This is a genomic window from Protofrankia sp. CiP3 (genome assembly GCF_917627345.1).
Taxonomy (GTDB): domain Bacteria; phylum Actinomycetota; class Actinomycetes; order Frankiales; family Frankiaceae; genus Protofrankia.
The window spans coordinates 74,564-125,120 of the sequence record NZ_CAKJTM010000009.1 but is presented as its reverse complement, the minus strand read 5'-3'; the positions used below and the strand labels follow the sequence as shown (position 1 = coordinate 125,120).

Here is a 50,557-nt window from a genome sequence, read left to right as displayed (position 1 = left end):
GTGCGGGCCCGCGGGGCCGGGGCCCGCCGGCCACCGCCCCGCATGCGCCCAGCCCGTCCACCGCTGCGGCTGGGCAGTCCGCGCCGCAGGCTGCGGGCCGCGGTCGTCATCCTGTGTTCGCTGCTGATCGTGCTCGCTGGCCGGCTGACACAGCTGCAGGCGTTCCAGGCGTCCACCTACGCCCGGCGCGCCGAGCAGGAGCGGCTGCACATCGCGGCGTTGCCCGCGGTCCGTGGTGTCATCACCGACCGCGGTGGGGCGGTGCTGGCGCAGGATGTCGACGCGCGCTCGGTGTACGCGGACCCGCGCAACATCACCGATGCCCGTGCCGTCGCCAACCTGCTCGCCCCCATCCTTCAGGTGCCCGCGGACACCCTGGTGGCCAAGTTCAGGAGCAGCGGACGTTTCGTCTACCTCGCCCGTGGGCTCGACCCGGCCGTGGGCGCGACGGTGACCAAGCTCCAGCTGGCCGGTATCGGTGTCCTGGAGGAGCGCCGCCGGCTGTACCCGTCCGGTTCCCTGGCCTCCAACGTCGTGGGTTTCACCACGGTCGGTGACAATGATGTCCTCGTGGGTGGTGGCGGTATCGAAGGCGCCTACGATCGGGTGCTGCGTGGCATCGACGGGGCGCGCCGTGTCGAGATGGATCCGGCGGGCCGGCCCATCCCGTCCGCGGCGAGCCGGGAATCCGATCCGGTGCCGGGCTCGAGCGTGCGGCTCACGCTCGACCGCGACATCCAGTGGGCCGCGCAGGGCGCGATCGCCGACGCGGTGCGCGCCACCCAGGCGGACGGCGGAAGCGTTGTGGTCATGGTCCCGGGCAGCGGGGACATCCTGGCGATGGCGGATGCGCCGGACTACGACCCCAACAAGATTGCCAGTGCTGATCCGTCGACGCTGAAGAACCGCGCCACCCAGGACGTCTACGAGCCCGGGAGCGTCAACAAGGTGATCACTATGGCCGCGGCGATAGACCGCGGCCTGATCTCGCCGGAGACGCCGGTGACGGTGCCGTCGAGTATGCGCATCGCGGGCCAGACCTTCATGGACGCGGAGCCGCACGGTGTGGAGCACCTCACCGCGGCCGGGGTGCTGGCGCGGTCGAGCAATCTCGGGACGATCCAGATCGCGAGCAGGATCGGTTCCGCCAACCTGGAGACCGCGCTGCGCGCCTTCGGGCTCGGGTCGAGGACCGGGCTGCGGTTCCCGGGCGAGAGCGCGGGCATCCTCAAACCATCGTCGGCCTGGGATCCCCAGCAGGCCGCCACGATCTCCTATGGACAGGGAATGTCCGCGACCGCGATCCAGATGGCGTCGGTCTACGCGACCATCGCCAACGGCGGGGTGCGGGTCTCACCCCGCTTGGTGGAGAGCACCACCTCACCGGACGGGGCCGTGCACACCACGCCTCGCGACCCTGGCACCCGGGTGGTCGCCGCGAGCACCGCCACGACCATCTCGCAGATGCTGGAAGCGGTGGCCACCGACTCGGGGACCGCGCCGCTGGCGGCCATCGACGGGTACCGCGTCGCGGGCAAGACCGGAACGGCCCAGCGGCTCGGCCCATCCGGTCACTACAACGGCTATGTCGCCTCGTTCGTGGGCTTCGCCCCCGCCGACCAGCCCCGGGTGGTGGTGGAGGTGGTACTCGACAACCCCCGTGACGGCCACTTCGGCGGGACGGTCGCCGCGCCGGTGTTCCAGAAGGTGATGACCTTCGCGCTGGCGACGCTCGCGGTGCCCCCGCCTGGCACGACAGCACCCAGGTTCGTTCTCGATCGCGATGCCAGGCGCTGACCGGTCGCGGGCTCGGGACGGCTGGATACTAGGGTCGGTGCCGTGGCCTCACCGGTGTTGCGTCCGGTTGCCCCGCCGGCGCGGGTGCTCACCGACCTGATGTCCCGATGTGTTGATCTTGTTTCTCGCGGTGCTCCGCCCGGAGGGGTTGTCGTCCGCGGTATCACCCATGATTCACGGGCGGTCCAGCCCGGCGATCTTTACGCGGCGCTGCCAGGCGCTCGCGTGCACGGCGCGGCCTTCACCGAGCAGGCGCTCGCGGCCGGTGCCGTGGCCGTGCTCACCGACCCGGCCGGTGCCGACCGGGTATCCCAGCTCCCGGCCGGGCGGGCCGGGGTACCCGTGCTTACCAGCGCCGACCCGCGCGCCGTGCTGGGAACGGCCGCGTCGTGGGTCTACGGCGACCCGTCACGCTCCCTGCGGCTGCTGGGCGTCACCGGTACCAACGGCAAGACAACCGTGGCATATCTGCTGGAGGCAGGGCTGCGTGCCGCCGGTCACACGACCGGGCTGCTCGGCACCATCTCGACGCGGGTGGCCGGTGCCGCGGTCCCCTCGGTGCGTACCACCCCAGAGGCGACCGACCTACAGGGGCTGCTTGCGGTCATGGTCGAACAAGGAGTGACGGCGGCGGCGATGGAGGTCTCCAGCCACGCTGTCGCGCTGCACCGAGTGGATGGGATCGGTTTCGCCGGTGTGGCCTTCACCAACCTCAGCCAGGATCATCTCGACTTCCACCCGTCCATGGAGGCCTACTTCGCGACCAAGGCCGCCCTGTTCACCCCCGAGCGGACCGAGGTCTCCGTCATCGACATCGACACCCCGTGGGGACGCCGGCTCGCCGCAGCCGTCCCCACGGCGGTGACCTGCGGGCGCGCTGCTGACGCGCGCTGGCGTGCGAGCGACGTCGTCGCCAGTCCCGCCGGAAGCACCTTCCGCGCGCACGGCCCACACGGGGTGGACGTTGAGGTGCGCATCGCGCTGCCTGGCGCCTTCAACATCAGCAATGCCCTGGTGGCGCTGGCGCTGCTCGTCACCACCGGGGTGGAGGCCGGCGCCGCCGCGGCCGGGCTCACGGCCCTGCCCGGCGTGCCGGGCAGGATGGAGCGGATCGACGCGGGCCAGCCCTTCGTCAGCCTCGTCGACTACGCCCATACCCCGGACGCGGTGGAGACGCTGCTGAGTACTGTGCGGGCGTTGGTCGACGGGCGTGTGATCATCGTGCTCGGCTGTGGTGGCGATCGTGATCGTGGCAAGCGTGCCCTGATGGGAGCCGCCGCGGTCCGCGGCGCCGATATAGCGATCTTCACCAGTGACAACCCCCGGTCGGAGGATCCGGAAATGATCATCGCTCAGATGCGCGCGGGCGCCGCGACGCTGCCTTCCGGGGGCGCCGATGGTGCGCTGGTGGAGGTCGACCGTGCCGCGGCGATCCGTCTCGCGGTGAGCCTCGCCGGACCCGCGGACGCGGTCGTGGTGGCCGGCAAGGGACATGAGACCGGGCAGGAGCGCGGCGGTGTCGTGACACCCTTCGACGACCGGGACGTGCTGCGGGCGGAGCTGGCCCAAGCCGGCACCGGATCGCGTCCGGGCCTCGGCCGGAGGGGTGTTCACCGGTGATACCGCTTTGCCTGCGTGAGGTCGCGGCCGTCGTCGGCGGCCGGCTCGACGCCGTGTCCGATCCGGACACGCCGGTCACCGGTGTTGTGATCGATTCGCGCCAGGCCGGTGCCGGTGCGTTGTTCGTCGCCGTGCCCGGTGCCCGGGCTGACGGCCACGACTTCGCCGCGGACGCGGTACGGGCCGGCGCGGCCGCGGTGTTGGCGGCCCGGCCGGTCGGCGTACCGGCGGTCGTGGTCCCCGACCCCACGGCCGCGCTCGCTGCGCTTGCCACCGAGGTGCGCACCCGCTCGTCGGCGACGGTTGTCGCCGTGACCGGATCGTCCGGCAAGACCACCACGAAGGATCTGCTCGCCGATCTGCTGGGTGAGCTGGGACCGACGGTCGCCGCGCCCGGTTCGTTCAACAACGAGATCGGGCTGCCGCTGACACTGCTGCGCCTGGAGCCGACCACCGGGTTCGTCGCGCTGGAGATGGGCGCCCGTGGCCTCGGCCATGTCGCCGCCCTGTGCGAGGTGGCCCGCCCCGACGTCGGGGTCGTGCTGAACGTCGGCTCGGCGCATGTCGGTGAGTACGCGGACGGGCGTGCCGGGATTGCCCGGGCCAAGGCCGAGCTCGCCGAGGCCGCGTCGGGCGCCGCCGTGCTGAACATCGACGATCCGCTGGTCGCGGCCATGGCCACCCGGGCTCGCGGTGATGTGATCATGTTTGGCGAGAGTGTCCGGGCTGACGTGCGGGCCGACGGCGTGCGTGTCGACGACCGCGGGCACGCGCGGTTCGACCTTCTCACGGCCGGCGAACGGCATCCCGTCTCGTTGAACCTCGTCGGCGCGCACTACGTCACGGCCGCGCTGGCCGCGGCGGCGGCCGCGATCCGTCTCGGGCTGTCCCCGCGGCGAGCCGCGGCCGCGTTGTCCCGCGCCCAGGCCCGCAGCCGTTGGCGGATGGAGGTCACCGTGACCGGCAACGGCGTCACCGTCATCAACGACGCCTACAACGCCAACCCGGAATCGATGCGGGCGGCGCTGAAGACACTGGTCGAGATGAGCCGCGGCCGGCGGGCCTGGGCGGTGCTCGGGGGCATGGGAGAACTCGGCGCGGCCGCGGACGACGAGCACGACGCGCTCGGCCGGCTGGTGGTCCGCCTGGGTGTGCCGCGGCTGGTGGTGGTGGGGGCCGAGGCTCGCCGGATACATCTCGGGGCGTCGCTGGAGGGCTCGTGGTCAGGGGAGTCCGTCTGGGTGGCGGACGTCGAGGCGGCCCGCGGGCTGCTGCGGGAGCGAGTGGCGCCAGGTGATGTCGTGCTGGTGAAGGCATCCCGGGCGTTCGGGCTGGAGCGGATCGCGGACGACCTCGCGGCCGGTGCACCGACGGACCCCGCCCGGCCCGTCGAGCGAGGTGCGCACGGGTGAGAGGCGTACTGGTCGCCGCGCTGGTAGCCCTGGTGGCGTCGCTGCTGGGCACACCATCGGTCATCCGCCTGTTCCGTCGGCGGGGTTACGGACAGGAAATTCGCGAGGACGGACCGTCAAGCCATCTTACCAAGCGTGGCACACCCACGATGGGCGGCACGGTCATCATCCTGGCGACGCTGGCCGGCTACTTCGTCGCGCATCTGATCACGATGAACGGATTCACCGCGTCCGGGTTATTGGTGCTGCTGGTCATGACCGGTCTGGGGATGGTCGGTTTCCTCGATGACTACATAAAGATCCGCAAGCAGCGCAGTCTCGGGCTCACCGCGCGGACCAAGTTCGCCGGTCAGGCCGCGGTGGCGCTGGCGTTCGGCCTGCTGGCCGTCCGCTTCAAGAACGCCAACGGCCTGCTGCCGGGGTCCACGTTTGTTTCGATCGTCCGGGACACCGATTTCTCGATCGGTTTGATCGGTTTTCCGCTGCTCGCCTGGATAATCATTGCGGCGACGTCGAACGCGGTGAACCTCACCGACGGGCTGGACGGCCTGGCCGCCGGTACCTCGGCGATGGTGTTCGGTGCCTATGTGGTGATTTCCTTCTGGCAGTTCGGCAATCTCTGCGGACGCGGTCCCGCGCAGGACGGCTGCTACTTCGTCCGCGACCCGCTGGACGTGGCGCTGGTCGCGGCCGCGGCCATGGGCGCCTGTTTCGGATTTCTGTGGTGGAACGCGAGCCCGGCGAAGATATTCATGGGTGACACCGGCTCGCTGGCCCTCGGCGGGGCGTTCGCGAGTATCGCGATCGTCAGCCGGACCGAGTTGTTGCTGTTCGTCCTCGGCGGGCTTTTTGTGGTCGAGACGCTTTCGGTGATCATTCAGGTGGCCTTCTTCAGGGCCACCCGGAAGCGGGTCTTCAACATGGCGCCGATCCACCACCACTTCGAACTGGCTGAGTGGCCGGAGACCACGGTCATCATCCGCTTCTGGATTGTCTCCGGACTCGCCGTGGCGTTCGGGCTCGGGTTGTTCTACGCGGAGTTCCTCTCGCACGGCGGTTCCTGATGTGTATCCTCGACGCAGTCGGTCCCGGCCGGTGGCGGCGGGGGCTGTCCGCCATGTTGTCCCGGGGTTTCCGGTTATGGATTCACATCAGTGGTCAGTCACGTTGGAACGGACGGTACCGGACGTTGAGAGCCGACAGCTGGCGAGGTCGTCGGAGATGACCGCCGGCATGGCGGCATCGCGGTTTCGCCGAACACCGTCCGGCCTGGAGGTACTGTGCTGGCCGGGCTTTGATGACCGGCTGGTGGATGTCTTTGTCACCACCCGTACCGGCGGTGTTTCCCGCGGCGCCTACACCTCACTCAATCTGAGTCTGCGGGCCGGGGACGACGACGCGGACGTACTGGCGAACCGGGCGACAGTGGCCGAGGCGCTCGGTACCACCGTGGACGACTTCGTGTTCTGCGCCCAGGCACACAGCCCGAATATCGCCATCGTGACCGATGAGCACCGTGGGCGGGGCAGCCGTTCGGCCTCGGACGCGCTGCCGCTGACCGACGGGCTTGTGACCACGGCGCCCGGGATCGCGCTGGCTGTCCTGGCGGCGGACTGTGTCCCGGCCGTTCTGCATGATCCGGTCGCCGGGGTGCTCGCGTGTGTGCACGCCGGTTGGCGCGGGACCGTGCGCGGCGCCGTCCCCGCGGCGCTGGCGGCCATGCGGCGGCTGGGCGCCGCCGCGTCGAATGTCGTCGCCGGTGTCGGGCCCGCGATCGACCCGGACCGTTACCAGGTTGGGGCGGAGGTCGTGGCCGCCGTCCGGGCCGCCTTCGACGGGCGCGCGGACGAGGTGATCCGCGCCGACGGGCTCGGGAAGTGGACTTTTGACGTGGCCGGAGCGAACGTCATGCAGCTGGTTGCCGAGGGCGTGCCGGAAGGCCAGATCCACGTCGCGGGGGTGGGCACCGGTCCGGGCACGCCCTTTTTCAGCTACCGGGCGGAAAACCCGTGCGGACGGTTCGCCGCGGTGGCCCGCCTGCGCGGGAAGGACGTTCTGTGATCGGGCCACCGCGGCGTGGCGAGAGCTTTCGCTATGTGGGCTACGACATCGACCCGTCACATGACCGGCTCGTGTGCCGCTACCGCCTGGACGGGCGGGAGTTCCGCGAGGACGTGACGTTCCCCGGCGGCGGGGCATGGCGCGAGCCCGCGGTGGCCGAAGCGGCCCGCCTGGTGTTCCTGCTGACGGCGGTCTCCTACTACAAGACGGCGGCCCCGCCGGTCGTCGACCTCGGTGATACCGCGGTCACCGACCTCGAGCGTGCCTTCCTGCGGGAGTTCTATCTCGACGGCCTGGGGGAGTTCGCGCACCGTAACAATCTTGACCTTTCCGGACTGCGGATCATCGGCCCGGCGCTGGCGCGCCAAACGCCGGTGGCTGTCAGCCCCGACGAGGGCCGGCCGCTGGTGCCGTTCGGCGGCGGTGTGGACTCCATCGTCACCGCGGAGCTGCTGCGGCCTCGGGCCAAGGACCCGGCGCTGTTCGTCGTCAACCATCCCGGTGACCGCTTCGAGGCCATCGAACGGGCCGCCGCTGCCACCGGCCTGCCGGTCCTCCGGGCGGAGCGGCTCATCGACACCCAGGTGCTGCGCTCGGCGGAACTCGGTTTTCTCAACGGGCATGTCCCGGTCACGGGGATTCTTTCGGCGATCGCCGTGATGGCCGCCGCGCTGGACGGGCGGGACGCCGTGGTGATGTCCAACGAGTGGTCGGCCTCCGCGGGCACCATCACGGTCGACGGCCGCTCCATCAACCACCAGTACTCCAAGGGCGAGGCGTTCGAGACCGCCCTGCGGTCGGTCCTCGTCGAGAGCCTCGGCGGCAGGCCGGAGTACTTCTCCCTGTTGCGCCCGTTCACGGAGTTGTGGATCGCTCGGCGGTTCGCCGCGCTGCCCCAGTACTTCGACTACTTCCGCAGCTGTAACCGCGCCTTCCACATCGATCCCGCTCAGCGGCTGGACCGCTGGTGCGGCCAGTGTGACAAGTGCTGTTTCATCGATCTGATCCTTTCCCCCTTCCTGGACGAGCCGACGCTGCGGCGGGTCTTCGGCGGGCGTGAGCCACTGGCTGACGTGGCGTTGCTGGGTCGTTTCCGTGCGCTGCTGGGCCTGTCCGCGGACAGCAAGCCCTGGGAATGCGTCGGCGACGTCACCGAGTGCCGGGTGGCTACCCTGCTCGCCGCCGGGCGCCGTGACCGGGCCGCCTCGCCCGTGCTCGCCGCGCTTGGCCCGCTACCGGGAGAGCCCACGCCCGAGGAGCTGCTCGTCCCGCATGGCCGACACTTCGTCCCGGACCGGTATGCGCCCGACGATCTCCTGGTCTGACCTGCGCGGCCGCGCGGTCGGTCTGTACGGGATCGGCCGTGAGGGCGAGGCCAACCTGCGTGCCTGCCGGGCGCGGGGGATCGAGCCGGTGCTCGTTGACGACGCCCCCGCCCGGACGGACATCGAGGGCAGGCCACTGTTGGTGACCGCGCTGGGCGGCTTCGATGCGCTCGCTCATTGTGATGTCGTTGTCAAAGCCCCTGGAATTTCGCGGTACGGCGAGACCGTGCGAAAGCTCGAGCGGCTCGGGGTGCCGGTGGTCGGTGGAGTGGGGCTGTGGCTCGCCGAGGCGGACCGGTCGAAAGTGGTCTGCGTGACGGGAACCAAGGGCAAGAGCACGACGTCCGCGGTTGCCGGGCACCTGCTGACCCGACTCGGTTACCGGTGCCTGGTCGCAGGCAACATCGGGATGCCACCGCATGATCCGTTCGCGGGCGACGAGTACGACTTCTGGATCATTGAGGTGTCCAGTTATCAGGCGACCGACCTGGCGTGCTCTCCGCCGGTGGTCGCGGTCACCTCGCTGCATCCCGACCACCTGCCATGGCACGGCGATGACCCGGAGAACTACTTCCGGGACAAACTGTCCGCCTGCTCCCAGCCCGGTGCCGACCTCACCATCGCCAACGGTGACAGCGACCTGATCCGCGCCCACCGGCAGCTGCTCGGGCCCAGGGTGCGGTGGGTGTGTGCGGACGCCGCCGCGGACGGTGACTGGCTGCGGCAGCTGGGGCTGCTCGGTCTCCACAACCGGCGTAACGCCCTGATCGCCGCCGCCTGTCTGCGGGCACTCGGCGTACCCGAGGCGGACGACGGCGACAAGCTGCGTACCGCGGCGGAGGGCTTCAGCGGGCTGGACAGCCGGCTCCAGGTGATCGGAGAAGTGGGCGGGGTCTGTTTCGTCGATGACAGCCTGTCCACCAACGTCCTGCCGACACTCGCCGCCGTCGAGGCCTTCGGCGACCGCAGGATCGCCGCGGTCGTGGGCGGCCAGAGCCGGGGTATCGACTACCGGCCGCTGGCCGTCGGTCTACGCACCCGCACCTTGGACACACTTGTCCTCACCGTGCCGGACAACGGCCCCGACATCCGCCGGCAGGTCACCGAGGCTGGTGCCGGCCCACATGTCACGATCGTGGACGCGCCTGATCTCACCACCGCCGTGCTCGAGGGCTACCGGTGGGCCAGGCCCGATGGCGTCGTTCTGCTGTCACCCGCGGCGCCGAGCTTCGGGCGTTTCCGTGACTACCGCGAGCGTGGCGCCGCCTTCGCGCTCGCCATGCGGGCCTGCGCCGCCACCGCGCGACAGTAGCTGCCGCCACCGCGAGACAGTCGGTTGAGAGCGCCCATCCGCACAGAACGTGTGTGTACTGGTCACGGAGCATCCGGCGGTACCAGGACGTTCGGGTTGAGGATGCCCGCGGGGTCGAAGGCCTTTTTGATCCGCCGAAACACGGCGATCTCGACCGGTGAACGGTTGAGCGGCAGCCAGCGGTGTTTGGCTGTGCCGATCCCGTGCTCGGTGCTGATGCTGCCACCGTTCGCGGCGACGAGCCGGAACACGCTGTCCTCCACCCACTCGCCGACGGTACCCGCGCCGGTGACGTTCACGTGCACATTGCCCTCGGCGACATGCCCGAACAGCCAGGCTCTCGCCCGCGGCGCAATACTCCTGACGGTGTCGGGCACGGCTTCGACGAACGCGGGCAGACCGGCGAGCGGCAGGGTGACATCCATTTTCACCGGTGTCCCGTGCGTACTGATCGATTCGGTGTGCCGTTCCCGGTAGGCCCACAGGGCCTCGCAGCCGCGTTGGTCGCCCGCGAGCGAGGCGTCGGTGACGCCGGTCAGACCGGCGACGGCCTCCGCCAGCGTGTTCAGCGGTGTCTCGCCGCCGGCCGCGTCCCCACTGACCTCGACGAGGAGGTAGGCCGCGTGCGTTGCGCGCAGCGGCCGGGACAGGCCGCATGCGTGCGTTACGAGATCCAGGCCCGCGGCGAGCATGAGTTCGGCCGCGGCGAGTCCGGGCAGGCCGTTTCGCAGCAGGGACGCCGCCGCGACCGCGTCCGGTACGGACGCGAGGCCGAGCAGGCCCACCGCCCGCGCACGGGCGGCCGGCACCAGCCGGACCCGTGCCGCGGTGATCACACCGAGCGTGCCCTCACTACCAGCAAGCAGCGACGGCAGATGGTAGCCGGTATTGTCCCGGGCGAGGCCGGCGAGGTGGGAGACCACACTGCCGTCGCCGAGGACCGCCTCCACGCCGAGCAGTTGCGCCCTGGTGTCCCCGTACCGGAGCACCCGCAGGCCACCGGCGTTCGTGGCGACGGTGCCGCCGATCGTGGCCGTGTCCCGGCTCGCGAGATCGACACCGTAGGCCAGCCCCGCCGCGGACGCCGCGCCGCGCAGCACGCTGATCGGTACGCCGGCACCGACGGTGGCCTGGCCGGCGGCAGTATCGATCAACGGGGGCTCCGCGAGGCCGCGCAGGCTGAGCACGACCTCCCCGCGGGTCGGCACGCCGCCGCCGACAAGCCCGGTGTTGCCGCCCTGGGGCACCAGCGGTATCTCATGCTCCGCGCACACCTTGACGATGGCCGCCACCTGCGCGGTGTCCACCGGACGCAGCACCGCCACCGTCCGCCCGACGAATCGGCCGGTCCAATCCCGGACGTACCCGGCCATGATCTCTGGATCCGTCAGTACCCGGGCGTCGCCGACCATGTTTCGCAGCGTCTGGACCAGCTGGTTTCGTGACATGGTTCAGTGTCGTCTCAGACCCCCGATCGGTGTTGTCGGTGGCGTTGACCCAAGCGAGGGGAGCGGTTGTAACGATAGGGGCCGATCAAATACGCTATGTCAGTATTCGATCCCGTCGGGTTGTATATGCCGGCCAGAGGCCGCGGGCGGGCTGATTTGTGCTCGACACACCCATGATGGTCGGTGTCGAACAGGCTGGCGGCATGGACTATTCGATGGGGGACCATAACCGCGTTCACCTGGAAGAACCGCGTGACTCCGGCGGTGTTCCCGGCGGGCGTGTTCCATGTGTGTTCCTTGACGAGCAGGGGAGCGGGACGTGGTGACCGGGGGCGACGAGCCCACGCTCGGTATGCCTGAGCGGGGCGGGCCGGCTGTCGACGGCACCCGGGTCCCCGTGCTTGCGCGGCCGCTGGCCTCCTACTACCTGCTGCTCTCCTCGGCTGGCCTGCTGTTGCTGCTCGGGCTGGTCATGGTGCTGTCGGCATCCAGCGTGCGGTCGTTCGACGAGCTGGGCTCGTCCTATGCGGTGTTCGCCCGGCAGGCGACCTGGGTGGGCATCGGCCTGCCACTGCTGGTGCTGGCCAGCCGGCTGCCCGTGCGGGTCTTCCGGGTACTGGCGTACCCCGTCATGATTGTCTCGTTGGTGCTGCTGACGGTCGTGCTGACCCCGCAGTTCGGGAAGCCGATCAACGGTGCGCAGCGATGGATCGAGCTGGGCTCGTACACACTGCAGCCCAGCGAGATCGCCAAGCTCGGCCTTGTGCTCTGGGGCGCGGATCTGCTGGTGCGTAAACGCAAGCTGTTGGGCGACTGGAAGCACCTGCTGGTCCCGCTTGTGCCCGGGGCGTTGCTGATCTGCGTCCTGATTATGCTTGAGCCCGACATGGGGACCACGATCGTGGTTTTGTTGATCATGCTCACGCTGTTGTGGGTGGTCGGGACGCCGCTGCGGGTCTTTGTCTCGATCAGCGGCGTGATCCTGCTGGCTGGCACCGTCCTGGCCATCCGCGAGCCGTACCGGTTCGAGCGGCTGCTGTCCTATCGCGACCCGTTCGCTGATGCCCATGACACCGGTTTCCAGGCGGTCCAGGGCCTGTACGCGCTGGCGTCGGGAGGGTGGTGGGGTGAGGGGCTCGGCGCGTCCCGGGAGAAGTGGCCGGGGCTGTTGCCCAACGCCCACACCGACTTCATCCTCGCGATCATCGGTGAGGAGCTGGGCCTGCTCGGCACATTGGTCGTCGTCATCCTGTTCGCCGTGCTCGGGTTCGCTGGCATCCGGGTCGCCCACCGCAGCGCGGACCCGTTCGTCCAGCTCGCCGCGGCATCCGCCACCGGCTGGCTGCTGGGCCAATCCATGATTAACATGGGCGCCGTGGTGGGCCTGCTCCCGATCACGGGAATCCCGCTTCCGCTGGTCTCGTTCGGGGGTTCCGCGCTGGTTCCCACGATGCTCACGGTCGGGATGCTGCTGTCGTTCGCCCGGCACGAGCCCGCGGCGACCGCGATGCTCAGTGCCAGGGCGGCGGCCCGGCGCGAGGCGCGCGAGGCAGGTGAGCCGGCGGCCAGCGGCGGGCGTCGTTTCCGGGCCCGCGCGCGGGTGGCCAGGGGCAGCCGCGGCGACAGCGGTGATGATGATGACGTTGCCGAGAGGATCTCCGCGGTCGCGCACCGCTGACCCGATACCGGGACCACCCGCCACAGGTGACAGATGATCGACAATCATGACACCGGCCGCGCGGCAAGAGGGCCGGGCCGTTGCCACGGCTGGCCGTCCCCAGGATAGTTTTCCACGAACGGCGTCCCGGCCGAGGGGTGGAGGATGGGATGAGCGACAGCGAGTCGGTCGAGGCGATCCTGCCGGGGCCGGTTCCGCTCGCCCGGCGGATGGGTGAGATCGGGACGTGGGTGATGCGTGACCCGCTGCGGCTCGGCGAGGTCCGTGATGTCATCTCGCTCGCTGGTGGGCTGCCGGCCGGGGAGACGCTGCCCGCGGCGGAGATCGGTGCGGCCGTGCACCAGGTGGCGACCTCGAAGGCAGCGACGGCCGCGTTGCAGTACTCGGCGGCTGAGGGCCTTCCCGCGCTGCGCGCCTGGATCGCGGACCGGGCGTCGGTGGACCGGGGGCGCCCGGTCGACCCGAGCCAGGTCGTGGTGACCGCCGGTGGGCTGCAGGGCCTGGACGTCATCGCGCGCGCCCTGCTCGACCCCGGGGATCTTGTAGCCATTGACGAGCCCGTCTTCCCAGGCTCCCTGCACTGCCTGGAGATGTACCAGCCGGAGTTCCTGGCGATCCCGGTTGACGACGACGGCCTGGATGTCGGCGCGCTCGCCGAACGGCTGGCCGGCGGCCAGCGTCCCAAACTTGTCTACACGGTCGCGACCTTTCATAATCCGACCGGGGCGACGCTCACCGATGCCCGGCGGCGGGAACTCGCGGATCTGGCCGAGCGGTACGGGTTCCTGGTGGCCGAGGACGAGCCGTACCCGGCGCTGCGCTTCCGGGGGGATCCCGTGCCACCGGTTGCCACCTATGGTGATCGAGTCATCACGATCGGATCCTTTTCCAAGACGCTCGGACCGGGGCTGCGGGTCGGTTGGGTACTGGTGCCGCCCGCGCTCGTCGACGCGGTGGGCCGCGCGAAGCTCTGGTCGGACCTGCATACCTCCACGCTGACGCAGTACGCCCTGCTGGAGCTCTTCGGCCGGGAGGGCTGGTATGACGCGCACCTGGCGACCCTGCCGGCCATCTACGGACGGCGGTGCGCGGCTCTGCGTGCCGCCATCAGCGAGCATTTGGCGGGGATTGTCGAGGTCAACGATCCCGCTGGTGGGCTGTTTGTCTGGGGGCGGGTCGTCGCGCCGGGCCTGTCCGCGGACGACCTGCTCGACGCCGCGGTCCGCCGCGGGGTGACATACGTGTCCGGTCCGCAGTTCGCCGTGCACAATCCCGACTCCACGACGATGCGGATGTCATTCGCGGGCAGCTCTCCGGAACGTCTTGAGCTCGCCGCCCGCCGGCTGGCCGACGCCGCGGCCGCGGCCCTGACGCCCTGACGCCCTGATGCGGAGAGGGACCGGCCGCGGTTGCGCTGTTCCTCGCGTCACCGGTGAGCCCGGCCGCGTGAGGGAGCGGCCGTCACCGCTGGTGGTGGGACCCCGGAGAGCGATCCGCCGCTGAGGTGTGTCATCGTCGTGGACGATGCTGAGGAGTGTGGTGCTCGCCGGCGGTGGCACGGCGGGCCATGTCGAACCTGCGCTGGCGGTCGCGGACGCCCTGCGGGCCGCTGACCCCCGGATGCGCCTGACCCTGCTGGGGACGGAGTCCGGGCTGGAGGCAAGGCTCGTGCCGGCCCGCGGGTACGAACTGGTGACCATCCCGAAGGTGCCGCTGCCCCGCAAACCCACGCCGTCCCTGCTCACCGTGCCCGGCAGGCTCGCCGGGGCGGTCAGCCAGGCGTCGGCGGCGCTGCTGCGGGTGCGCGCGAGCGTGGTTGTGGGCTTCGGTGGGTACGTGTCCGTCCCGGCCTACCTCGCCGCGCGCCGGGCGGGCATCCCGATCGTCGTGCACGAGGCCAACCCGGTGCCGGGGGTGGCGAACCGCATCGGTGCCCGGTTCACGTCCTTTGTGGCGGTGTCCTACCCGGGCACTCCGCTGCGCGGCGGCCGGCTCACCGGTATCCCGCTGCGTCCGGAGATTCTGAGTCTTGACCGGTCGCCGGCGGCCGCTCGGGCCGCCCGGATCAGCTACGGCCTGCACCCGGGTCACCCGACGCTGCTGGTCTTCGGTGGTTCGCAGGGGGCTCGGCGGCTCAACGACGTGATCAGCGCGACGGCCAGGGAGATCACTGCGAGCGGGGTCCAGGTCCTGCACGCGGCCGGGCCCAAGAACGTCGACACGGTGCTCGCGGCGCTGCCCCCGGACCTGCCTGTGCCCTATGTGGTGCGGCCGTATCTCGATCACATGGCATCCGCGTACGCGGCGGCGGACCTGGCCCTGTGCCGCTCCGGCGCGATGACCTGCGCGGAGCTGGCCGCGGTCGGCCTGCCCGCCGTCTACGTCCCGCTTCCGCACGGTAATGGTGAGCAGCGGCGCAATGCCCTGGCGACGGTGGAGGCCGGTGGCGGTCTGCTGATCGACGATGCCGGGCTCTCGCCGGAGTGGGTGCGCGCGGAGCTGCTGGGCCTGCTCACCTCGGCCGAGCGGCTGGCGAAGATGGCGGCGGCATGCGCCGGTTGCGGGCATCCCGGTGCGGTGGACGCGATCGTGTCGATGATCAGGGATGCCGCGGCCTCCCGCCGGCGGCAGCCGGCACGCCACGCTGCCCGCTGAACCTCGGTCCGAGGCGATGGATGGGGCAAGATGTCAGCTGTGACAGCTCGGGCGCTACCGGACAACTTCGACCGCGTGCACCTCGTCGGGATCGGTGGCGCCGGTATGAGCGGCCTCGCGCGCCTGCTGCTGCGGCGCGGCGCGTTTGTGTCCGGAAGCGATGCCCGCGACACCCGTCACCTGGCCGCGCTACGGGCGCTCGGGGCGGAGGTGATGATCGGTCATGATCCACGGCATGTCGGCGATATCCATACGTTGATCTTTTCCCAGGCCATTCCGGCTGGGAATCCGGAGGTCGAGGAGGCGAGAAGGCGCGGCCTGCGCGTCGTCTCACGGGCCGCCGCGCTGGCCGCGCTGATGCGGGGATTCCAGGGGCTCGCGGTCGCCGGTACCCACGGGAAGACGACGACCACGCTGATGGCCACCGTCGCCATGCAGGCATGCGGAGCTGACCCGTCATTCGTCACTGGTAGTGACATCAACGAGGCTGGCTCCAACGCGCATGCCGGTTCGGGTGAGATCTTCATCGCCGAAGCCGACGAGAGCGACGGCGGATTTCTCCTTCTCGAGCCGTTCGCGGCGGTCGTCACCAACGTTGAGGCCGATCATCTTGACTACTACCGTCAGCCTGCGGATGTCGACACGGCCTTCGCGCGGTTCGTCAGCGGCGTCGACCCGGACGGCTTTGTGGTGGCCTGCCTGGACGACCCTGGCGCGGCCAGGCTCATCACCGCGCTGCGGGACAGCGAAGGCCCGAAGGTGCCACGGGTCACCACCTATGGCGAGTCGGTGGACGCCCACGTCCGGGTGGAGCTCGCGATGGTCTCGCCGACCGGTTCCACCTGTGAGGTGGTCGTGCGGGGCCGGCGGCTGGGCGAGCTGACCCTGCGGGTACCCGGGCGGCACAACCTGCTGAACGCCGCGGGCGCACTGGCCGCCGGGCTGGAGCTCGGCCTGCCCGCGACTGGTCTGCTGACGGGGCTGGCGGGGTTCGCCGGTGTCCGCCGCCGGTTTGAGGCCAAGGGCACCGTCGAGGGCATCCGGGTGATCGACGACTACGCCAACCATCCCACCAAGCTCATGGCTGTGTTGCGGACCGCCCGTGACGTTGCCGACGGCGGCGGTGTCGTCGTCGCGTTCCAGCCGCACCTGTACAGCCGGACGGCGGCCTTCGCGGCCGAGTTCGGCGCCGCGTTGGGCCTTGCGGACGCTGTTGTGATCATGGATGTCTTCGGCGCGGGGGAGCGGGAGATCCCCGGGGCCGGTGGCGCGGCGATCGCCGCCCGCGTGCCGCTCCCCGCCGACCGGGTCGTCTACGAGCCGTCCTGGTCGGCCGCGGCGGGCCGGGTCGCGGCGTTCGCGCGTCCGGGCGATCTGGTGCTCACGGTCGGCGCGGGTGACGTGACCCTGCTTGGCGGGGAGATCCTGCGCGTCCTCGCCGAACGCGCCACCCTCCCCAGCTGATCATAAGGAACGCCCGAGCCTGCGGCGTCGCGAGCCAGCCGGCATCGACCCCGATTGTGTCAATGGTCGAAGATCTCGTTCGTGATAATCGTTTTGCCGGTGTCAGAGCCAGGCAACGTACACGTACACGCCGCCGAGCTCGTCGCTGTTCTTGGGTCCGATCTTTTTGGCCGTGAACCTGAACCCATGTTGGCGTAGCGTCTGTTCGTACTGACCCCGCCCCTTCAATACGACCAGTCCGCGGGTCTCGACACCAGACCGAAGTAGCGGAGCCACCGGCCTGCCGATGTTACCGCCGCATTGACCGCACTGTTTGGGATCCTGCCGCGGTTTGGGGCGGACTGCTACTTGCGGTGCGGACCAGGAGCTCCCAGGCAACGGTTGCGGTGGCTGGCCCGAATGAGGAAGGCTGCATCGGCGCGAGGCAGCCGCGCCACGCTGCGGCGGGAAGACCGCCCAAGCCGCCTCCGTGCCGGAACCGGCCGCCCTCGGCGGAGCCGTGCCGAGGAACTGATCCGTGGCGTCAGGGCAGGTGCGGCGGTGCGGCGGCGAGGAGTTCGTCGAGCAGGGTGGCCCGGTGGCTGATGTAGGCCGGTTCGCCGCGCTCGTCGGTGCCCAGCGCGTACATGTGCGCTGTCGCCGGGCCGCGGTCACGTTCGATCCGCCAAAACCGGGCGATGCCGGCGCGGGCGTACTCACCCGGTTTGATCATGCGGTCGAGGTTCTCCGATCCCGGTGAGACGACCTCCACCACGAGCAGGGTGTCAGCTGGGTCGATCCAGACGGTGCCGCGTGGGGCCGGGCGGCACAGGACGAGAACGTCCGGGCTACGGCCGCTGGAGGACTCGGTGATCCGCAGGCCCGGCGTGGCGAGCACCCGGTCTGCGCTGTGGCCGTGGGTGACCAGCCATACGATGATCTGTGTGATCAGCGCGGCGTGTTCGGCGTCGGCTGGCGGCATGACCAGCAGATTCCCCTCGGCGAGTTCGTATCGGTGGAGCTCGTCGGCCGCGGCCAGCTGGGTCACGTCATCCAGCGTGAGTGCCCGTCCGGGCAGCTGGACCAGCAGCGGAGGGGCCGGGTGCACGATCGTCACGTCGCCCTCCCCTGCCTGCCCGCTGGGACGCCCGAGCAGGATCCGATCTTCAGTGTAGCGGTGGCCCGCAGCGGCTGGGGCGTGGCTGCGGGGGAGGCGGGGTGGGGTGTGGTGTTCACTGCCTGCTGTGAACCGCGAGAACTCTCAGCATGTCCGATTCCTCGGTATCGCGGGGGCGGGCCTGTCCGCGCTCGCCCACGTCCATCTTGCCCGCGGTGGCGCGGTCAGCGGCAGTGACGCCCAGGACGCTCCCCGTCTGGACGCTCTGCGCGCCGCTGGCGCGCGGGTGCGGGTGGGGGCTGTCACGGACCCCGGCGAGCTGGCCGCGGAACTGGCCGGGGTGGACGTGGTGGTCGCCTCCAGCGCGTTCCCCGACGACCACCCCGAGCTGCTGGCTGCCCGGCGCGCTGGGATTCCCGTCCGCCGTCGCGGCGACTGGCTGCCCGAACTGACCGCCGGCTACGACCTGCTTGCGGTCGCCGGCTCGCATGGCAAGACCACCACGTCCGCCATGCTCAGCCTCGTGCTGCGGGCCGCGGGCCTCGACCCGACGGCGGTCATCGGTGCCGAGGTCGCTCAGCTCGGCGGTAACGCGCTGGTGGGCGCCGGCCGGGTGTTCGTCCTGGAGGCCGACGAGTACGGCGGGGCGTTCGCGAACCTCGACCCCGTTCTCGCGGTGATCACCAATGTCGAGTGGGAGCATCCCGATGTGTTCCCCGATGAGGCGGCCGTGTGTGCGGCCTTCACCGCGTTCGCCCTGCGGGTCCGCCCGGGGGGGACGCTCGTCGCCTGCGGCGATCATCCAGGTGTCCGGATGGTGCTTGCGGCCCTGCCGCACGGCCACGCGCGTGTCGTCGACTACGGTCTGGACGCGGGCCGCACCTGGCGGGCGGTTGATCCGCGGGCGACGCCGGGTGGCGGCGTCCGGGCAACAGTGCGGCACCGCGGCGAGGAGGCTGGGACGCTCGACCTCGCGTTGCCGGGCACCCACACCGTCCTCAACGCTCTCGCGGTACTTGCCGTGGCCACGGAGCTGGGCCTGGCCGTGCCCGACACGCTTGCGACGCTGGCGACCTACACCGGGGCGGCCCGGCGGTTCCAACGGGTCGGCACGGCCGCGCAGACTGGCTGCCGCGGCCCGTTGGAGATCGTTGATGACTACGCCCATCACCCGACCGAGATCCTGGTGACGCTGGCGGCGGCCCGCCAGCGGGCCCAGTCGCGCCGGGTGTGGGCTGTCGTCCAGCCGCACACGTTCAGCCGGCTGGCCGCTCTGATGGATGACTTCGCCGCCGCGTTCATCGATGCCGACCGGGTGTACGTCACCGACATCTACGCCGCCCGCGAGCATGACACCCTGGGTCTGCACGCCAGTGACCTGGCCAAGAAGATTTTCGTCCCGGAGACGACGTACTACGTCCCGTGGGCGGGACTCGCTGATCGGTTGGTGACCGATCTGTCGGTGAGCCTGCCAGCCGCGCCGGACGGCGTCCTGCTGCTGACACTCGGCGCTGGAACGATCACCGAGATCGGCCCGCGCCTGCTCGCGGCGCTGGATGGCACGCCGGACAGGTGAGAATCACCGCCGTGGAGGCGCTGGCGGGAGGGCGTCCGATCAGGGAGCGGCGTCCGGGTGGCCGGGCTGGCGGACCTGGCCGGGCCGATGCGCGGAAGCGGAGCTGGCTGGCATCGAGGGCCGGCCGAGCGCGGTCATACCGTGCCTGCGGTCATATCGTGGTTGTGGTCATACCGTGCTTGTGGTCATAGTGTGGTTGCGGTCATAGTCTGGTCATTGCGCGGCCGTCGTTTGTGGTTCGTGTCGGATGCGGGATCTTCCCGTTCGAAAGGGTGGTCACCTCCCGAGGTTGAGACGCGTCAGGGGGTGGCTGGTGGCGCGGCATAGTACTCGGGTTTGCGGGATGGGAGGCGATCGTTTCCCGGGTGCGCAATGATGTGACCCGATGGACGCAAAGGTTCCGGGTGACGCGCCGGGTGCGTCCTTGACCCCCGCGCTGCGCGTCCCTACTGTCCGGTCCACGGTTGGAAGTTGACATAACATTAACCGTCTAGCTGACGGTGAAGGTTGAAGCTCATCAGCCGTTCCCCGCTCCATCCACTCGGCGCCGCCTTCCCCGCTGCACCGGGCGGCTGGGGCATGTCCCCCGTCCGCCCACCGATGCCGCTGGAGGACCGACACCGCATGGCAGCTCCTCAGAACTACCTGGCGGTGATCAAGGTCGTCGGGATTGGCGGTGGCGGCGTCAACGCCGTCAACCGCATGATCGAGGTTGGGCTCAAGGGTGTCGAGTTCATCGCGATCAATACCGACGCCCAAGCCCTGCTGATGAGCGACGCCGACGTCAAGCTCGACGTCGGCCGGGAGCTCACCCGAGGACTCGGCGCGGGCGCCGACCCGGAGGTCGGTCGCCAGGCTGCCGAAGATCATCGCGAGGAGATCGAAGAGGTCCTCAAGGGCGCCGACATGGTGTTCGTGACCGCGGGGGAAGGCGGTGGTACCGGCACCGGCGGCGCGCCGGTGGTGGCCAACGTCGCCCGGTCGCTCGGCGCGTTGACCATCGGTGTCGTCACCCGCCCGTTCACGTTCGAAGGGCGCCGCAGGGCAACCCAGGCGGATTCTGGAATCGACGCCCTGCGTAATGAAGTTGACACGCTCATCGTCATTCCGAACGACCGGCTGTTGGCGATGACGGATCGTGACATCAGTGTGCTGGACGCGTTCCGCAGCGCGGACCAGGTCCTGCTCTCCGGTGTTCAGGGCATTACCGATCTCATTACCACGCCGGGTCTGATCAACCTCGACTTCGCCGATGTCAAGACCGTCATGTCGCATGCGGGCAGCGCGTTGATGGGTATCGGGCGTGCCCGCGGAGACGACCGCGCCATTGTCGCGGCCGAACAGGCCATCGCCTCGCCTCTCCTGGAGGCGAGCATGGACGGCGCTCAAGGGGTGCTGCTGAACATCTCGGGCGGATCTGATCTTGGCCTGTTCGAGATCAATGCCGCGGCCGAGCTGGTGGCGGACGCGGCCCATCCCGAAGCGAACATTATTTTTGGTGCGGTCATCGACGACGCGCTCGGCGACGAGGTCCGCGTGACGGTCATCGCCGCGGGCTTCGACACCGTCCAGGACCGCCGGACTCGTGGCCTGGCGAGCACCCGACGGCCCGGTAACGGTCAGCCGGCGGGGCCCGGGGCCGCCGGTCCGGGCCCCGCCGGAGCCGGTGGGGCACCTGCCGTCACGCCCGGCGCGACCGTGGCGCCGTCCGCCACCACGCCGTCCGCCCCACCGGCGACGGTCGGATCACCGCCGGTCTTCGCGGCGTCCACGCCGCAGCCGCGGCCGGTTTCCGTGGTGACGCAGGCGGCACACACCCCCTCGCCCCAGCCCTCGACGAACCCGCAGCCGACCTATTCCTCGCCGACGGCCTACAGCCCCTCGCCGGCTTTTGCCCCGTCCTCGCCGGGCCAGCCGCGGACGTCCGCTCCCGGGCATGTGACGGATGTGTCCGACGACCGGGACTACGGTCACGACGGGCCCATGTCTCGACGCGACGGTGCCGAGCCCGGCGCCGATGAGGGCTATCCGCCGTATCGGGAGCCGCGGGAGGGCCATCGGCCGAGCTACCCGACGTCGCGGCGGTCGGTCCGGCCGATCACCGAGGATGACGACGAGCTCGACGTCCCCGACTTTCTCAAGTAGTCGGGGACGGTGCCGGCCCGGGTCCGCTTGGCCACGCCCAGGCCGGCCGTGCCCGCTGCTGTCTGTGTCGGTAGCGGCCCTGTGAGCGTCCCTGGCCGGTCCGGCCCGGCGCTGGCGGCGATGTTACCGCCGCCGTCGCCGCCTGGGCGGAGCCAGCCGTGAGCGCCGTTGGTGGGCCACCGCTGGCGGATGCTGGCCGGCGTGCGGAACTGCGGCTCAACCTCGCCGACGTCCGTGACCGGATCGCCGTCGCGTCGGCCGCGGCAGGGCGTGCGGCCGACGAGCTCACCCTTGTCGCGGTGAGCAAGACCTGGCCAGCGGCGGATGTTGTGCTGCTGCGTGAGCTGGGGGTCACCGACTTCGCGGAAAACCGGGAGCAGGAGGCTCGCCCAAAGGCGGCAGCTGTGACGAAACACCTTTTTGACGGTGAGGTTTCGGCCGCGTCGCAGTCGGGCTCGCGCGGCGCCGACCAGTGGATCGATCAGGGGACCGGCCAGGGGACCGAGCGGGGGCGCCGGGTGGGCCAACCGCGCCAGGCCGGCCTGCCGGGCCCGGCGCCCATACCGTTGTCCCCGCCCTGTTGGCATTTCGTCGGTCAGCTCCAGCGCAACAAGGCCCGTTCGGTGACACAGTGGGCGCACTGGGTCCAGTCGGTCGACCGGGCGCCGTTGGTCGCGGCGCTGTCCAGCGCGGCGGTCGCGCACGGTTGCGAGATCGTCGTCTGTCTGCAGGTGTCGCTGGACGGGCACAGCGCCAGCGCCGGTCGAGGCGGCGCGGCGCCAGCGGACATACCCGCCCTCGGCGATCTGGTGGTGGGCAGCCGGGGGCTCGTTCTCGCCGGGGTGATGGGGGTTGCGCCCCGCGGCGCGCCGGCTCGCCCGGCCTTCGCCAGGTTACGTGAGGTTTCGGACGTGCTTCGGCGAGGGCACCCCGATGCGTCGGTGATCAGCGCGGGTATGTCTGGGGACCTTGCGGAGGCGGTGGCCGAAGGCGCGACACACCTTCGCATCGGGACGGCTTTGTTCGGTCAACGGCGTGGTGTCCCTTAGAGTCGCGCCCATGGGTGTCGCGCGCAGGGCGATGGTCTACCTCGGTCTGGCCGAGGAGGACGAAGACTACCTCGAAGACGAGTACGACGATGGCGGTCACGACGCCGGTCATGACGACCGGCGTGACGCCCGTGAGCCCATGCCCGCGGAGCGGTCGGTCCGTCGTATTGATGCACGTGAGGAGCCGCCTGCGATGCCGCGTCGCCCCCCGGTCGAACAACTCCGGCCGACAGGCCCAGTCCCGATGCGCAGGCCGTCCGCGGTCGAGGAGCCGTCGCCCTATCGTATTACCACACTGCAGCCGCGTAGTTACAATGAGGCACGGCAGATCGGGGAGGAGTTTCGCGACGGGACTCCGGTTATCATGAATCTGACTGAGATGGATGACGTCGATGCCAAGCGGCTGGTCGACTTCGCCGCGGGCCTCGTGTTCGGCCTGCGGGGGTCGATCGAGAAGGTCACCAACAAGGTGTTCCTGCTCTCGCCGCATAACGTCGAGGTCACCGAGACCGACAAACGGCGCATCCGTGAGGGTGGCTTCTACAATCAGTCATGATCACGTGTCAACCGTCATCGGACCACGGTCCCCGCAGGCACAGGAGCGTCCGCCATCAGCGCACTTGGTGACGTGATCTCCGCGCTGCTTCTTGTCTATCTGCTGCTGCTGATTGCGCGCGCGGTGATAGATCTTGTGCTCTCGCTGAACCACACCTTCAGACCGGCCGGAGTTCTGGTACTAGTCTTTGAGACTGTGTACACGGTCACGGACCCTCCGTTGAGATTCGTCCGCCGGTTTATTCCTCTTCTGCGGGTTGGCAGTGTTGCATTTGACCTTGGTTTCTTATTGATCTTAATTGTTATCATGGTCTTGCGGAGACTCGCGGATGGGCTGTGACCAAGTCGCGCGCACGGCGAACGCGCACGGCAGACTGCCGCTGGACCGCCCTCTCCGGGGGAGCGGCAATGCCGCATCATGAGGAGGCGACGTGGCTCTGACACCGCAGGACGTGCAGAACAAGGTCTTCAGTCCGACTCGGTTCCGCACCGGGTACAACGAGGACGAGGTCGACTCCTTTCTCGATGATGTCGAGAGTGAGCTCACCAGGCTTCTGGACGAGAACACCGATCTGCGTCGGCAGCTCGACGAGGCACGCCGCGTGGGCGGCGGCGGCCCAGGCGTACCCGCTCAGGTCCTTGAGGAGAACCAGCAGCTGCGCCGGCAGCTGGAGGAGGCGCGGCGCCAGGTGGCGCAGGCCCAGGCACAGGCCGCACAGGCGGTGCAGGCCGCGCAGGCCGCCCGCGAGCGTCCCGTGGCGGCGCAGCCGGCGGCCGCGACCGCGGTGATGCCGGCGGTGCCCGCGTCGGCCCAGGCCCCGGCCCGCACCGGCAACTCCCAACTGGATGCCGAGATCGAACAGCGGGTGGCCCGCACGCTCGTGCTGGCGCAGCGTACGGCGGACGAGGCGCTGCGGGAGGCCCGCAGCGAATCTGACCGTGCGCGCCGCGAGGCCCGGGCGGACGCCGACCGCATCATCGGCGAGGCACGGGCACACGTTGCCGAGCAGCTCGGTGGCCTCGAGGACGACAAGCGCCGGCTGGAGGGCCAGGTCGAGCAGCTGCGTGCCTTCGAGCGCGAATACCGCACACGGCTGCGTGCCTACCTGGAGATGCAGCTACGCGATCTGGACGGTATGCCGACGCAGCCGGCGGTCGGTCCGGGCGGTACCCCGCGCCCGCCGCTCAACCCCGGGTCCGCGCCCCCGCCGCCTCCGACCGGGATCGCCGCCGGCTCACAGCAGCCGGCCGCGAGTCCCGTCGCCGCGTCCGCTTTCCCGCCTGGGCCGCCGCTGGGCGCGGGAGCAGCGATGGCACGGGGAAGCGACAACGGCGGTGTCCGCGGTCCCGACATCGAACCAGCCCGTCGGGACTCCAGCGGGCTACAGGATTTCTAGCCGGCCGAAGAGCGCGCGGACCCTGCTCCGCTGACGTCCCGGGCGCATATGATTACCATCAGTGGGATCTTGGCCCTGCTCTCAGCCGTGCTGCTCGGTATGGGGGTCCTTGGTGACGCCGTGTTCGCCTACGCGTCCCTTGTGGCCGGCCTCGTCTCGGCCGCCCTGTTGCCGGTCGGCGTGCTCCGGCAGGCTCGGCGCTCATCCCGGGAATAGGTCTCCCGAGCCGCGCCGGCCAGCCTGCCGCCGGTCAGCCTGCCGCCGGTCAGCCTGCCGCCGGTCAGCCTGCCGCGCTGGCCGGGCTCAGCCAGAAGGTCAGCCCGAGATCCGGTGCGCTATGCCCGCTCCCCGTGGCTGGTGCGGAGCCACCGCTGTCGGGACCGACAGCCCGCGTGAAGCTCACGGCGAGGACCTCGGCGGCCACGGCGGAGCCGTGCTCCAGCAGGGCCTGCGCCGTAGCCGGCGTGTCCGCCGACCAGCGGATGTCGACGCGGTCGGTGATATCCAGGCCGGAGGTCTTGCGGGCGTCCTGGAGGACCCGCACCACGTCCCGGGCGATGCCGGCGCGCCGCAGCGCGGGAGTGATCTCCAGATCGAGAGCGACGGACAGGCCTGACTCCGATGTCACAGCCCATCCCTCCCGGGGCGTTTCGGTGATGATCAGATCATCGCCGTCGAGGTCGAGCCGCTCCCCGTCCACCTCGACGGTGAGGCGGCCGTGCACGGGCGGGCCGGCGGTCGCGATGGCCGCCGCGACCAGCGGAGTCCGCTTGCCGAACCGGCGGCCCAGCGCCCGGAAGTTCGGCTTCACGGTCACGTCGACCACGTCGGCGGTGGCACCCTCGACGGCGGCGACGTTGAGTTCGTCGGCGATCTGGGCACGCAGGTCCGTGGGCAGCCCGGCGAACTCGGGCGCCGCCACGACCGCGCGTGCCAGCGGCTGGCGCGTGCGCACACCGCTGCTCGCTCTGGCCGCCCGCCCGAGCTCGACGACGCGGCGGACGAGGTCCATCTGGGCCGCCAGCCGCGTGTCCACGAGATCATCCGTGGCCCGCGGCCAGTCGGCCAGGTGGACCGAGTCCGGGGCCTGCGGCCGGACGCCGACGACCAGCTTCGACCACAGCGCGTCGGTCAGGAACGGTGTGAACGGGGCCATCAGCCGGGTCAGGCCGTCCAGGCAGGCGTAGAGGGTGTCCAGGGCGTCCGGATCGGCCTCCCAGAAGCGCCGCCGGGAGCGCCGCACGTACCAGTTGGACAGGTCGTCGATGAAGCGGGCCAGGCATCGGCCGGCACGCAGCGAGTCGAACGCGTCCAGCGCCTCGGTGACCTCCGTGATGGCCGCGTGCAGTTCCGACAGCACCCAGCGGTCGAGCACGGGGCGCGTCCGCGGGTCGGACGCGGGAGCACGGCCTGGTGCCCAGCCGCCGGCATTGGCGTAGAGGACGAAGAACGACGCGGTGTTCCAGTAGGTCAGCAGCACCTTGCGGACGATGTCCTCAAGGGCCTCATGACCGACTCGGCGGTCCGCCCAGGGGGACCCGGCCGCGAGCATCAGCCAGCGCACCGCGTCCGCGCCGTGCCGGTCGAACAGCTCGAACGGGTCCAGCACATTACCGATGTGCTTGCTCATCTTGCGGCCGTCGGCGTCGAGGAGCAGGCCCAGGCACAGCACGGTCTCGTAGGCGGAGCGGTCGAACACCAGCGTCCCCACGGCCATCAGCGTGTAGAACCAGCCGCGGGTCTGGTCGATGGCCTCGCAGATGTACTGCGCCGGGTACTGGCCCTCGAACTGCTCAGCGTTGCGGTGTGGGGCTCCCCACTGGGCGAACGGCATCGCTCCGCTGTCGTACCAGACGTCGATCACTTCCGGTACCCGCCGCGCCACCGCCGCGCAGGCCGGGCAGGCGATCGTCACATCGTCGACGAACGGCCGGTGCGGGTCGAGCGCGGACAGGTCACGCCCGGCCAGGCCGGACAGTTCCAGCAGCGATCCGACGCAGGTCAGGTGGGCCGGATCGGCCGTGCAGCGCCAGACCGGCAGCGGCGTGCCCCAGTAGCGGCTGCGCGACAGCGCCCAGTCGACGTTGCCGCGCAGCCACTCGCCGAACCGCCCGTTCTTGATCCGTTCGGGGTGCCAGTCGGTGCGCTCGTTCTCCGCCAGCAGCCGGTCAGCGATCGCGGTGGTCCGGATGTACCAGGACGGCAGCGGGTAGTAGATCAGCGGCGTGTGGCAGCGCCAGCAGTGCGGATAGCTGTGGGTGTAGTCCTCGGCCCGCCACAGCACCCCGCGCGAGCGCAGATCGTCGATGAGGGCCGCGTCCGCGTCCTTGAAGAACACCCCGCCGACCAGCGGGGTGCCGGCGAGGAACCGGCCGTCCCGGCCCACCGGGTTGACCACGGGCAGGCCGTACGCACGGGCGACGGCGAGGTCTTCGGCGCCGAAGGCCGGGGCCTGGTGCACCAGCCCGGTGCCATCGGTCGTGGTGACGTAGTCGGCGAGCACCACCGCATGCGCGGGCCCGGCGCTGAAATCCGTCATCGGCAGCAGTTCGAACGGCCGGGCGTAGGTCACGCCAGCGAGATCGCTTCCCCGAAGAGTCCGGATGACCTCGGCGTCCGCGCCCACCGCGGAACCGAGCAGCGGCTCGGCCACCAGCACCAGCTCACCGTCGCGCCCGCCAGCCGCCGTCCGGGCGACGACATAGGTGACGTCGGGATGCGCGGCGACCGCGGTGTTGGACACCAGCGTCCATGGGGTGGTCGTCCAGACGAGCAGGCTCACCCCGGCGTCGCTGAGCGGGCCGGAGGTCACCGGGAAGCGGACGTACACCGAGGGATCGACCACGTCGGCGTATCCCTGGGAGACCTCGTGGTCGGACAGGGGGGTCTCGTCGCGCGGGCAGTACGGCGTGACCCGGTGGTCCTCGACGAGCAGGCCCTTGTCAAAGATCTGCTTGAGGGACCACCAGACGCTCTCGATGTAGGGGGTGTCCATCGTCCGGTAGGCGTTGTCCAGATCACACCAGTAGCCCATGCGCTCGGTCATCCGGGAGAAGTCCGCGACGTGGCGCAGCACCGACTCGCGGCAGCGGGCGTTGAACTCGGCGATCCCGAAGGCCTCGATGTCGCTCTTGCTGGTGAAGCCCAGCTCCTTTTCCACGGCGAGCTCCACCGGCAGGCCGTGGCAGTCCCAGCCGGCGCGGCGTGGGACGTGGAAGCCACGCATCGTCCGGTAGCGGGGGAACAGGTCCTTGAAGACCCGGGCTTCGACGTGGTGGGTACCGGGCTTGCCGTTGGCGGTGGGCGGGCCCTCATAGAAGATCCACTGTGGCCCGTCCGCGGTCGCGGCCAGTGAACGCTCGAAGACCTTCAGGTCCTTCCAGCGCTCGAGGACATCACGTTCGAGGGCGGGCAGGTCGACCTGGGTCGGCAGCGCGGGGAAGGCTGGCATCGTGTGAGCGGGCATGTCGTGAGCGGGTGTTCCGTGGCTGGGCATCGTGTGTCTCCGTCGGGGATCAAGCTCCAACGGAGGGACGACACCCCGCGGTACCCGGCATCTCACCGGGGCGCGGTGGTACCGCGGTACCACCCTCCTTGCCGTTCAGGACGCCGGTACGCGGCAGCCTGGACGACCACTCTTCACACGCGGTACCGGATCTACTGAGGGCGGGTGACGCCCTGTTCTTCCGGCAGCTCAGGGGTGATCTTCACGACGCGCTGGCCGCCGGGCTTCCACCGTCCCCGGTTCGCTGGACACCCGTCACCGGTCGTCCCTGGCTGCGCCCGCCGCTACTCGTCCCGTCATCGCCGTCCGCTACGACCAGCGTAGTGGACGGCGGGATCCCACCGTCACCTGCCCGCACTTGTCGGCCGATGGCGACGGCCGGTGTGCTGACTGGTGTGGTGGTTCGTGCCGTCCTGGCCGGGTACCTGCGCGCGGGGGACAGCCCGGCGCCGTGGCCTGCGGGTTGGCCGGCGGATCGACCGGCGGGCCGCGGGCGCGTGGGTGCTTCCGGAGCCACCGCGCAGCGCCCGCACCGGCCAGTAGACGGCGCGGATCAGACCGGTACAGCGCCGCAGCGACAGCCCGAGGGCGCGGGTCCCGAGCGGCCCCCGGTAGCGGTCGACCTTGTGGACGCGGGTGTGGCAGTGGTGGCAGATGGGGACCAGATCCCGGTTGGACTCGTGCCCTGAGCCGGCCCGGAAGTAGTCGACGTGGTGTGCGTGGTAGCCGACGCCGGACGGCCCGTCCTGCCACGGCTTCCCGCAGATGTGGCACGGACGCTTGCCGGTTTCGGCGAGCCACCGCCGCCGTCTGGCCCGCCATTCGGGGCCGCCCACGTACTCGCCGTGGCTGCGGTAACCGTTCAGCCGCAGGGTGATGTGGAAGCGCCCGCGCTCGATCCATCGGTCCACATGCCCGGCGACGCTGAGCGCCACGGCGACGCCCAGGATGATCCCGATCCAGTGCAGTGTCTGGCCGGAGGCCAGCTGCCACCAGCGGTCAGCCGCCCCCTCGACGATGCCCCACGCGGCGCCGAAGACGTTCATCACTCTGCTCACTCGCCGCTCACTCGCTCACCCTGTCCTGGTCCCCGGGAGTCTTCGAACCGAGAGGCGATTATGGCCCGTTCTGTCCACCGACGTGCGCAACCCGCCACCTGGTCGCGGTGGACCGGCCAGCGGAACGCGGTCGTGCGCTGCGTGGCACCCGGATTCGGCGGACCCCGAGGCCGGCGGTCCTGCCAGCCGTAGCGGGCTTGGGAGCGCGTTTGAGATCGTCATTCCGGCTCACCGCGTCCGGGCCGCCCCCTGGCTGCGTTGTCGGCCACACCGATACAACTCATCCGGTATCGCTTCGGCCTTCCGCCTTGCCAGGGGGTGCCTGGACGCGGCTCACTGATCGAAAGCCCGATCTCAAACGCGCTCTGACTGCGACGGATCTGTCGTCATCGCTGCGGACCAGGTACAGTTTGATGAGATTTCGGTCCGACAAAATGCCGGCTGGACGCAACGGAGGTGTGCTTTGACTGTTGCACATTTCGCCGGCGTTAACGGAATCGGTGATGTCGGGGTCGATGACCTTGCTGCCGAGGTTGTGGAACGTGTCGGACCGATGTCGCCGATGAAGCTACAGAAGCTGGTGTATTATGCTCAGGCGTGGCATCTAGCCCGCCACGGGCGCCCACTTTTCCCGGATGAGATCGAGGCATGGCGCCAGGGTCCGGTCGTGCGTCACCTGTACGATCAGCATCGTCGGCGGTATCTGGTAATTTCGTGGCCGTCCGGCAGCGCGGATCGGGTTACCGGACGGGCCGCGGAGACGGTTTCCTGGGTAATTGAGCGGTACGGCGGGTTCACTGCTCATGAACTGTCCGAACTGACGCACACAGACCTCCCCTGGCGTGAGGCCCGCGCCGGGTTGGCCGAGTCGGCGCGTTCCAACCGGTCGATTCTTCCTGAGCTGATGCGGGAGTACTACGGGCGTCAGTACATGACCGTGCCGGACGCGGTGGCCGACGTCGCGGCCAGCACCCGGTTGGAGGGCGTGGAACTGTCCGGGGATGCGTTGGCTGAGCTGGTCGAGGTGGCCAGTGGCCGGCGGTCGGCCGATGATGCGGTGGCGGCGGTGATTGCGTCGCACCGTGGACGGCGCTGACCCATATTGCTGGGCCGATTCTCCCTGCCTGCGTAATCTTCTGGATATCCGGGACGCGGACGAACTCGTCGCGGTCGAAGCGGAGATCGTCGCCATACGTGATGTGGAGCTGCGTCGCGCGGTACTGCCGGGCCTTTACGATCTCGACCATCTTCGGCGGTTTCACCGTGTCCTGTTCGGCGACGTCTATCCGTGGGCCGGTGAGATTCGTGTGGTCGACATCGGGCGGCCCATTCTCTTTGCGCACTGGTCGTTCGTCGCGGACGCCGGAGCCGAGGTGTTCGCCAGGCTGGCCGCGGACGCATATCTTGTCGGCCTGTCACACGGTCGGATGATCGAGTGCGTTGCAAGATATCTCGGCGAGGTGAATGCGTTGCACCCTTTCCGGGAGGGCAACGGCCGTACACAGCGTGCCTTTTTCCGTCAGCTTGCAGCCGCGGCCGGGTGGCGCCTGCGCTGGGACCAGGTGAGCCGGGACGAGAACGACCACGCCTCGGCCCGGAGCCTGGTCGGTGACGACGCGGCCCTGGAAGCCCTCATCGATCGGATCATCGAACCGCTCGGATGAAAGCCGTTCCCATACCCAGGTCGTCACGATCTTGGCGGTCGGGGTGTCCCGGTGACGGGAAAGTCATCGCTACTCCTCCCGCGGTCCACCGGGGAAGGGGGCCGGTATGTAGCGGCCTTGCCCGGAGGGTCTGGGGCCCGAGCTTTTCCGGGTGGGAGGAGGGAAGGACGGAGGCGCAGTGGGTTTTGACCGTCCTGTGTCGGCCGCGCCGATCGCGGCCAGCAGAACCTCCCGGGCCGCGGCTTCATCAAGTCCCCAGAGGTCAATCCCGACGATCTGCGCCAGCATGCCGGGCAGCGCTGTCTCCTCCACCCGGACCGGGATGATCCGAGGGCTGGCCTGGGTTGCATCGTAAAGCCAGGAAATCTGCCATTCAAATAGCGCGGACCGAGATCTGATGGATGCCCGGGAAACGATGGCCAACAAGATGCGGTGTGACGAGCTCATAGCCCGCTCGAGAGCCTCTATCCAGTTGGTTCCAGGACCGAGATCCGTTATCCAGTCGATTCCAGGAACGACATCAATTGTCGAAATTATGACTCGGTATCCAGCTGCCTCGAGCTGCCACGCTAGCCACTCAGCCCAGGCACTGTCCGCCGAACAGTAGCTGATGAGAAAATCCGCCGAAAATTCTTCCGCGGTGGTTCTTAGCTGCCGCTGGAACTGCCGGGCCAGCTGACGGCGTTCACTCTCCTCCAGGGGGACCTGCCGTACGATTTCCTGGTCTGTGAGATAACCTGTCAGCTGTTCACTGGCCGCGAGGATAGTGCCCTGTTGATTAGGGCGGTCGCCTACGGTAGCGAGCGTCTCCTCGTACGCGTAGAGGGTCTTGTATGGAACTTCCACGGCTCCCCAGTAGCGGTCTCGGGCATTTTCATCGAGGCCTTTCAAAAGATGGTCGAGGTGGATGCGTGCCAGGTCGCGGCTTGCCTCCAGCTTGGCGGTTTCGCCGTCCTCGACGCGCATCGGGACCGGCCAGATGGTGATATCTCGCTCACCGCGCTGCCGCCGGACGGACTCCACCACGGCCGCTGTTCCGGCGATACTCTGCGTGCTGAAGGTGAAGCAGGTGACAAGAATGTCGGGTAGCTGGACCGTGCAGATACCGGCGGTGTCGCTGAGACCGGTCCTACTGTCGATCAGGACATAGTCGAACTGCGCGGCCATGCTCTGCTTCATTGCCTCGACAAAAGCGCCGCCGCCGCGCTTGTCGTAGAAGCTGGACCAGTCGAACGAATTGACCTTGGCGCCGTACGCGTCGTCCTGGCGTCCCGCCGGCAGGAGTGAAAGGACACCGCCGGGCTCGAAGCCCCGCAGCGAAACGGTGTGGTTGAGCACATCAGCGTAGGGCTCATGCCAACCGGGCGACGGGTCGCCCTGCGTGTCAAGGGTGGCCAGCGCATAGTCCCAGACCATGTCCATCACACCCGTCGAACCGGCCAGCTCGGGGTCGACGAGGAAGGGATGGAAGTATCTGTGTAGGCCGGGGGCCTCAAGATCCCAGTCGACGACGAGCACCCTGCGGCCGTTGCTCGCGAGGATCCAGGCGATGTTCGCCAACGCCATCGTCCGGCCCGTTCCACCCTTGTACGAGTAGAATGTCACGATTTTCCCCGGCTGGCGGTCGGCAGGCATGCTCATGCACCCACCGTAGGACCCGTGAGCTGGGGCTGACGGATATGATCGCCACTATCGGCGGTCCGGCTGGAGTCGGCTTCGCCGATCAGCAGTTTTTGGAGGTAGACGAGTACCTCAATCAGAGTACGGCGGAACTCGTCCGGAGTGTGTATCGCCCGGTAGAAACTCTGGTCGGGTTTCCGGTTCTTCTTGGGGAAGGCGGCTTTCAGCCCGGAGAGGCAATTCGCCGCGGATACGTCGGTGTTATTCCAGGTAATCATGACCGCGCTGTTGGGGTCGAAACGGCTGTCATAGGTATGAAGGATTTGCATGCGGTCCAGCAGGCTCATGGCACGTGGGTCCACCAGTAACACCACCAGTTCATTGTCTCGGTCCGCGGCATCAAGGCGTTCAACGAGCTGCCTGTCCAGCTTTTCCGGGTAGGGTGTCATCTTCTGGTCGATCGCAATGGCGGCGGCGATGTGGACGAGTGGTTCGGTGTCATGTGGGCGGAAGGGCGACCAGTCCGTCGGACGGGCTCCGTAGTAGGTGTAGGGATCGGAGTCCCGGGCCAGTTCGGGGGCAGTTCCCGATGCGACGATGAAATGCACTTGGTCGGCTCCGGTTGCGTTGCCGGCGTCCCCCGGGCGGACCGCTCCACCCGGTAATCCAGTTTTCTTCGCGAAGGCATTCTTCGTTGCCGCCAGATCCGGCGGCCGGGCCATCGGGGTAAGCGCGTGTTTTTCGGCGGCATCTTTTATTTCCAGAACAATTGCGCCCAGCATCTTGTCGTAGTTGAGTGCCAGAGAGGGGTCTTTTTTGTTTTTTACTATTTTCATGAGGCCGAGATTCATGTATTCATCGTTGAACTCGCGATACTGGATGGCCTGTGCGACGGCGGGTAAGTCGGGCAGGCGCAGGGCGCTCGGTGGCTCCCAGAGAAGTGGGAAGATCAGTGGTGGGAATTTACCGTTCACGGTCTCCATCGCTGCCAAGCGCTCGGAGAAAACCTGCCATTCCCGGCCGCAGAAATCGCTGTTGAAATAGCGTGGTGAGTAGAGTGGTACGAAGACCTGGCAGCGGGCAAGCTCGTTGGCGAGTGTGTCCGCCCAGCGGGTACCGGATCGCATGTCCACGTCCTGAAAGCCGATGGTGCTCGGGTCCAGGGTTGTCTTCCGGGTGAGCTCGTCACGGAGATCGAGGTAGAAGTTGCGTACCCAGCCCCCCACGCCGTCACTATGGGCGTAGCTGAGGAAGAACATGCTCACGGACACGCTCCACTGAAACTTGTGACGGTGGCTGACAGCATCCACCGGAGGCTCGCGCACGGTACAGTTGCCGGTGGTCAGGATCTGGCTCCGGTCAGCATACGAAGCCCGGTCCTGCTGGTTGGAATCGCGCCATCAGGTTCTGCTCACCCGGAGACGGGAAGACGGTCAGCGGCTGGCTGACGGTGGTGGTGCGGTCTGGCCGCGGGGTGATCCGGCCACGGTGTGCCCTGGCCGTAGAGTAGGCCAGGTGCAGGAGACGTCAGCCACCGGTGAGGGTGGGACTGCCGGGTCGCGGGACGGGCCACCAGCTGCGGTGACCGGGGATACGGCGCGGGCGGCCACGCGGTCGGCTCGGGCGGTGGCCACGCTGGTGGGCGCGGGTCTCGTGGTCGTCACCACTGACGCGATCACAAAAATTGTCGCGGTGGCGCATATGTCGGACCGGGCGCCGATCGATCTGATCCCCGGTGTGCTCGACCTTCGGCTCACCCGCAACCCCGGGGCCGCGTTCAGCCTCGCCGGTGGTGCGACCGTGCTGTTCAGCCTGGTGGCCGTCGCGGTCGTCGTGGTCATTGTGCGGACCGCCCGGACCTTGAAGTCCACACCGTGGGCGGTGGTTCTCGGGCTCCTGCTCGGCGGCGCGCTCGGTAACCTCAGCGACCGGGTCTTCCGGGCACCGGCCCCGCTGCGCGGGCATGTTGTGGACTGGATCCACCTGCACCACTGGCCGGTTTTCAACATCGCGGACTCGGCGATCGTGATCGGCGGGATCCTCGCGGTCATCCTCGGGGCGCGGGGTGTCGGCGTCGACGGGCAGCGTACGACGGAAGCACGTGACCTGACCGGTGAAAGCGAGACGTGAGCGGCAGCGGGGGCCCGTTAGTGGGCGGAGGGGACAGACGCGCCCTGCCGGTGCCTGACGGGCTGGACGGCCTGCGGCTGGACGCGGCCATCGCTCGGATGTTCGGGTTATCCCGAACGGCCGCGGCCGCGCTTGTTGATGCCGGCTACGCCAGCGTCAACGGGACGGTGCGAGGCCGGTCCGATCGGGTGACCGGCGGCGCGTGGCTTGACGTCGAACTGCCGGCGGCGCCGCGACCGGTCCAGCTGGAGGCAACCCCGCTGCCCGGCCTGGAGGTGATCCACGACGATGGTGACATCGTCGTGGTGAGCAAGCCGGTGGGCGTGGCCGCCCATCCAGCTCCCGGCTTCGGCGGGCCAACGGTGATCGGCGGCCTCGCCGCCGCTGGTTACAGCATTGCGACCAGCGGCGCTGCCGAACGTCAGGGCATCGTCCACCGCTTGGACGTCGGCACCACGGGAGTCATGGTTGTCGCGAAAAGTGAGCACGCCTACACCGTGTTGAAGCGCGCCTTCCGGGAGCGGGAGGTGGAGAAGATCTATCGTGCTCTGGTGCAGGGACATCCTGATCCGTCCAGTGGCACGGTGGACGCACCGATTGACCGTCATCCGCGCAAGCCGGGCCTTTTCGCTGTGGTTGCGGATGGGAAGCCAAGCGTCACCCACTATGACACCGACGAGGCCTTCCGGGCCGCGTCCCTGCTGTCGGTGCGCCTTGAGACGGGCCGGACACACCAGATCCGCGTGCACATGTCGGCCTTGCGGCATCCCTGCGTCGGTGATCTTTCTTACGGCGCTGACCCGGTTCTCGCCAGCAGGCTTGGGCTGGCCCGGCAGTGGCTGCATGCCGCTCGGCTGTCCTTCGCCCATCCCAGGGACGGGCGGTGGATGACGTTCACCAGTCCTGATCCAGCCGATCTGGCGGGGGCGGTGTCTCTGCTCCGGCAGCAGTCATGATTGCCGTCGGGGGCCAGGCGGTACGGGGCCCGCTGGTTCAGCGCGGGCCTGTCGGGCGCGGGGCGGCGCGGGCTGTGCTGGACCATCTTGACCGCCTGGATGACCGCGCGCTCCCGGTCGTGCTCCGGGCACTTGATGCCGTAGCCGTGCGCGCGATGCACCTCCGCGCTGGGCTGCCGGCCCGCGCTGGGCTGCCGGCTCGGGCGCGGGATATGGTCGTCTCGTTGGGGGCGCGGTCCGGCCGACCAGTACCCGCCGGTGACGGCGATGGTGACGGCGATGCCCTGGCCGGGCAGGCCGCAGCGGAGCCCGTGCGGGCCTGCCCCGACGATGCCGGGATCGCCGCGCGGGTGGGCGGCGCGCGGCGCGTCGCCAGCAGGCTGCCGCTCGAGCGGACCGCACGGATCGTGACGCTGGGGGTGGTCGGCGTCATCGGGGTGAGCGCGGCCGCGGCGCTGTGGCGGGGGCCGGCTGGTGGACGGGCCGATGTCGGGACGGACAGTGTGCGGACGTCCCTGCGCCCGGACGAGTCGATGGACGGTTATCTGGCCGCGGCCCGGGTGCGGCTCGCCGCGCTGGCGCTCGCTCCCGAGCAGCCCGACATCTATGCGGCCGTCAGCTTCCCCGGCTACCGGACACCGGAACAGGCGCACGCTCTGCTCGGCGACTTGCGCACCGTGCGGGTGTTCTTCCGGGTTCCCCCTGACGGGCCGATCCTGGCCGCCGATGTCGGGGACCCGGCTCGTGACATCCCGGCCGCGTTCACGCAGGCCGCCGAGAGCGCGGCGCACCGTGTTGCCACCGCCGCTGACGCTGTCACGCGGGAGCGTGCCGGGGACGAGGCGGTAGCCCTGAGCGGCTCCTGCGCCTGCCTGTACGGGGCGGTTGTGCGGGCCCCGGCCGATCAGCTTGCCCTCCTCGCCGCGATGGCGTCGGTTCGGCTGGTGGACACCGCGCCGCCCGGCACATCCGCACCCGCGCCCACCCTTGTTCCGCTGCGGCCCGAGCAGCGTTGAACCACGTCGAACCGCGTTGAACGGGCGGTGGATGTGGCGGGCATGCCGGGCGCCGTTGGTTGCCGCCGTCCTGCTGACCGACATGTTGGGAGGCGGCGGGGCCGGTGGCGCGTCGGCCGCCCCGGGGACTCCGATCACGCTGGAGCGCGCGGGCCCCGCCCACCCGTTGACGCTGCGCGCACGGACCGGCGGTGAGGGCCTACTGGAGGTCAGCGCCCAGGCACCCGGTGCCGACTGGGCGACCCGGGGCGCCGAGTCCGCGGTGGTGTCGGTGGCGGTGGACGGTCAGCTCGCCACCGACATCGTCGTGCTGTCCGCGCGGGACATCACAAGCCGCGTCCAGCTTGGCTATGTCCATGCCGGTATCCACACGCTCACGCTCGCCTTCGACCCGGCCGCGTCCGCGGCAGCCACCCGGACGGTGACGCTCCGAGTGCTGTCGGCGTCGGTCTCGCCCTCCCCGGAGGCGGCAACACCGGTGTCACCGGCAACAGCGGTGTCCGGCGCGCTCGCGCTGGCACATGCCCCCGTTCTGTACGGACGCTCCCTGCCTGCCGGTGGCGGCCGGTTCCAGAACAGCCACACCGACACCCCGCTCCTGGCCTGGCACACCCGGACAACCGTGCCAGCCGGCACCGTGCCAGCCGGAGCTGTGCCCGTAGAGCCTGGTCACACCATGCTGGAGTACAGCGTCATGTGGAGCAACGAGGACGGCGGCAACGGTGCCGACGCCGCGTCGCAGCAGGCGCTCTGGGGACGGTTGACCGACATCGAGTGGGTCTACCGGGTCGAGGTCGACGCAAACGGGTCCACGGTGCCGGGGAGCGCCTTTTACCAGGGACCGGGCCACGTGGCATTGCCTTTCCACGGGCGTTTCGAGCACGGGCATCCGCTGCTCCAGACGTGTACGACCAACAACATGGTGTGCGACGTGGTTGTCGATGCCGGCATGCGGTTTCTGCTCGCCGCCGACCGCGAACCCGCGCCGGGGCAGGCCCGGGAGCGGATGATGGACGCTTTTCCCTGGACCTATCAGGTCTGTGCCGCCGAGGTACGGCGGGAGGGAAAGATCGAACCGGTGGCGTCGCCGGACACGCCCGCGCTGTCGGACCCGCGTAACTACCTGTACATCGTGATCCGCAAGACCACCACGGGACCGGCCGGCCCGGGTCTCGGCTGGGTCGGCGTGACCGTGGGCGTCCGGCTGCGGGAGAACCCCGGGGTCCTCTACCGGTCAGACCATTTGATCACGGGCTGGTCGCTGCGCCGGGACGGCGCCGTGGCCACCGCGGTTGAACTACCCGCGGGGACACGCCTTGCCGACGTCGCGGCGATCGAAGTGGTGCGAGTGCTGACCGGCGTGCTCGACCTCGGGTCGACGATCACGGTGACCGGGGTGGACCGGGCGTTCATGCTGGGCGCCGACATGATGCCGGCGGGCGGCTCCCTGACCTGGTCCGGCACTGTCACCCTCACGGCCAGCCGCCCGAACGGGGTTCTCCTGCGGCACTGATCAGCCCGGCCAGCGCCGGTCAGTTCTCCGGCAGCGCTGCCGGCGGGTTGGTCATGGGGACGCGGGGGCAGGTTCTGTCCGCGGCCGACATCCCGTGGAGAGGATCTCGATGAACACGTTGACAGAACCTGCCACATCCGTGAACGGGCGCCGTGCCCTGCACGTCGGCGGTCGTTTCGCGACCCCGGACGCCCGCGCCGCCCGTGGGCGGGCGGCGCGGGCCACGGCTTCCCGCTCCAGCCATGCTGAGTTCTCCCCGTCACCACGGCGACCCGACCCGATCGACGTGATCGAGCGACAGTCGTCCACCCGCGTGCCCGAACTCGTGCCGATCCGGTACGGCCGGATGATGGAGTCGCCGTTCCGGTTCTATCGGGGCGCGGCGGCCATCATGGCCGGTGACCTTTCCAGGACACCGCGGACCGGGATAACCGTACAGCTCTGCGGTGATGCCCATCTGGTGAACTTCCGCCTCCTCGCGTCACCCGAGCGACGTCTGATGTTCGATATCAACGACTTTGACGAGACGCTGCCCGGCCCCTGGGAATGGGACGTCAAGCGGCTGGCGGCAAGCCTTGTCATCGCGGGCCGGCACAACGGGTTCAGCCGGGCCGAAAGCCGGTCGGTGGTGACAACCATGGTCCGTTTCTACCGGGAGTGGATGCACCGGTTCGCGGCTATGGGCAACCTCGCCGTCTGGTACACCCGTGTCGACGTCGAGCGGCTCGAGGCCGAGTATCTGGATCGGCTCACGAAGGCCCGGCGCAAGCGGGTGGAGCGGACGGTGGGCGCGGCGCGGCGCCGTGACAGCCTGCGGGCCTTCGAGAAGCTGACCACGATCCGTGATGGTGAGCGCCGGATTGCGGCGGATCCGCCGTTGCTGGTACCGATCGTCGACCTGTTTCCCGGGGTCGAGGGTGACGCAATCGCTGAACAACTGGCGGAGGTAATCGGACAATACCGGGTGTCCCTGTCGCCGGACCGTCGTGTCCTGCTCAGTCAGTACCATCTTGTCGATGTCGCCCGCAAGGTCGTCGGGGTTGGCAGCGTCGGTACCCGTTGCTGGATCGTCCTGATGCTCGGCCGCGACGACCAGGACCCGCTTTTTCTCCAGGTGAAGGAGGCGGACGTCTCGGTGCTCGCCGACTATCTGCCGGCGAGTGAGTACGCCAACCAGGGCGAGCGCGTTGTTTCCGGGCAGCGGCTGATGCAGGCGGCCAGCGACATTTTTCTCGGCTGGCACCGGGCGACCGGTCCGGACGGCCGGCAGCGGGATTTCTACGTCCGCCAGCTGTATGACTGGAAGGGCATCGCGCCGGTTGACGAGATGCCCCCGGCGAACATGCGGTCGTTCGCGGCCCTGTGCGGTGCGACGCTGGCTCGCGCGCATGCCAGGTCCGGGGACCGTATCGCCATCGCCTCCTACCTTGGCAACAGCGACGTGTTCGACCGGGCCCTTGCCGAGTTCGCCGAAGCGTACGCCAACCAGAACGAGCGCGACCACGCCGCGCTTGTCGAGGCCGTGAAGTCCGGCCGGGTCACCGCCGAGTCCATTGACTGACCCTGGTTGTGACTGACCATGGTTGCCGAGCGAAAGACGATCTTTTAGGGTTCGGTTGACCCGATCGTCCTCGTTGCCCCTGTCGGTCTCAAAAGATCATATTGATGGACGGGCTGCCGACCGCGTGCCGTGGGCCATGCGCGCGCGGCCGGCGGCCTGAGCTGGGCCGCTGCCATGTCGTGACAGTCACAGAGGAGGATGGTCGGGGGACGGGCGTTACGGCTGGCGCCGGGCGATATGAAGGTTGCGGTGCCCGGCGGCCAACGCCGGCCGTCACCAACGACACGACGAGACGACTTGAGGAGCCCCTGCGGTGAAGCTGGCGATGGGCACCCGGGAGGTCTTCGACGCGGAGAGCCTGCTTGAGGAGTACCTCGGTCCGCGCAAGCGAGGCCTGCGTTATGCCTACCCTTACTATGATGGGCTCACCACGAACGGTGACTCCGATCTGCTGTGCACGGGCGATCTCCTCGCCGCCTGCCTGCTCGGTGTCCAGGTGGATGTCGACCGGATGCACACGCTGACCGCGTTGATGCCGTTGCTGCAACGCGCGCTGGACAAGCTGCCGCCGGGGATCGAGCTGATCGAGGCCGACGAGGTCACTCTTGATCTTGTTGCGGCCCTGTACGACCCGCTTGACGATCCCGACGTCTTCGACCGGGACGTCAAGGGCTCCCTGATCGCCAAGGTCCTGCACCGTAAGCGGGCCGGGCTGGTGCCGCTGTTCGACTCGAAGGTCAGGATCTTCTACCAGCATGAGCGCTGCATCCCGCCGGCGCCGCGGGACGGCCGGTCCTGGCGTGAGTACATGCAGCTGTTGGTCAGGGCGATGCAGTACGACCTGCGGGAGAACGCCGACGAGTTCCGCCGGTTGTCCGCCCTCGTCCCTGATGGCGGACCGCCCCTGACGCCGCTGCGCATCCTCGACATCGTGGTGTGGATGAGCAGTGCTGTCTGATCCGCTGTTCCCGGCTGTGTGCATGATCTGGTTGCGTTCATGATGCCGCCGAGCAGGCCGTGGTGAGGCACGAGGGCGCCCCTTCGGGCTGTCTGCCCGCCGTTGTCGTCGTGCCGTTGCGGGCGGCGCGCCGGGTTGTGACAGGCCGGGGCCGCGTCCGCGAGGAGCTCGGGCGGGGTGTAGCGCTGTGCGGCCGGGTCTGGAACGGCATCGCGGACCTCCCCTTCGAGGGTGTGGTCGTGATCGGCATGGACGGCCGGGTGGCCGCGATCGGGCCTCGGGACACGGTGGTGCTGCCGGGTGGCCTGCGTGTGATCGACTGCGCCTGGATCGGGCCGGGGGTCACCGATGCTCATGTTCATCTTGCGGCAACCGCGGCATCCGGACACGATGAGCTGCGTGCTGGACTCGTCGCTGTGCGTGATCTGGGTTCCCCGATCGTGCGGCTGGCCCGTTGGCGTGTCGCCGCGCCGATCGCGGTTGCCGGGACTGGCCCGCGGGTGGTGGGCGCCGCGGACCCGCGACATCCGCGGCCCGCTCCGCCCGGCGACCGGAAAGCGCCTGACCAGGACGCGGCGGGCGGCTCCCGCGGCCGCCGGCTGGTGTTTCGCCGCGCGGCGGGCCGCGGGACCGAGGGCGAGATGACGGCGGACCCGCCGGCCGCGGACCGGGTGCGCGGGGGCCGGGGCGCGTCGAACGGCGTTATGCCGGGCCGAGACGACCCGGCTGGCCGGAACGGGGCCGGACAGGACCCGCTCGACGCGCTGGCTGTGGCCGACAGCCCCGCCGCGGCCCGCAAAGTCGTCACCAGCCTCATCGCGGATGGTGTTGATCTCATCAAGGTGTGTCTCGGGGACGTTGCGGGCCCGGCGCGGGCCGGGCGGTCGCCACTGCGTTACGAGGAGCTCGTGATCGTGCTGGAAGCCGCGCATACGGCCGGGCTACCGGTGATCGCGCACGCGCTGACCGTCTCAGCGGTGGAGCTGGCGCTGCGGGCGGGCGTGGATGAGCTCGCCCATGTCCCGCTGGAGCCGCTGCCGCCCGAGACCGTCGACCGGATCGCCGCCGCTGGCGTGCCGGTGGTGTCGACCCTGCAGTGTCACTCCGGGGCCGGCCCCGCGCCCGGGCGCAACGCGGCGCTGCTCCATCGCGCCGGTGTTTCCCTGATCTACGGTACCGATGCGGGCGGCGCGGGTAACCGTCCGCCCGGCGTCGATCCCCGGGAGCTCGACCGGCTGGCCTATGCCGGGCTGGGCCGCCTCGGCGCGCTGCGCGCGGCGACCTCCGGCGCGGCGCGGGCAGCCGGGCTTGACGGCCAGCGGCCGTCGGGGCGTATCGAAGCGGGAGCGTACGCGGCCGTGGTCGGGCTCCCCGCGGATCCCCTGGTCGAGCCCGCGGCCTGGCGCCACCCGACAGTGGTGGTCAACGGCCAGCGGATGATCACAGCGTAATGTTCGCGAATGTGAAGCTTTCTGTCTTGATGCCGGTGTTCAATGAACATGCCACCCTCGCGTCCGCGGTCAAGCGGGTGCTTGATGTCAGTTACCCCTGCGAGGTCGAGCTCGTAGTGGTCGACGACGGCAGCACGGACGGAACCCGGGCGATTCTCGACGACATCGATGATCAGCGAGTGGTTGTCGTCCACCAGGCCGTGAACCGTGGCAAAGGCGCGGCGGTCCGGGCCGCGAGCCAGCTCGCAACCGGTGACTACCTCGTCATCTGCGATGCGGATCTTGAGTATGCGCCCGAAGAGATCCCGGCGCTGCTCGAACCGGTTGTCGCCGGCCAGGCTCAGGTCGTCTACGGCTCAAGGACGTTCAGCAGCAACACCGCGTACTCGTTCTGGTATGTGATGGGCAACAAGGCGGTTACGCTTGCCGCGAACGTCCTGTTCGACAGTTACATTTCCGATCTGGAAACCTGTTTCAAGCTGATGCCGCTCAGCCTGTACCGCGAGCTGGACGTCGTCCGGGCCGGTTTCGGGATGGAGGCCGAGGTGACAGCCAAGCTGCTCGCCCGTGGTATCCGGCCGTTCGAGGTGCCGATCAGTTACAAGGCCCGCACCCGGGCGGACGGGAAGAAACTGACCTGGAAGGACGGGGTCGAGGCGCTGTGGATACTGGGCTCGCTCCGGGTCCGGACCCGCGGTCAGGCCCACCGGCCGGCGAATGGCGAGTGCTGATGACCGTGTCCGGGGCAGGTGATGGGCACATCCCGCGCCCGCCCTCCGGCCACCCCCATGCGCGCGGGCTGCGACAATGGGCCGCGTGCTGAGCTACGCCGTGCGTGGGCTCACCCGCCGGCACGGCGTCGGTGAGCGTGCCGTCCTCGCCACGTGCGACCTCGACCTCGACATCGAGCGGGGCGAGGTGTTCGGCGTCCTCGGGCCGAACGGGGCCGGGAAGACCACGCTGGTGCGCCAGCTCATGGGGCTCATCCGGCCGGATACGGGGTCGATCGAGATGCTCGGGTGGGACATTGTCGCCCGGCCGGACATCCCGCCCCGGCTGGCGGCCTATCTCGGTCAGGCTGACACGGCCCTCGCGGATCTCCCGGTGGGTGTCGCGGTGGAGACGACCGCCCGCCTGCGCGGGCTGGGCCGCGCCGCTTCCCGGGCGGCACGGACAGCCGTCATGGACGAGCTTGGGCTGGCGCCGATCGCGAGCCGGCCGCTGCGGCACCTGTCCGGTGGCCAACGCAGGCTGGCCGCGGTTGCCTGCACGCTGGTCGGTGACCGTCAGGTCCTCGTCCTGGACGAACCGACGACCGGGCTGGACCCGACGGCCCGGCGGGCGGTGTGGTCGGCGCTGCAACGGCGCCGCGCCACCACGGGCGTCACCGTGCTGCTGGTCACGCACAACGTCCTGGAGGCGGAGACGGTTCTCGACCGTGTCGCCGTCCTCGACGCCGGCCGGGTGATCGCCTGCGACACTCCCGGGCGGCTCAAGGCGTCGGTGAGCGGGGACGTCCGGCTGGACCTGGTCTGGCGGTCCGAGCCGCCGCGCGACGACCCGACCATCGCGCGGCTCGCCCAGCACGCTGAGATCACCGGTCGCCGGTGGACCACGCGGATGACCGCGGCCGACGCGCGCGAGGCACTCGCGCGGCTCACGGCCGGTCCGGCCTTCGCCGCCCTTGACGACTTCACCCTGGCGACGCCGTCCCTTGAGGATGTCTACCTTGCCCTTGGTGGCGCGTCCCGCACCCTGGAGCGCACATGACCGCCGCCGCGTACAACGCGATATCCCAGTCCGCCGGTGAGCCATCCCTGGCTCAGAGCGGTGCTGGTCAGAGCGGTGCCGGTCAGGACAGCGGCACGGTGGGTGCCGCCGTGACCGTGGCTGGCACTGTGCCGCTGCCACCCAACACCCGCTTCGGTCCGGCACTGCGCGCTGTCTACGCCGGTCAGCTTGCCCGCGGGCGGGTGGCCCGGGTGCCGCTGTTGTTCGTCGCGGCCTTCCAGTCCCTCGGGATCATGCTGTTGCTGCGGGGGGTCGTCGACACCGGAAACGAAACAACCAGCGAACAGGTGGTCGCGGGGTCAACCGTGCTGGTGGTGGCCTTCGTCGCGCTCAACCTGCTCGCGCAGCGCTTCGGGGCGCTGCGCGCGGCCGGGGCGCTCGACTACTACCTGACGTTGCCGATTCCCGGCAGCGCGGTGGTCCTCGGCACCGCCGCGTCCTATGCCTCGTTCGCGGTGCCGGGGACGGTCATCACGGCAGTGGTGGGCGCGCTGCTCTTTGGCCTTCCGCTGTCGGGCCTGTGGCTGTTGCTACCGGTGGCCGTGCTGGCGGGCGCCTCGCTCGCCGGTATCGGGGCCGCGATCGGCCTGCTTGCCCCACGGCAGGAACTGGCCACCGTCGCCGGGCAGGTCGGCATGAGCGTCGTGCTGTTCGTGGGCATCATCCCGGCGGACCGGCTGCCCGCCGGAGCCAACGTGCTACGGGACCTGGTGCCCAGCACGTACGCGGTGGATGTGCTGGCCGCCGCGTTCCGCCCGTCCGTCGACTGGGCCGCGGCCGCCGCGGACCTGTTGGTGTGCGCGGCGGTCGCGGTCATCACGCTGACCGCGGCCAGCCTGGCGTTGCGGCGTGCCGGCAATGCCCGGGGCTAGCGCGTGCCTGATGGATCGTCGATCGCGCGGATCGATGCCCAGCAGGCGTCCTGCCGCGCTGCCGTCGGTCCGGGCTAGAGCCCCAAAGGCCGCGGATGTCACGAATATCATGGATGCCACAGCTGTCAGCGATGAATGAATGGTGACAAAGCCGTTGCCGGACGCGCACGATGCAGGAACGCCGGGCTCACCCCAGGCTCCGCGGTCGCGCGCTCTCGGGGGGTTCGCCGCCGCTTCGGACGACGACCCGTACGTGACCGCTGACCGTGACCACCGTTTCTGGGCGGTGGGACGGGCCGAGATCCTCACCGGTGTCGTGTGCGCGGTTGCCATGGCCGCCGCTGGGCTGTTGCTCGGACTGCTCTGGGCCGCGGCGGCTCCGCGTCTGGATGTCCGGGCCGCGATTGGCGGAAGCGAGCTCGCTTTCGGCGCTCAGGCCGGGGCTGACGTGTACTTCGCCATGATCTGCGGGGTCGGTGGCCTGGCCGGGGGAGCGTTCGCGTTCTGGCGGGGCCGCAACGGAGGCTGGCCGGTTCCGGTGGGACTCGCGCTGGGCGGGATCGCCGGGTCCGTGCTGGCCAGCTGGATCGGCCACGGGCTGCGTTCCGCGCGGGTCATCGCGCAGCTTCCGCACGAGGCCGGTGATCTTGCTGTCCAGCTTGTCGACTTCCGGTTGCGGTCGTCCGGTTTCCTGCTCGTCCTGCCCAGCGTGTCGTTGTTCACGCTCGCGATCCTGAGCTGGTTGTCGGTCTCGCTGAGGGCGCGTGGCGGAGCGGGCCGGCCGGCTGACCCGGCTGGCTGATCCGACGGGCTGAGAAGGACAGCCGCGGGCGGGGCCGCCCACTGTTCAGTTCGAGCTGGGGGTGATCCGGATGTGCTCGTCAGAGGCGATGGCGGTGAACCGTTCGAGGAGCCCGAGCTCACGGCGGAGGATTGTCCGCTCGGCCCGCAACCGGGCCGCGGCGTCGGGCGCGGCGAGCAGCGCCTGGCGTTCGGCTGTCTGGGCCACCATCGAGGCCGCGACCACATAGGACAACATCCGGGGATCATCGGGAAGATCGGGAAGCCGGATCTCGGCGGCCCGGGAGGTGGCGAGCCGGGCGGCGTAGTCGCGGAGCAGCTTCGTCACGACGGGGACCTGGGCGGCCGCCTCCTGGGCGTCACCGATACCGTCGCTGAGGTACTCCACGTCACCCATGAGGTAGGGGCGGCTGGTCTGGTCCACCGCGAGCACCCGGAACTTTGCCCCGCCCGAGGTAACGATCGAAAAACGTCCGTCGGCATGCGGGTCGACCCGGCGGAGGTTCGCGGTGCAGCCAATCTCGTGGAAGGCCGGTATGCGGTCCGTCCCGGTCTCCCGCCCGTGGCGGATGGCGACGACTCCGAAGCGGCGCGGTTCGCCCGCGGCAAGGTCCAGCAGTTCGGCGACGAGCACGCGGTAGCGCTGCTCGAAGATCTCCAAGGGGAGCAGGAGACCAGGGAGCAGCACGGTTCCCAGCGGGAACAGGGCCAGTCGTTCGGTCATGGCGGGAACACCCGTTTCGGGTCGGGGCGCGTCCTGGGCGCTGGACGCGATCAGGCTCCGAGCTCATGATGGGCCAGTCGCTCGGTGAACGCTCGATGTCGTGTCGGCGCGCTCGGCCGCCGTGCGGACGGTGACCGGGCGGGATCGTGCGTGCGTCGCTGCGGGCCGTTCGTGGTCCGCGCTGTCCGGCGCTGTCCGGGCGCGCGCCAACGGTGTCTGGACAGCTGCGCGTTACTGTTATGCGACATATGGTTGCCCCGATGTGGGGTGCGGCGGGAGGCGTTTGCGTGGTCGAGCCCACACCGGAGCTGCTGGTCGTCATCGCGTCGGCAGGGTCCGTGCCGTCGTGGCCCGTGCCGTCGCGCGGGCCTGCTGGTCCCGAAGACGCCGGTGATGATCCAGGCGATCGGGACGCGGAGCCGGCAGCGGCCGGGAGCGACCAGCGGCAGGTGATCGGCACGCTGCGCGGCCTGGCGCGGGTCACCGCGATCCTGCCACCGCGGCTTGCCCTGGTCGTGTCCCCGCCGGGGGGCGCCGACGCGCTGGCCCGCCTGCCCGGTGTCGTAGGCGTGTTCACCCGCACCGTGCCGGCGGGCCTGCGCGAGACCCTGACCGCGACGGAGAACCTTTTCGTCGACGCCTGGCTCGCACGGCTGGCAGGCAAGCGGCGGCTGGGGGAGGGAATGCCCTGGGACGCCGCCGATCGGCTTTCCCCCGAGCGGGAGCGCCCGGACCCGCCGGACCGGTCCCGCCGGTCCGGCGGAAACCCGGGTGATTCCCCGGAGCCCGGTCCACGGGCGGGCTGCCAGCCGGACTAGAAGATCCGGCTGGGGGGCAACCAGTCAAATGTCCCCGATGACGTACGCGCCATGGCGTACAGCCGGTCGCCGACTCTCGCGACGACCTCCAGATGCCGGTCGAACGAACTTTGGATCATTGTCACCGTGTCGACGTGCCCGAGCTCGGTGGCGAACACCCGCGGCGCGCTCCACGGAAAACCGGACGCGTCGTTGTCCCGCCACAGGTGGACCAGGCCGCCGGCGGCGGATGGCGCGACGACCTCGAAGTTGCCTATCCGGCCGAACTGGCTCTGGACGAGCACGGGATTACCGGCCGTGCCTTCGGCGAACACCACTGAGGTCCGCCACAGCCCGTCATCGGCGCGGTAGAGGTGCACGAGCCGGCCACCGACCGACGCGACGGCCTCCAGATTGCCGGCGCCCAGGTTGCCGGCGCCGAAGTTGCTCTGGATGAGGCTGACCGAATCGACCCGGCCGAGGTTCGCCGCCACGAGAACGGGCCGGCTCCACGGGTAACCGGCGACGTCGTTGTCACGGGAGAGGTACAGCAGGCCGACGTCTGGAGCCGGGACGAGCAGTTCGAACGTACCCAGCCGGCCGAACCGGCTGTGGATCAGTGACGGCGTCCCCGCGGCGCCGTTCGCCAGCTGGGTGGGCTCATGCCAGCGCAGCGACGATCCGCTGTCGCGCCAGAGGAACACCAGCGAGCTGCCGGTCCGGGCGATCACCTCCAGCGCGCCGGGGGCCGCGAGCCGGCTCTGGATCATGGTGAGCGCGTCGATCCGGCCGATTGCCTGCGCGATCTGGGCCGGCTCCCGCCAGGGGAGGCCCGGGGCGTCGTTGTCCCGCCACAGGTGGGTCATGCCGGCGAACGCGGAAGGCACGACCAGCTCGAAGTTGCCGGCCTGGCCGAAGTCGCCCTGCACCAGGACCGGGTTGCCGGCCACCCCGCGGCCCCAGCCGATGTGGCTCGGGGTGTACCGGCACATCTCGAAGCTGTTGGAGCGCATCAGGCAGGTCATGCTGCCGGGTGCGCAACTGTCACAGTTGCCGTTGGGGGTCCCGAATCGTCCCCAGGCGCCACCGCAGCCGCAACCGCTGGCGGCGTACTCGTCCGGGCAGCCGAAGATGTGCCCGGTCTCGTGGGCGAACACGCGGTCGAGGTTGTCCGGGCCCCAACCGTCGTTGTCGTAGGACAGGACGAGCCGGGGGCCGCCGACCGAGCTGTAGGCGAAGTAGGACAACGGGTACTTGGTGATGAACGCGCAGTAGGACCATCGGGTGCCATGGAACTCGCGTAGATCGTCGACGAACTCGTACACCCCGTCGAAGTTCGGCGTGTATCCGAGCTGGCCCATGGCGGAATCCCGCCAGAGCGCCTCCAGATCGGCGGCGGCGGGGTTCGCGGGCGTCGAGATCCGGACGATCCTGATGTCGTAGCTGAAGGTGAGGTCCGCGGCGGGATTGGTGGTTGCGTACCAGGACAGCCCGTTCTGGACCTCCGCGACGACCTTGGTGCGTTCCGCGGCGGTGAACTGGAGATCGCCTGTCGGCCCCTCGACGATGACCAGACCGATGGCGATGCTGCCTTCCATGAAGCCGCTGGTGGGCATGGCGGGAGCGGCGTGCCCGACTGGCTCGCCCGTCCGGTCGCCGACGGCGGTGGCCGTGGGGGTGGCGGTCAGCGGCCGCGCTGTGCCCGCGCCGGGGGAGCCGGGGGAACGCTCGGCCGGGGGGCTGTTGACAGCGTCCGGGGCGCGTCTGGGCGAGCTTCGCGGCGGCGGGACGTCGGTACAGGACCGGTCCATGTCCCAGGCCTCGTCGGCCCTGATCCGGTCCTGCTTGGCCCGCACGTAGTCGGCGCTGTTCCGCAGCTGGAAGGCTGCCAGGCCGAGGCGCTCGATCCGGTTCAGCTCAGCTGGGTCAATCACGGTGATGTGTGTCTCAGCGGCTGAGGTGGCCCGCGCGTTCGGCCGCAGGGAGGCGGTCGCGCCGGCCGCGTTGACGATATTGAGCCGGCCGTAGCGGTGGAGTATCCGCGTGCCCTCCTGCGCGGCCGTGAGCGGTTCGGCCGGATCCGCTTCCCCGGCAGGCGCGCCGCTCGCCTGTGCATCCGTATGAATCATGACAATCTGTTCGTTGGCTGGTAGGTCCCCCGCCATGGGTGATCTGTGTCCCTTCCGCTGGGCAACTGTGCGGAGTTGTACCGGGTTGATCTAGAGTTGTGTTGCGTTTGAGAAAACCGCATACGCGAAAACCGCGTCGGCTCTGTGCCAGGGCGCCCCGGTGCCCCGGCACGCCCCGGTGCCCGGTGGTACTCCGGTGCCCGGTGTACTCCGGTACACAGTGGTGCCCGTGGTATGCGGTAAGCCCAGGCGCATGGCACCACCCAGATGTACGTCAGCGGTCCAGATGTGCGTCAGCGGCCGGGTGCGCGCTGGCGCCGAGGCGGGCCGGCGGCGTGCCTCAGCACCGACGGGCGGGCGGTGCTGCGGCCGGCGATGTCCGCCGGTCTCAGCGCCACCGAGCACCGTGCGCACCCGGAAGAAGCGGGAGTGGATGCCGGCTCCCGCCGGGCGGGCCCGCCATGATCCAGTGGGCTCGCCTCCGTCGTTCGTGGGCCGGCCAGCGGGAGCCGGGCGGCCCGTACGGTCAGCCCAGCGGGCGTCGGGTGGGGCCCGAGGGCGGCGGCTCGCCCCGTAGCTGGGTGTCCCCCCAGCCGATGCTTCCCTGGAGGCTCGGCTGAAGGTGCTGGTTCTGCTGGACCTGCGAGCCTGGTGGGCTTTGCTGGCCCCCACGCGCCTGCGCCGCCATCGCCTCGGCCACGTTGTGCATGATGGCTTCGACTAGGCGCACCGCCTGGGTGGTGGGCAGGTTCAGTACCACCTCGGCGTCTCCGGCGATCTGGAACCGTACGGACACATCCACCATGTCGCAATCCCCATCTCCGGGTAGGTCTCCTGAGGCCCGCACAGGCGCGGAAGCGTCATAATCGCGCCTCCTTCGGCCGTGAGCATGCCTGGATCAGCATGTACGTGCGGTCCGGGTCCTTCCGCCGCACAGATCACGGTACGTCGCGGCGTTCCGTGGCCGTACGCGGCCTCGGTATGGACGCGCCGGAGCGGCCACCCCGATCACGGTTGGGTAGTGTCCGGACGGTGACCGCACCATATTGCACTGTGGCCGACTGTATTGCCGAGTTCGAACGTTGTTATCCGCCATCCTGGGCGCAGCCGTGGGATGTGGTGGGCCTCACCGTCGGCGACCCGGATATGCCGGTCCGGCATGTTCTGTTCGCCGTCGACCCAACGGTCGATGTCGCGCGGGAAGCCGTTGATCGTGGTGCGCAGCTCCTGGTCACCCATCATCCGCTGTTCCTCCGGGGCGTTCACGGCGTCGCGGAGACCGATGCGGGTGGCCGGGTCGTGGCAACGCTGATCCGTGGCGGTGCGGCGCTGTTCAGCGCGCATACGAACGCCGATGTGGCCTGCCCCGGCGTGAGTGACGCGCTCGCGCGGGCAATCGGGCTGTGCGACGTCGGGCCGCT

General features: G+C 69.7%; 42 protein-coding genes. 33 read left to right on the top strand and 9 right to left on the bottom strand.

Annotated features, from left to right (window positions below; all coding sequences use genetic code 11):
- The 7 genes from MJ797_RS05775 to murD form a co-directional block, all read left to right on the top strand.
- Positions 1-1,797 (top strand): penicillin-binding protein 2 (locus MJ797_RS05775; protein ID WP_239332566.1); only part of this gene is annotated, 1,797 nt, incomplete at its 5' end.
- 42 nt (positions 1,798-1,839) lie between these two features.
- A complete protein-coding gene (locus tag MJ797_RS05770) occupies positions 1,840-3,417 on the top strand; it encodes a UDP-N-acetylmuramoyl-L-alanyl-D-glutamate--2,6-diaminopimelate ligase (RefSeq protein WP_239332564.1) in 1,578 nt (525 codons plus the stop codon).
- Positions 3,414-4,829, top strand: coding sequence for a UDP-N-acetylmuramoyl-tripeptide--D-alanyl-D-alanine ligase (gene murF / locus MJ797_RS05765; RefSeq protein ID WP_239332562.1), 1,416 nt, complete (start codon positions 3,414-3,416; stop codon positions 4,827-4,829). The genes MJ797_RS05770 and murF overlap by 4 nt, the downstream gene beginning before the upstream one ends.
- Positions 4,826-5,893: a phospho-N-acetylmuramoyl-pentapeptide-transferase gene (mraY, locus tag MJ797_RS05760; protein WP_239311148.1), complete on the top strand. Its 1,068-nt coding sequence runs from the start codon at positions 4,826-4,828 to the stop codon at positions 5,891-5,893. The genes murF and mraY overlap by 4 nt, the downstream gene beginning before the upstream one ends.
- Before the next feature lie 157 nt (positions 5,894-6,050).
- Positions 6,051-6,890 carry a peptidoglycan editing factor PgeF gene (gene pgeF / locus MJ797_RS05755; protein ID WP_239332560.1) on the top strand — a complete coding sequence of 280 codons (840 nt, stop codon included), beginning with the start codon at positions 6,051-6,053 and terminating at the stop codon, positions 6,888-6,890.
- Positions 6,887-8,215, top strand: a complete 1,329-nt coding sequence (locus tag MJ797_RS05750) for a hypothetical protein (RefSeq protein ID WP_239332558.1) — start codon at positions 6,887-6,889, stop codon at positions 8,213-8,215. Before pgeF ends, MJ797_RS05750 begins: the two co-directional genes overlap by 4 nt.
- Positions 8,163-9,527, top strand: a complete 1,365-nt coding sequence (gene murD, locus MJ797_RS05745) for a UDP-N-acetylmuramoyl-L-alanine--D-glutamate ligase (protein WP_239332556.1) — start codon at positions 8,163-8,165, stop codon at positions 9,525-9,527. The genes MJ797_RS05750 and murD overlap by 53 nt, the downstream gene beginning before the upstream one ends.
- A 62-nt stretch (positions 9,528-9,589) precedes the next feature.
- Here murD and MJ797_RS05740 read toward each other — a convergent pair whose 3' ends face one another.
- Positions 9,590-10,975, bottom strand: coding sequence for an FAD-binding oxidoreductase (locus MJ797_RS05740; RefSeq protein WP_239332554.1), 1,386 nt, complete (start codon positions 10,973-10,975; stop codon positions 9,590-9,592).
- Positions 10,976-11,294: 319 nt separating this feature from the next.
- Here MJ797_RS05740 and ftsW point away from each other — a divergent pair, with 319 nt between their 5' ends.
- From ftsW to murC (MJ797_RS05720), 4 genes are all read left to right on the top strand, one after another.
- Complete coding sequence (ftsW, locus tag MJ797_RS05735; protein ID WP_374581517.1) at positions 11,295-12,653, top strand: putative lipid II flippase FtsW; 1,359 nt, start codon at positions 11,295-11,297, stop codon at positions 12,651-12,653.
- Between the two features lie 149 nt (positions 12,654-12,802).
- Positions 12,803-14,032, top strand: a complete 1,230-nt coding sequence (locus MJ797_RS05730) for a PLP-dependent aminotransferase family protein (RefSeq protein WP_239332552.1) — start codon at positions 12,803-12,805, stop codon at positions 14,030-14,032.
- 145 nt (positions 14,033-14,177) lie between these two features.
- Positions 14,178-15,308 (top strand): undecaprenyldiphospho-muramoylpentapeptide beta-N-acetylglucosaminyltransferase, encoded by a 1,131-nt coding sequence (murG, locus tag MJ797_RS05725; protein ID WP_239332550.1) that lies wholly within the window; start codon positions 14,178-14,180, stop codon positions 15,306-15,308.
- A 30-nt stretch (positions 15,309-15,338) separates the two neighbouring features.
- Complete coding sequence (gene murC, locus MJ797_RS05720; RefSeq protein ID WP_239332548.1) at positions 15,339-16,772, top strand: UDP-N-acetylmuramate--L-alanine ligase; 1,434 nt, start codon at positions 15,339-15,341, stop codon at positions 16,770-16,772.
- A 523-nt stretch (positions 16,773-17,295) separates the two neighbouring features.
- Here murC (MJ797_RS05720) and MJ797_RS05715 read toward each other — a convergent pair.
- The gene (locus tag MJ797_RS05715; RefSeq protein ID WP_239332546.1) at positions 17,296-17,868 is read right to left on the bottom strand and encodes a Uma2 family endonuclease; all 573 of its coding nucleotides are present in this window, start codon (positions 17,866-17,868) and stop codon (positions 17,296-17,298) included.
- Positions 17,869-17,995: 127 nt separating this feature from the next.
- On the opposite strand from MJ797_RS05715, the gene murC (MJ797_RS05710) reads away from it, so the two are divergent.
- The 7 genes from murC (MJ797_RS05710) (at position 17,996) to MJ797_RS05680 (ending at position 24,806) form a co-directional block, all read left to right on the top strand.
- Positions 17,996-19,444: a UDP-N-acetylmuramate--L-alanine ligase gene (murC, locus tag MJ797_RS05710; RefSeq protein ID WP_239332544.1), complete on the top strand. Its 1,449-nt coding sequence runs from the start codon at positions 17,996-17,998 to the stop codon at positions 19,442-19,444.
- 624 nt (positions 19,445-20,068) lie between these two features.
- On the top strand, positions 20,069-21,589 hold the full coding sequence (gene ftsZ, locus MJ797_RS05705; RefSeq protein ID WP_239332542.1) for a cell division protein FtsZ: 1,521 nt from the start codon (positions 20,069-20,071) through the stop codon (positions 21,587-21,589).
- A 158-nt stretch (positions 21,590-21,747) separates the two neighbouring features.
- On the top strand, positions 21,748-22,638 hold the full coding sequence (locus MJ797_RS05700; RefSeq protein ID WP_239332540.1) for a YggS family pyridoxal phosphate enzyme: 891 nt from the start codon (positions 21,748-21,750) through the stop codon (positions 22,636-22,638).
- Positions 22,639-22,648: 10 nt separating this feature from the next.
- A complete protein-coding gene (locus tag MJ797_RS05695; RefSeq protein ID WP_239312200.1) occupies positions 22,649-23,194 on the top strand; it encodes a cell division protein SepF in 546 nt (181 codons plus the stop codon).
- Between the two features lie 84 nt (positions 23,195-23,278).
- Entirely contained in the window at positions 23,279-23,533 is a 255-nt protein-coding gene (locus MJ797_RS05690; protein ID WP_239332588.1) for a YggT family protein, read from the top strand.
- A 91-nt stretch (positions 23,534-23,624) separates the two neighbouring features.
- Complete coding sequence (locus MJ797_RS05685; RefSeq protein ID WP_239332538.1) at positions 23,625-24,590, top strand: DivIVA domain-containing protein; 966 nt, start codon at positions 23,625-23,627, stop codon at positions 24,588-24,590.
- 48 nt (positions 24,591-24,638) lie between these two features.
- Positions 24,639-24,806, top strand: a complete 168-nt coding sequence (locus tag MJ797_RS05680) for a hypothetical protein (protein ID WP_239332536.1) — start codon at positions 24,639-24,641, stop codon at positions 24,804-24,806.
- A gap of 64 nt (positions 24,807-24,870) precedes the next feature.
- On the opposite strand, the gene ileS is transcribed toward MJ797_RS05680, so the two are convergent.
- Together ileS and MJ797_RS05670 are read right to left on the bottom strand one after the other, a co-directional pair.
- Positions 24,871-28,086 carry an isoleucine--tRNA ligase gene (ileS, locus tag MJ797_RS05675; protein WP_374581511.1) on the bottom strand — a complete coding sequence of 1,072 codons (3,216 nt, stop codon included), beginning with the start codon at positions 28,084-28,086 and terminating at the stop codon, positions 24,871-24,873.
- A 353-nt stretch (positions 28,087-28,439) separates the two neighbouring features.
- Positions 28,440-29,153: a hypothetical protein gene (locus MJ797_RS05670; protein WP_239332534.1), complete on the bottom strand. Its 714-nt coding sequence runs from the start codon at positions 29,151-29,153 to the stop codon at positions 28,440-28,442.
- Positions 29,154-29,616: 463 nt separating this feature from the next.
- Here MJ797_RS05670 and MJ797_RS05665 point away from each other — a divergent pair, with 463 nt between their 5' ends.
- On the top strand, positions 29,617-30,249 hold the full coding sequence (locus MJ797_RS05665; RefSeq protein ID WP_239332532.1) for a Panacea domain-containing protein: 633 nt from the start codon (positions 29,617-29,619) through the stop codon (positions 30,247-30,249).
- Positions 30,236-30,817 (top strand): Fic family protein, encoded by a 582-nt coding sequence (locus MJ797_RS05660; RefSeq protein WP_239332530.1) that lies wholly within the window; start codon positions 30,236-30,238, stop codon positions 30,815-30,817. The genes MJ797_RS05665 and MJ797_RS05660 overlap by 14 nt, the downstream gene beginning before the upstream one ends.
- Positions 30,818-30,886: 69 nt before the next feature.
- Here the strand turns inward: MJ797_RS05660 and MJ797_RS05655 are convergent, their stop codons facing one another.
- Positions 30,887-32,458, bottom strand: coding sequence for a KGGVGR-motif variant AAA ATPase (locus MJ797_RS05655; RefSeq protein ID WP_239332528.1), 1,572 nt, complete (start codon positions 32,456-32,458; stop codon positions 30,887-30,889).
- On the bottom strand, positions 32,455-33,696 hold the full coding sequence (locus tag MJ797_RS05650; RefSeq protein WP_239332584.1) for a TIR-like protein FxsC: 1,242 nt from the start codon (positions 33,694-33,696) through the stop codon (positions 32,455-32,457). Before MJ797_RS05650 ends, MJ797_RS05655 begins: the two co-directional genes overlap by 4 nt.
- A gap of 256 nt (positions 33,697-33,952) precedes the next feature.
- Between MJ797_RS05650 and lspA the strand changes: the two genes are divergently transcribed.
- The 11 genes from lspA to MJ797_RS05595 all read left to right on the top strand — a co-directional run bounded on the left by lspA (position 33,953) and on the right by MJ797_RS05595 (position 45,487).
- On the top strand, positions 33,953-34,567 hold the full coding sequence (gene lspA, locus MJ797_RS05645) for a signal peptidase II (RefSeq protein WP_308128281.1): 615 nt from the start codon (positions 33,953-33,955) through the stop codon (positions 34,565-34,567).
- Positions 34,568-34,617: 50 nt separating this feature from the next.
- Positions 34,618-35,523, top strand: coding sequence for an RluA family pseudouridine synthase (locus MJ797_RS05640; RefSeq protein ID WP_374581508.1), 906 nt, complete (start codon positions 34,618-34,620; stop codon positions 35,521-35,523).
- Positions 35,520-36,539, top strand: a complete 1,020-nt coding sequence (locus MJ797_RS05635) for a hypothetical protein (RefSeq protein WP_239332526.1) — start codon at positions 35,520-35,522, stop codon at positions 36,537-36,539. Before MJ797_RS05640 ends, MJ797_RS05635 begins: the two co-directional genes overlap by 4 nt.
- Before the next feature lie 31 nt (positions 36,540-36,570).
- On the top strand, positions 36,571-38,052 hold the full coding sequence (locus MJ797_RS05630) for a hypothetical protein (protein ID WP_239332524.1): 1,482 nt from the start codon (positions 36,571-36,573) through the stop codon (positions 38,050-38,052).
- 109 nt (positions 38,053-38,161) lie between these two features.
- A complete protein-coding gene (locus tag MJ797_RS05625) occupies positions 38,162-39,613 on the top strand; it encodes a DUF2252 domain-containing protein (protein ID WP_239332522.1) in 1,452 nt (483 codons plus the stop codon).
- Between the two features lie 313 nt (positions 39,614-39,926).
- Positions 39,927-40,571 carry a DUF6308 family protein gene (locus MJ797_RS05620; protein WP_239332520.1) on the top strand — a complete coding sequence of 215 codons (645 nt, stop codon included), beginning with the start codon at positions 39,927-39,929 and terminating at the stop codon, positions 40,569-40,571.
- A 62-nt stretch (positions 40,572-40,633) separates the two neighbouring features.
- Positions 40,634-42,022 carry an amidohydrolase family protein gene (locus tag MJ797_RS05615; RefSeq protein ID WP_239332518.1) on the top strand — a complete coding sequence of 463 codons (1,389 nt, stop codon included), beginning with the start codon at positions 40,634-40,636 and terminating at the stop codon, positions 42,020-42,022.
- Positions 42,022-42,753, top strand: a complete 732-nt coding sequence (locus MJ797_RS05610; RefSeq protein ID WP_374581505.1) for a glycosyltransferase family 2 protein — start codon at positions 42,022-42,024, stop codon at positions 42,751-42,753. Before MJ797_RS05615 ends, MJ797_RS05610 begins: the two co-directional genes overlap by 1 nt.
- A 76-nt stretch (positions 42,754-42,829) precedes the next feature.
- Complete coding sequence (locus MJ797_RS05605) at positions 42,830-43,792, top strand: ABC transporter ATP-binding protein (RefSeq protein ID WP_239332514.1); 963 nt, start codon at positions 42,830-42,832, stop codon at positions 43,790-43,792.
- Positions 43,789-44,685: an ABC transporter permease gene (locus MJ797_RS05600; protein WP_239332512.1), complete on the top strand. Its 897-nt coding sequence runs from the start codon at positions 43,789-43,791 to the stop codon at positions 44,683-44,685. Before MJ797_RS05605 ends, MJ797_RS05600 begins: the two co-directional genes overlap by 4 nt.
- 139 nt (positions 44,686-44,824) lie before the next feature.
- On the top strand, positions 44,825-45,487 hold the full coding sequence (locus MJ797_RS05595) for a hypothetical protein (protein ID WP_239332510.1): 663 nt from the start codon (positions 44,825-44,827) through the stop codon (positions 45,485-45,487).
- 45 nt (positions 45,488-45,532) lie between these two features.
- Here the strand turns inward: MJ797_RS05595 and MJ797_RS05590 are convergent, their stop codons facing one another.
- A complete protein-coding gene (locus MJ797_RS05590) occupies positions 45,533-46,210 on the bottom strand; it encodes an LON peptidase substrate-binding domain-containing protein (protein ID WP_239332508.1) in 678 nt (225 codons plus the stop codon).
- A gap of 287 nt (positions 46,211-46,497) precedes the next feature.
- On the opposite strand from MJ797_RS05590, the gene MJ797_RS05585 reads away from it, so the two are divergent.
- Positions 46,498-47,028: a hypothetical protein gene (locus MJ797_RS05585; protein ID WP_239332506.1), complete on the top strand. Its 531-nt coding sequence runs from the start codon at positions 46,498-46,500 to the stop codon at positions 47,026-47,028.
- Here the strand turns inward: MJ797_RS05585 and MJ797_RS05580 are convergent.
- Together MJ797_RS05580 and MJ797_RS05575 are read right to left on the bottom strand one after the other, a co-directional pair.
- The gene (locus tag MJ797_RS05580; protein ID WP_239332504.1) at positions 47,025-49,172 is read right to left on the bottom strand and encodes a hypothetical protein; all 2,148 of its coding nucleotides are present in this window, start codon (positions 49,170-49,172) and stop codon (positions 47,025-47,027) included. The genes MJ797_RS05585 and MJ797_RS05580 overlap by 4 nt on opposite strands.
- Before the next feature lie 490 nt (positions 49,173-49,662).
- Entirely contained in the window at positions 49,663-49,941 is a 279-nt protein-coding gene (locus MJ797_RS05575; RefSeq protein ID WP_239332502.1) for a hypothetical protein, read from the bottom strand.
- A gap of 248 nt (positions 49,942-50,189) precedes the next feature.
- Between MJ797_RS05575 and MJ797_RS05570 the strand changes: the two genes are divergently transcribed.
- Positions 50,190-50,557: Nif3-like dinuclear metal center hexameric protein (locus tag MJ797_RS05570; RefSeq protein WP_374581501.1), on the top strand; the 368-nt coding region annotated here is incomplete at its 3' end.

Coding starts and splice junctions, on each gene's coding strand:
- pgeF (WP_239332560.1), top strand. CDS start 6,051: ATGACCGCCGGCATGGCGGCATCGCGGTTTCGCCGAACACCGTCCGGC.
- murD (WP_239332556.1), top strand. CDS start 8,163: ATGGCCGACACTTCGTCCCGGACCGGTATGCGCCCGACGATCTCCTGG.
- MJ797_RS05740 (WP_239332554.1), bottom strand. CDS start 10,975: ATGTCACGAAACCAGCTGGTCCAGACGCTGCGAAACATGGTCGGCGAC.
- MJ797_RS05730 (WP_239332552.1), top strand. CDS start 12,803: ATGAGCGACAGCGAGTCGGTCGAGGCGATCCTGCCGGGGCCGGTTCCG.
- murG (WP_239332550.1), top strand. CDS start 14,178: ATGCTGAGGAGTGTGGTGCTCGCCGGCGGTGGCACGGCGGGCCATGTC.
- murC (WP_239332548.1), top strand. CDS start 15,339: ATGTCAGCTGTGACAGCTCGGGCGCTACCGGACAACTTCGACCGCGTG.
- ftsZ (WP_239332542.1), top strand. CDS start 20,069: ATGGCAGCTCCTCAGAACTACCTGGCGGTGATCAAGGTCGTCGGGATT.
- MJ797_RS05695 (WP_239312200.1), top strand. CDS start 22,649: ATGGGTGTCGCGCGCAGGGCGATGGTCTACCTCGGTCTGGCCGAGGAG.
- MJ797_RS05680 (WP_239332536.1), top strand. CDS start 24,639: ATGATTACCATCAGTGGGATCTTGGCCCTGCTCTCAGCCGTGCTGCTC.
- ileS (WP_374581511.1), bottom strand. CDS start 28,086: ATGCCCAGCCACGGAACACCCGCTCACGACATGCCCGCTCACACGATG.
- MJ797_RS05655 (WP_239332528.1), bottom strand. CDS start 32,458: ATGAGCATGCCTGCCGACCGCCAGCCGGGGAAAATCGTGACATTCTAC.
- MJ797_RS05650 (WP_239332584.1), bottom strand. CDS start 33,696: ATGTTCTTCCTCAGCTACGCCCATAGTGACGGCGTGGGGGGCTGGGTA.
- MJ797_RS05635 (WP_239332526.1), top strand. CDS start 35,520: ATGATTGCCGTCGGGGGCCAGGCGGTACGGGGCCCGCTGGTTCAGCGC.
- MJ797_RS05630 (WP_239332524.1), top strand. CDS start 36,571: ATGTGGCGGGCATGCCGGGCGCCGTTGGTTGCCGCCGTCCTGCTGACC.
- MJ797_RS05625 (WP_239332522.1), top strand. CDS start 38,162: ATGAACACGTTGACAGAACCTGCCACATCCGTGAACGGGCGCCGTGCC.
- MJ797_RS05610 (WP_374581505.1), top strand. CDS start 42,022: ATGTTCGCGAATGTGAAGCTTTCTGTCTTGATGCCGGTGTTCAATGAA.
- MJ797_RS05605 (WP_239332514.1), top strand. CDS start 42,830: ATGGGCCGCGTGCTGAGCTACGCCGTGCGTGGGCTCACCCGCCGGCAC.
- MJ797_RS05600 (WP_239332512.1), top strand. CDS start 43,789: ATGACCGCCGCCGCGTACAACGCGATATCCCAGTCCGCCGGTGAGCCA.
- MJ797_RS05595 (WP_239332510.1), top strand. CDS start 44,825: ATGGTGACAAAGCCGTTGCCGGACGCGCACGATGCAGGAACGCCGGGC.
- MJ797_RS05590 (WP_239332508.1), bottom strand. CDS start 46,210: ATGACCGAACGACTGGCCCTGTTCCCGCTGGGAACCGTGCTGCTCCCT.
- MJ797_RS05580 (WP_239332504.1), bottom strand. CDS start 49,172: ATGGCGGGGGACCTACCAGCCAACGAACAGATTGTCATGATTCATACG.
- MJ797_RS05575 (WP_239332502.1), bottom strand. CDS start 49,941: ATGGTGGATGTGTCCGTACGGTTCCAGATCGCCGGAGACGCCGAGGTG.